The organism is Ruminococcus flavefaciens (genome assembly GCF_900119075.1).
Lineage (GTDB): Bacteria > Bacillota > Clostridia > Oscillospirales > Ruminococcaceae > Ruminococcus > Ruminococcus flavefaciens_Q.
Genome location: NZ_FPIP01000010.1, coordinates 115,344 through 173,014, shown reverse-complemented (window position 1 = coordinate 173,014; position 57,671 = coordinate 115,344). Strand labels below are relative to the sequence as shown.

General features: G+C 44.9%; 45 protein-coding genes (2 of these 45 cut by a window edge). 29 read left to right on the top strand and 16 right to left on the bottom strand.

What is annotated here, in order from left to right; all coding sequences use genetic code 11:
* The 3 genes from BT105_RS13335 to BT105_RS13325 all read left to right on the top strand — a co-directional run.
* On the top strand, positions 1 to 8,902 hold the 3' portion of the coding sequence (locus BT105_RS13335; protein WP_143186605.1) for a fibronectin type III domain-containing protein. The gene continues 2,252 nt to the left of window position 1, outside the view; only the last 8,902 of its 11,154 coding nucleotides appear in the window; its start codon lies beyond the left edge, outside the window; it ends in the stop codon at positions 8,900 to 8,902.
* On the top strand, positions 8,903 to 9,481 hold the full coding sequence (locus tag BT105_RS13330) for an Imm43 family immunity protein (protein ID WP_072301192.1): 579 nt from the start codon (positions 8,903 to 8,905) through the stop codon (positions 9,479 to 9,481). It begins immediately after the preceding gene.
* 62 nt (positions 9,482 to 9,543) lie between these two features.
* Positions 9,544 to 10,296 (top strand): hypothetical protein, encoded by a 753-nt coding sequence (locus BT105_RS13325; RefSeq protein WP_143186604.1) that lies wholly within the window; start codon positions 9,544 to 9,546, stop codon positions 10,294 to 10,296.
* Positions 10,297 to 10,414: 118 nt separating this feature from the next.
* Here BT105_RS13325 and BT105_RS15380 read toward each other — a convergent pair whose 3' ends face one another.
* Positions 10,415 to 10,549, bottom strand: a complete 135-nt coding sequence (locus BT105_RS15380) for a hypothetical protein (protein WP_278289690.1) — start codon at positions 10,547 to 10,549, stop codon at positions 10,415 to 10,417.
* 272 nt (positions 10,550 to 10,821) lie between these two features.
* Here BT105_RS15380 and BT105_RS13315 point away from each other — a divergent pair, with 272 nt between their 5' ends.
* A complete protein-coding gene (locus BT105_RS13315) occupies positions 10,822 to 11,619 on the top strand; it encodes a class I SAM-dependent methyltransferase (protein WP_072301189.1) in 798 nt (265 codons plus the stop codon).
* 24 nt (positions 11,620 to 11,643) lie between these two features.
* A complete protein-coding gene (locus BT105_RS13310) occupies positions 11,644 to 12,426 on the top strand; it encodes a ZIP family metal transporter (RefSeq protein ID WP_072301188.1) in 783 nt (260 codons plus the stop codon).
* Positions 12,427 to 12,536: 110 nt separating this feature from the next.
* On the opposite strand, the gene eno is transcribed toward BT105_RS13310, so the two are convergent.
* Positions 12,537 to 13,835: a phosphopyruvate hydratase gene (gene eno, locus BT105_RS13305; RefSeq protein ID WP_072301187.1), complete on the bottom strand. Its 1,299-nt coding sequence runs from the start codon at positions 13,833 to 13,835 to the stop codon at positions 12,537 to 12,539.
* 337 nt (positions 13,836 to 14,172) lie between these two features.
* Between eno and BT105_RS13300 the strand changes: the two genes are divergently transcribed.
* The 15 genes from BT105_RS13300 to BT105_RS13230 all read left to right on the top strand — a co-directional run bounded on the left by BT105_RS13300 (position 14,173) and on the right by BT105_RS13230 (position 30,005).
* Positions 14,173 to 14,991, top strand: a complete 819-nt coding sequence (locus BT105_RS13300) for a helix-turn-helix domain-containing protein (RefSeq protein ID WP_072301186.1) — start codon at positions 14,173 to 14,175, stop codon at positions 14,989 to 14,991.
* A gap of 106 nt (positions 14,992 to 15,097) precedes the next feature.
* Complete coding sequence (locus BT105_RS13295) at positions 15,098 to 15,394, top strand: DUF6110 family protein (protein WP_072301185.1); 297 nt, start codon at positions 15,098 to 15,100, stop codon at positions 15,392 to 15,394.
* Positions 15,395 to 15,443: 49 nt separating this feature from the next.
* A complete protein-coding gene (locus tag BT105_RS13290) occupies positions 15,444 to 17,513 on the top strand; it encodes a heavy metal translocating P-type ATPase (protein ID WP_072301184.1) in 2,070 nt (689 codons plus the stop codon).
* A 361-nt stretch (positions 17,514 to 17,874) separates the two neighbouring features.
* Positions 17,875 to 18,072, top strand: a complete 198-nt coding sequence (locus BT105_RS13285) for a FeoA family protein (RefSeq protein ID WP_347497064.1) — start codon at positions 17,875 to 17,877, stop codon at positions 18,070 to 18,072.
* A gap of 13 nt (positions 18,073 to 18,085) precedes the next feature.
* Positions 18,086 to 18,307, top strand: a complete 222-nt coding sequence (locus BT105_RS13280; RefSeq protein ID WP_072301182.1) for a FeoA family protein — start codon at positions 18,086 to 18,088, stop codon at positions 18,305 to 18,307.
* Between the two features lie 75 nt (positions 18,308 to 18,382).
* Complete coding sequence (feoB, locus tag BT105_RS13275) at positions 18,383 to 20,791, top strand: ferrous iron transporter B (RefSeq protein ID WP_072301181.1); 2,409 nt, start codon at positions 18,383 to 18,385, stop codon at positions 20,789 to 20,791.
* A gap of 12 nt (positions 20,792 to 20,803) precedes the next feature.
* Positions 20,804 to 20,977, top strand: coding sequence for a FeoB-associated Cys-rich membrane protein (locus BT105_RS13270; protein WP_072301180.1), 174 nt, complete (start codon positions 20,804 to 20,806; stop codon positions 20,975 to 20,977).
* A 344-nt stretch (positions 20,978 to 21,321) separates the two neighbouring features.
* Positions 21,322 to 21,621, top strand: coding sequence for a DUF2325 domain-containing protein (locus tag BT105_RS13265; protein WP_072301179.1), 300 nt, complete (start codon positions 21,322 to 21,324; stop codon positions 21,619 to 21,621).
* On the top strand, positions 21,608 to 22,180 hold the full coding sequence (locus BT105_RS13260) for a DUF3793 family protein (RefSeq protein ID WP_072301178.1): 573 nt from the start codon (positions 21,608 to 21,610) through the stop codon (positions 22,178 to 22,180). Before BT105_RS13265 ends, BT105_RS13260 begins: the two co-directional genes overlap by 14 nt.
* Positions 22,177 to 22,581 carry a flavodoxin gene (locus BT105_RS13255; RefSeq protein ID WP_028514684.1) on the top strand — a complete coding sequence of 135 codons (405 nt, stop codon included), beginning with the start codon at positions 22,177 to 22,179 and terminating at the stop codon, positions 22,579 to 22,581. Before BT105_RS13260 ends, BT105_RS13255 begins: the two co-directional genes overlap by 4 nt.
* Positions 22,582 to 22,593: 12 nt before the next feature.
* Entirely contained in the window at positions 22,594 to 24,093 is a 1,500-nt protein-coding gene (locus tag BT105_RS13250) for a hemoblobin-interacting domain-containing protein (RefSeq protein WP_072301177.1), read from the top strand.
* Positions 24,094 to 24,171: 78 nt separating this feature from the next.
* Positions 24,172 to 25,524, top strand: coding sequence for an FMN-binding protein (locus tag BT105_RS13245; RefSeq protein ID WP_072301176.1), 1,353 nt, complete (start codon positions 24,172 to 24,174; stop codon positions 25,522 to 25,524).
* Between the two features lie 240 nt (positions 25,525 to 25,764).
* A complete protein-coding gene (locus BT105_RS13240; protein ID WP_028514690.1) occupies positions 25,765 to 26,481 on the top strand; it encodes an ABC transporter ATP-binding protein in 717 nt (238 codons plus the stop codon).
* 12 nt (positions 26,482 to 26,493) lie between these two features.
* Positions 26,494 to 29,250, top strand: a complete 2,757-nt coding sequence (locus BT105_RS13235) for an ABC transporter permease (RefSeq protein ID WP_072301175.1) — start codon at positions 26,494 to 26,496, stop codon at positions 29,248 to 29,250.
* Positions 29,251 to 29,516: 266 nt separating this feature from the next.
* A complete protein-coding gene (locus BT105_RS13230; protein ID WP_072301174.1) occupies positions 29,517 to 30,005 on the top strand; it encodes a hypothetical protein in 489 nt (162 codons plus the stop codon).
* Between the two features lie 135 nt (positions 30,006 to 30,140).
* Here the strand turns inward: BT105_RS13230 and BT105_RS13225 are convergent, their stop codons facing one another.
* The 4 genes from BT105_RS13225 to nifS form a co-directional block, all read right to left on the bottom strand.
* On the bottom strand, positions 30,141 to 31,511 hold the full coding sequence (locus BT105_RS13225) for a hypothetical protein (RefSeq protein ID WP_072301173.1): 1,371 nt from the start codon (positions 31,509 to 31,511) through the stop codon (positions 30,141 to 30,143).
* 14 nt (positions 31,512 to 31,525) lie between these two features.
* Entirely contained in the window at positions 31,526 to 32,092 is a 567-nt protein-coding gene (locus BT105_RS13220) for a sigma-70 family RNA polymerase sigma factor (protein ID WP_072301172.1), read from the bottom strand.
* Between the two features lie 458 nt (positions 32,093 to 32,550).
* Positions 32,551 to 32,970 carry a Fe-S cluster assembly scaffold protein NifU gene (nifU, locus tag BT105_RS13215; RefSeq protein ID WP_024860569.1) on the bottom strand — a complete coding sequence of 140 codons (420 nt, stop codon included), beginning with the start codon at positions 32,968 to 32,970 and terminating at the stop codon, positions 32,551 to 32,553.
* 15 nt (positions 32,971 to 32,985) lie between these two features.
* The gene (nifS, locus tag BT105_RS13210) at positions 32,986 to 34,176 is read right to left on the bottom strand and encodes a cysteine desulfurase NifS (RefSeq protein WP_028514695.1); all 1,191 of its coding nucleotides are present in this window, start codon (positions 34,174 to 34,176) and stop codon (positions 32,986 to 32,988) included.
* Between the two features lie 396 nt (positions 34,177 to 34,572).
* On the opposite strand from nifS, the gene BT105_RS13205 reads away from it, so the two are divergent.
* From BT105_RS13205 to BT105_RS13190, 3 genes are all read left to right on the top strand, one after another.
* Positions 34,573 to 35,862: an O-acetylhomoserine aminocarboxypropyltransferase/cysteine synthase family protein gene (locus BT105_RS13205; protein ID WP_072301171.1), complete on the top strand. Its 1,290-nt coding sequence runs from the start codon at positions 34,573 to 34,575 to the stop codon at positions 35,860 to 35,862.
* Between the two features lie 341 nt (positions 35,863 to 36,203).
* The gene (locus BT105_RS13200) at positions 36,204 to 37,151 is read left to right on the top strand and encodes a flavodoxin family protein (protein ID WP_072301170.1); all 948 of its coding nucleotides are present in this window, start codon (positions 36,204 to 36,206) and stop codon (positions 37,149 to 37,151) included.
* 336 nt (positions 37,152 to 37,487) lie between these two features.
* A complete protein-coding gene (locus BT105_RS13190) occupies positions 37,488 to 38,501 on the top strand; it encodes a D-alanyl-D-alanine carboxypeptidase family protein (RefSeq protein ID WP_072301168.1) in 1,014 nt (337 codons plus the stop codon).
* A gap of 401 nt (positions 38,502 to 38,902) precedes the next feature.
* Here the strand turns inward: BT105_RS13190 and BT105_RS13185 are convergent, their stop codons facing one another.
* Both BT105_RS13185 and BT105_RS13180 read right to left on the bottom strand, forming a co-directional pair.
* The gene (locus tag BT105_RS13185; RefSeq protein WP_072301167.1) at positions 38,903 to 40,120 is read right to left on the bottom strand and encodes a BaiN/RdsA family NAD(P)/FAD-dependent oxidoreductase; all 1,218 of its coding nucleotides are present in this window, start codon (positions 40,118 to 40,120) and stop codon (positions 38,903 to 38,905) included.
* A 153-nt stretch (positions 40,121 to 40,273) separates the two neighbouring features.
* Entirely contained in the window at positions 40,274 to 40,690 is a 417-nt protein-coding gene (locus BT105_RS13180) for a Fur family transcriptional regulator (RefSeq protein ID WP_072301166.1), read from the bottom strand.
* Positions 40,691 to 41,017: 327 nt separating this feature from the next.
* Here BT105_RS13180 and BT105_RS13175 point away from each other — a divergent pair, with 327 nt between their 5' ends.
* The 3 genes from BT105_RS13175 (at position 41,018) to BT105_RS13165 (ending at position 43,929) form a co-directional block, all read left to right on the top strand.
* Positions 41,018 to 41,911, top strand: coding sequence for a dockerin type I domain-containing protein (locus tag BT105_RS13175; protein WP_072301165.1), 894 nt, complete (start codon positions 41,018 to 41,020; stop codon positions 41,909 to 41,911).
* Between the two features lie 606 nt (positions 41,912 to 42,517).
* Positions 42,518 to 42,853, top strand: coding sequence for a hypothetical protein (locus BT105_RS13170; protein WP_028514702.1), 336 nt, complete (start codon positions 42,518 to 42,520; stop codon positions 42,851 to 42,853).
* Between the two features lie 263 nt (positions 42,854 to 43,116).
* Complete coding sequence (locus BT105_RS13165; RefSeq protein WP_072301164.1) at positions 43,117 to 43,929, top strand: double zinc ribbon domain-containing protein; 813 nt, start codon at positions 43,117 to 43,119, stop codon at positions 43,927 to 43,929.
* Between the two features lie 170 nt (positions 43,930 to 44,099).
* On the opposite strand, the gene BT105_RS13160 is transcribed toward BT105_RS13165, so the two are convergent.
* Together BT105_RS13160 and BT105_RS13155 are read right to left on the bottom strand one after the other, a co-directional pair.
* Positions 44,100 to 45,098: a GGGtGRT protein gene (locus BT105_RS13160; RefSeq protein ID WP_072301163.1), complete on the bottom strand. Its 999-nt coding sequence runs from the start codon at positions 45,096 to 45,098 to the stop codon at positions 44,100 to 44,102.
* Between the two features lie 14 nt (positions 45,099 to 45,112).
* Positions 45,113 to 45,805, bottom strand: coding sequence for an iron-sulfur cluster assembly scaffold protein (locus BT105_RS13155; RefSeq protein ID WP_072301162.1), 693 nt, complete (start codon positions 45,803 to 45,805; stop codon positions 45,113 to 45,115).
* 690 nt (positions 45,806 to 46,495) lie between these two features.
* On the opposite strand from BT105_RS13155, the gene BT105_RS13150 reads away from it, so the two are divergent.
* A complete protein-coding gene (locus BT105_RS13150; protein ID WP_143186603.1) occupies positions 46,496 to 46,969 on the top strand; it encodes a C-GCAxxG-C-C family protein in 474 nt (157 codons plus the stop codon).
* 257 nt (positions 46,970 to 47,226) lie between these two features.
* On the top strand, positions 47,227 to 48,195 hold the full coding sequence (locus BT105_RS13145; protein WP_177243993.1) for a GGDEF domain-containing protein: 969 nt from the start codon (positions 47,227 to 47,229) through the stop codon (positions 48,193 to 48,195).
* 171 nt (positions 48,196 to 48,366) lie between these two features.
* On the opposite strand, the gene BT105_RS13140 is transcribed toward BT105_RS13145, so the two are convergent.
* The 6 genes from BT105_RS13140 to BT105_RS13110 all read right to left on the bottom strand — a co-directional run bounded on the left by BT105_RS13140 (position 48,367) and on the right by BT105_RS13110 (position 55,429).
* Positions 48,367 to 50,823, bottom strand: coding sequence for a glycoside hydrolase family 44 protein (locus BT105_RS13140; RefSeq protein WP_072301159.1), 2,457 nt, complete (start codon positions 50,821 to 50,823; stop codon positions 48,367 to 48,369).
* A 61-nt stretch (positions 50,824 to 50,884) separates the two neighbouring features.
* Positions 50,885 to 51,781, bottom strand: coding sequence for a helix-turn-helix transcriptional regulator (locus BT105_RS13135; RefSeq protein WP_072301158.1), 897 nt, complete (start codon positions 51,779 to 51,781; stop codon positions 50,885 to 50,887).
* A 582-nt stretch (positions 51,782 to 52,363) separates the two neighbouring features.
* On the bottom strand, positions 52,364 to 52,735 hold the full coding sequence (locus BT105_RS13125; RefSeq protein WP_072301156.1) for a C-GCAxxG-C-C family protein: 372 nt from the start codon (positions 52,733 to 52,735) through the stop codon (positions 52,364 to 52,366).
* Position 52,736: 1 nt separating this feature from the next.
* Entirely contained in the window at positions 52,737 to 52,928 is a 192-nt protein-coding gene (locus tag BT105_RS13120; RefSeq protein WP_072301155.1) for a hypothetical protein, read from the bottom strand.
* 69 nt (positions 52,929 to 52,997) lie between these two features.
* Positions 52,998 to 54,749, bottom strand: coding sequence for a sensor histidine kinase (locus BT105_RS13115; RefSeq protein WP_072301154.1), 1,752 nt, complete (start codon positions 54,747 to 54,749; stop codon positions 52,998 to 53,000).
* 5 nt (positions 54,750 to 54,754) lie between these two features.
* Positions 54,755 to 55,429, bottom strand: coding sequence for a response regulator transcription factor (locus tag BT105_RS13110; RefSeq protein WP_072301153.1), 675 nt, complete (start codon positions 55,427 to 55,429; stop codon positions 54,755 to 54,757).
* A 349-nt stretch (positions 55,430 to 55,778) separates the two neighbouring features.
* Here BT105_RS13110 and BT105_RS13105 point away from each other — a divergent pair, with 349 nt between their 5' ends.
* Positions 55,779 to 57,671 carry the 5' portion of a dockerin type I repeat-containing protein gene (locus tag BT105_RS13105; RefSeq protein WP_072301152.1) on the top strand. The gene runs 498 nt beyond the window's last position, so 1,893 of the gene's 2,391 nt are visible here — the first part of the coding sequence; it begins with the start codon at positions 55,779 to 55,781; its stop codon lies off the right edge, out of view.

Genomic DNA, 57,671 nt, shown 5'->3' with positions numbered 1-57,671 from the left:
GTGGGACCTTGAAGGAATGAACGGAAACTTTGATGTCCGCGTAACACTGATAGATTCAGAAGGAAATACCAGCGTAAAGACAGTATCATATACTGTTGATACAACAGGCCCGGCAGCCCCTGAAGAATTATCGGCTGCAGGCGAAAACGGAGCAGTAGTTCTCGAATGGAAGTCATCAAAGAGTGCTAACTGCAACGGCTACAATATTTACAGAGCACCTGCTGACAGCGACAAGTTTGAGCTTGTCAAGTTTGTACAGGATGTAAAAACTGTCCGCTATGTTGACCATGGTGTAACAGAGGGCAATAAGTATATTTACAAGATAGCTGCTGTAAGCAAGTTCAATATTGAAGGCGATCCATGCAAGGCAGTAACAGTAAGCGTCAATAAGGACGAAGAACCTCCGAGAGTCGTTTCTATCACTCCTTCAAAATCAAAGGTAAACAAGTCAGCTTTAGTTCATATCAAGGCTGAGGATAATATCGGTGTTGACAGTATTGCGCTTTCATATAAGGAAGCAGAGGGTACTGAATGGAAGGATATTGAAGAAAAGAAGATAGAAGGCGATCAGGTAACCATTAAATGGGATACGACTTCTGTTCCCGATGGTGCATACCTTGTCCGTGCGATAGCTAAGGATAAGAACGGAAATGCTTCTGAGGACTTTACAAAGGCATATGTAGTTGACAATGCAGGACCTTCTCAGGTAAAGATGCTTACAGATGAATGCACATCAGCTTCATCATTTGTAAGTCTGCGCTGGGAAGATATCTCAGATGAAGATTTCGGCTATTATGTTGTAGAGTGCAAGAACGAAAAAGGCGAATTCACTGAGGCAGGAAGAACAAGTGATACTGCAGGAATGCATATCACGGATCTCATGTCAGAAACTGAATATACATTCCGTGTAGTTGCATATGATGAACTCGGCAACCGTGGTACAGCTTCCGAGACTTTTGCAATTAAAACACAGAAGGACGAGATAGCTCCTGCGATCAAAAGATTCTTACCTACTGACAGTGTATTCAGCACTAAGATCCCGCTGAGTATCAGCGCAGAGGACAACATAAAGTTAAAGTCTCTCGCGCTTTCATATTCATATGATAAGACAGATGAAAAGAAATGGACTGAGATCGCTGTTCTCGACAGCAAATCTTCGTCTAAGACAGATACATTCGGTTATGATTTTGATGTTACTAAGCTCCCTGAGGGTGAGATATTCATCAAGGCTGAAATAACTGATGCATCAGGAAATGCAGGAAATGCCTGCATTTCAACGTACAAGATAGACAGAACTGCTCCTGCTGCTGTAACAGAGCTTAAGGCTGCTGGCAGCAATGGTAACGTTCATCTTACATGGAGAGTAAGTGACGATGATATCAAGCAGTTTGAGATCTATCGTGCAGAAGAAGGCAAGTCAAAGTATTCACTTCTTACCGTATCTACTACAAAGGATTTCTATGACGTAAATGTTGAATACGGCGGAGTTTATACATATCAGGTAGCTGCAGTTGATATTGCAGGCAATAAGAGTGAGCTTTCAAACGAAGCTATCGCACAGGTAATGCCTGATACAGAAGCACCTAAGATCTACGGATTCGGCGATAAGGACGGTTCTGTCCTTCCTGTTTCACCGAAGATGTGTGTTGCGGTATCAGATAACAGCCGACTTGCTTCTGTAGCTGTTTCTTACAGAAAGAAAACTGCAGCCGATGATACATGGCTTGATATCGAAACAATTTCACTCAAGTCAAATTATGAGGTCGCTGAATTCGACTGGGATACATCAGGACTCGAAAACGGCGAGTATCAGTTAAGAGCTATTGCTGCTGATGAAGCAGGCAATATCTGCGAACCATACACAGCAACATTCACGCTTAAAAACGATCCTCCTGAAGTACCTGTTATCAGTCTTACTCAGGGCAACTTCGAGATCAGTGTAAATTGGTCTGAGAGTAAGAGCGATGATTTAAAGGGCTACAGACTCTACAGAAGAGCAGAGGGCGAAACAGAATTTACTGTTATCGGCGAAGCTAACAAACTGTCTTACACAGACAAGAATGTTGTACCGCTGAAAAAATACACTTATAAGGTCGAAGCGTGGGATAAATACGATAATCATTCTATGAGTGAAGAAAAGACCACATTTGCATATGACGAGGATGATGAAGCACCTGTAATCAATGTTTCGCCTCTGTACTATGCACTTACAGATCACGAGCTTCAGCTTGACGCTACAGATTCCACAGATAACGTACGTATAGTAAGTTTTGAGTGGGATATGGGAAACGGCGAAAAGGTTTACGGCGGAAGAACAACCTATAAGTATAATAAAGCAGGTACATACAAGGCAACTCTTACAGCAAAGGATGATGCTGAAAATTGTACAACAGCAGACATTGAAATTATAGTAACTGATCCTCAGAATACAGGAAGCATTACTATACAGGCTGTTGATGAAAAGCGCAATCCGATTCCTTATGCATGGGTATATTTAAGCTCTGCAGACGGAAAGAGCGAAAAGACTCTTAAGGCTGATTACAACGGTATGATCACAATTACCGAAAAGATCGGCAACTATAAGGTATCAGTCTATAAGGACAGCTACCTTCCTGAAAAGAAGACCATTGAGATCACAAAGACAGGCAGCAACGGAACAGTAAATGTTCAGCTTTCAAAGGGCGAGCTTGTATCGGGTAATCTTACTGTACACAGAATGTCCCTTCAGGAAATGATCGAGGCAGGCGTTGACTTTAATGATCCAAGCAATTTCCATTCATACACATTCACAGTTGAACTTACATTTGCTCAGGAGCCTATACCGACAGTGATCGAGTATGTAGGCGGAGGCGGCGGAGGCTTCGGAAGAGGCGGAGGCTTCGGCGGCTTCGGCGGCTGGGATTGTGATCTCGGTGACGGATCACACGTACACATTGAGCCTATCATTCCGAATACTCCTACTGAAGAAGAAGAGGTACTTCCGATCCTTGCATATGTAAGAACTTCAGAGACAATTTCCTTCATGAAGGAAATGTATTCAGTAGACCTTGGCGTTATCAACAATGCTACGTCAGAGTTCGTTATCAAGGACTGCAGCGCAAGGCTTAATCTTCCTTATGGACTTTCGCTTGCTGCAACTACTACAGGCAAAAACACAATAGTTCAGTCCATGGGAGATATTGCAGGACAGGAAAGCAAGTCTGTTTCATGGGCAGTAAGAGGCGACAAGAAGGGCAAGTACACTGTATCAGCTGACTTCAGCGGTACTCTTACACCTTTCAATGTTCCTGTCAATGCAACATTCAAGACTGCAAACGAGTTTGAAGTCGGTGTCGGCAGAGGTCTCCACCTATATATATATCCTGAAGAAGTAGGATATATAGGCAAGGACTATTACATTCAGTATGAGCTGAAAAATGAAGGTTCAGAGCCTTTATACAACGTAAAAACTTCGTTCGGCAAATATAAGAATCCAGGATATGAACAGGATATAACTGTTTATAATCCTGACGGAACAGTTGAAAAGCTCGATGCATCAGAGGTCAATGTTGATTCATACTACATTGAGAATGCAAACGAATGCCAGAAGATACCGATCACTTACGGCAGTCAGAGCATAGAAGTCGGCGTACTTATGCCGGGCGATGTGCTTTACGGAACTTATGAGACGGTATTCTCAGGCGAAGGCGATCCTGAAAAGGTACGCTACAGACTTATTGAGTCACTTGTAAAGGGACTGGAAGAGACAGATGTTCAGGTTACTGTGTGTCCTATTCCAAGCCATATCAACAAGTATAACATTAAGGTAAAGGTAATTCCACAGGTGTGGGCTGATCCTGTTGACATGACTACAGGAGCATTTACCGATACGGTTAGTGCACTCTCAGTACAGGGCGCATTCTCACCGCTTGATTTCAATCTGAATTACAATTCACTGGTATGTGATAAGAGGGGCACAACCGGCTACGGCTGGAATAATGACTACGAGTCCTACCTTGAATTCAAGGGCAATGCGATCGATATGCACTGGAATGCATCAAATTATGCAACATTCATAAGAAGTGATGCTGTTGTACGTACAGTAAGCGGACAGCTCATCAATAAGAGCTCTATCAAGCCTATCGGCGATCCCGGCGGATTTGCTGAATTCCTTCCTATCAGTCACGGAATGCAGGAATATCACTTCTACCGTGAGAAGGACGGAACATACACACTTGTAAAGCCTGATAAGTCAAAGTTAAGATTTGACGCTGAAGGCAGACTTACACAGATCATCTCATCACAGGATCAGACAATAAGCATTACAAGAAACGGCAATGTTACTACAGTAACTGAAGACATGAGCGGTGCAAAGCTGCAGATAACATACAGTGAAGACGGCTTAGTAACATCTGTTTCTGACGGAAAAGGCAGAACTGCATATCTCACATATGAGGACGGCAGACTCAAGACAGTTAAGAATCCTCTCGGTGAAGTTGTCACATTTGATTATGATGACAGCAACAGAGTAATTGCAGCGACAAATTCAGGCGCAAAGACTCCTTATGTCAAGAATGAATACAATGATGATAACCGCGTTGTTAAGCAGTATGATGCACTTGGCAATGTTACATCATTCAAGTATACTGACGATGATAAGAATCAACTGACAACAGTTTGCACAGACAGAAACGGAAAAAACATCGTATTCGTGTCTGACGGAATGGGAAGAGTTTCTTCTATTACAGATGCAAACGGTCACGCAACAAAGTATACCTATGACACAAGAGGAAACCTTATTGCTGAGACAAACAGCAAGGGCAATGCAAGACGCTATGAATATGACGATAAGAATCAGCTTGTAAAGACATATGACTATGACGGCAATGTCACAACAATGACATATGACAGCAAGGGAAATGTTACAAGCGTAAAGGGCCCTGACGGCGAGCTGAATAAGTATGTATACAATCCTCACAACCTGCTTGCATCATCAGTTGAAAACTCAGGTGCAGCACGTTCGTATACATATAATGAAGCAGGTCAGATGCTTACCGAAACAGTTGAAGGTCTGGGAACCACAACATATGGTTATACAAACGGCAGGATCACATCAATAACCGATCCTCTTGGAAACAAGAAGCTCATAACATATGACGAATTCGGAAATCTCAGAACCGAAACAGACCGTGACGGAAACAAGACAGTTTATACCTATGACGCACTGGGACGTTCTACAGGCGTTTCAAATTCAGACGGAACAGTAAGCTATACATATGATGCAATGGGCAATAAGACATCTGTTACAGATGCTAAGGGCAATGTTACACATATGTATTATGACGGAAATAATCAGATAATCAAAACAGTTGACGCAAATAAAGCTGCAACACTCTTTGAGTATGATAAGGAAGGCAGACTCCTCAAGACAACATATGCTGACGGAACAACTGAAGTCAATACATATGATCCTGCAGGAAAGCTCCTTACAACAAAAAATGCAAATGATGAGCTCGTTGAGTACACTTACGATGAAACTGATCTTTTGGTTTCAGAGACAGCTGTAGGCGGCGACGAAAAGCATACAGTATCATATACATATTATCCTGACGGAAAGGTGAAAACGATCACTTATCCTGACAAGACCACAGAATCCTATATCTATGATCATGCAGGAAGAGTACTGTCTGTAACTGATTCTGAAGGCAACGCAAAGACCATGACATATGACAGTAACGGAAACATACTTACATCATCTGATGAACTGGGCAATACAGTTACATACACATATGATAAGTATGGCAGAGTTACTTCAATGACTGATGCTAACGGAAACAAGACAACATATGATAAATATGATGCAAACGGCAACTGCCTCAAGCTTACATATCCAAACGGCCTTTCTGTTTCATATGAATACAGCAAGGAAGGAAAGGTTATCAAGGCATCAAAGGGCAGCACAAGTGTTTCTTACGAATACGATGCTGCAGGACGTGTAACAAAGTATACTGATGAAACAAATCATACATATACAACGGTTTATGATGCAAACGGAAATGTTGAAAAGCTCCTTGATCCTGACGGCAATGTATTGCAGGAGAATAAGTACGATGCAGTAAATAATCTTATTCTTGAAACTGATCCGATGGGGATCCAGACTCAGTATGATTACAACAATGTCGGACAGATCAAGACAATGATCGACAACCTCAACACATCACGTGAAAAGAAGACAACATATGAATATGACAAGACAGGAAGACTTATAAGTTCAACTGATGCAGCCGGCGGAGTATCAAAGAATGAATATGATGCTTTCGGCAATGTAACAGCAATGATAGACCCTAACGGCGGACGTACGACTTATTCTTACGACAGCATGGGTAAAGTTATAAGCACTTTGAATGCAGTAGGAAGCAAACTTACAAATACATACAACGCTGCAGGACTGCTCAGTGAATCTAAGAATGCAAGAGGACAAAAGACAAGCTACACTTATTACAAGAACGGCTGGCTGGAAAGCGTTACAGACGAGCTTGGAACAGTATCATACAAGTATGACGGCAACGGAAATGTGATCTCTGTAAAGGACAGCAACGGAACTATTACAAGAAAGTATAACGAGCTTAATCTTGTAACAGAGGTTACAGATTTCCGCGGTAATACAGTCAAGTACAGCTATGATGAGCTTGGCAATCTTGTTACACTTACATATCCCGGCGGACGTATAGTACGCTATACTTACCTTAAGGATGGCAGAGTAAATACAGTCAAGGACTGGGATAACAATATCACAGCTTATGAGTATGACAGCAACGGCAGAGTAACAAAGATCACACGACCTGACGGAAGTGTTGAGACACGCGGTTACGACAAGGCAGGAAGACTTGTAAAGCAGGTCGACATAAACGGCGATAAGGTAATCAACGCAAGAGATTACGCTTATGACGATGCAGGTAATATAACGTCCTCATCAATGGTTTACGGACACGATCTTAACGGTCTTAAGAGCGCTGAGATGAAGTATGATTCCGCAAACCGACTCATCGAATTCAACGGCGAAAAGGTAAAGTATGATGCTGACGGCAATATGGTTTACGGACCTGTCAACGGCAAAATGACTGAGCTTGTATATGACTGCCGCAACAGACTTGTTTCTGCCGGCGGAGTAAGCTATGAATATGATGCAGAAAACAACCGTATCAGCAAGACATCAGGAAATGTAAAGACATCATTTGTTGTTGATACATCAGGTGAGCTCAGCAGAGTTCTTACTGCTGAGACAAGCGGAAAGAAAACAAGCTTTGTATACGGCATAGGCCTTATCTCACAGCAGACTGATACCGAAACATTATTCTATCACTTCAATAACATAGGCAACACAGAGGCGGTTACAAACCTCAGCGGTACAATTGTTGCAACATTTGCATACGGCCCGTACGGCGAACTCAAATCACCAAATAAATATGGCATTATGTTCTTGTTTAACGGTGAGTACGGTGTCTCCACAGATGAAAACAACCTTTGCTACATGCGTGCAAGATACTACAATCCTGAGATCAAGCGTTTCATCAATCAGGATGTGGTTATCGGTTCTATAGACAATTCACCGTCACTGAACAGGTATGCTTATGTTCAGGGCAACCCGATAAGCTATGTCGATCCGTTCGGACTCAGTCCGGGACTTGGCTGGGATTTCTGGGGACATATGGCACTCAGCCTGCTTGGAAATCTCATGGCTATACCGACACCTATCACAATGATCATAGGTGCTGCAGCAATTATTGCAAATACAGCATGGTATGCATCGGAAGGCGATTACTTTGGCGCTATAACAAGTGCGGTAAGCGTATTCGGCTGCGGATTCCAGGCGCTCAGCGCTGCAAAGGCAGCAGGTGCGGTATCTATCAGCTGTAAGTTTATTACAGGCTTGAAATATGCAAGCTGCGTAAGTGATATTGCTCTTGGTGCTTATGATATTTATCAGGTCGGCAAGAACGTGTATGATCTTGCATCACGCGGAGAGCTTACTCTCGGAGCTGTTCTCGGCAGCACATTCCAGGTAGTAATGGATGCAGTACAGATCGGCGGCGGTATCAACGGATTATCTGAAAAGGTTTCATACTGCTTCGTTGAGGGTACACCTGTTGAGACAGAAGACGGCCAGAAACCTATTGAGGAAATAAAGGAAGGCGACATGGTTCTTTCTGAAGATCCTACAACAGGAGAGGTTGCGTATAAGACTGTTCTCAAAACATACGAGAATGAGACAACAGAACTTGTTCATGTTCACGTAAACGGTGACGAGATCAAGGCAACACCAAGTCACTATTTCTATTCTGTACAGTTCGGCTGGACTAAGGCGGCTGACTTACGCGCAGGCGATGTTCTTGTACTGGTAAACGGCGAGTGCGTTGTTGTTGAATGGGTAGAGCATGAAATTCTTGAATCACCTGTCAAGGTCTATAACTTTGAGGTCGAGGATTTCCATACATACTTTGTCGGCGAGAGCGGTGTTCTTGTTCATAATGATTGCGAAACAAAATCGCAAAGAAAAAATGAACAACGAAGGAATTATGAAGCTTACACAGGTAAAAAGCCAACAGGTGAAGTGCATCATGGTTTACCTGAAAAGTTTAAAGATTGGTTCCAAAGCAGAAAATATACAGGTAAGCTTAATAATGGTCAAAAACTTGATATTAATTCTGGAGAATTCTATTATGATTTGCCTAAGGGAATTCATAGATTAAAATCAGGACATGGAATTCATACAAAGAATAGCTATGCTGGAATTACATGGAATAAAGCATGGAGTAATTATATTAATAAGAATCCAAATGCATCCGCAGAAGATGTTTTGAACCAATTGGAAAAAATGGCAAAACAATTTAAAATTAGTAAATTTAAAGCGGTGAAAAAATAAATGTATTATTTTATAATGAACAAATATTTTGGTAGAAAAGAAATATTCTTTCCTCCTGATGTTAATAAATGGAAATCTGATTATTGTGAACATTGCGGTGGAAATCATCTTTCGTCAAATGAACCTGTAAAATTTGAAATTAAAGGTGACCCATGTGATTTTTATATGTATTGTGGCTTCCTTTTTGTTTCGCAAAAATTTCTTGATTTATTAAAAGAGTGGAATCTAACAGGATATACTGTTAAAAAGGCCACCGTAATAGGTTGGGATAAAGCCCAAACAGAATCTGATTTTAAGGATTTTGTTTATTATGAATTAATTATTACGGGGCGTTGCGGTTTTATGATGGATTTGCAATCGAATATATTGCCTAAATGTGATTTCTGTGGAAGAAATCTTCCAATGGAAGACACTGTGATTGGACTAAGTTTTAATAATCAAAAATATGATAAAAGCGATATATTTGCTTTCGACAATTTAACTAACATACCTATAGTTGATGAAAACTTAAAAAAGAAATTATCAAAAGCCAAACTTACAAATTTAAGTTTTATAAAATTATCAGAAATGGATATGTAAAAAATTAAAACATGCTTAAATCTCTCAACGGCAATTAACAGAAATTACATTTAACAATTCTAATGCATATCAAACATTACACGAATACAGGTGCAAGTCACCTGTATTCGTTCTCTTTTAAAAAAGGAAGTGATAATACGATATCAAAAATAACAGCTCAGGAAATACGCAAGGAAATGCAGGGCAATTACGGTGCATTTCTCGCTGCAGCTGCAGTTGCAGGAGCAATAATAGTTTTCTGCACAGTGTTCTGCGGCACGCAGCTTGGCTGGACTCATATTTTTGCGATCATAGGAGCAGTTCTCAGTGCAGTATCAATTGCTCTTTGTGTAATTGCACTGGTGAAGCTTATCAGCATAAAAAATGCTCCTCTTTTCAGAAAATATGGTACCGCTGAAATGATAGCTCATAATATTAACGACGGACTTTCAAAACCGCGTTTTGTTTCTCAGATGAATGGAGCACCTTTCGGTATACTCATTTCTGACAAATGTATCGTAAACGGTGGAAACTTCAAGGACTACCTTGAGTTAAAGGAAATAAAGCGCATAGAACCAAGTACTGTTCCTGATTCAGCAACATTTCTGATAAAAGGCAATGTCATGGATACAGTGGTATCAACTGTCGCAGTAAATGCTGTAAGCAGAATGTACCGCAAGTCACAGGGCATAACAGGAGATAATCGCTATGATGTATTATTTGTAACGGATATGAGTGGAAAAACTCATGAATACTCCGTTTACAGAGCGGATATGACAGAGGTACTGAATGTTCTTGTACAGTTAGTGCCAAATGCACAATTTGCTGTGAAATAATAAGATCCGCAGGAATTTCTTAACGGAGTTCCTGCGGATTATTTTTTGCATGAAATTGCACATATAAAATAGCGCAACAAAAGTGAACTGCTCAGGATTTGACTCCTGAGCGGTAATATTATATATGTTTTTCAAGCAGTTTCAGGTGCTTATCGACCTTCTTCACGATGTTATTAGCGATGAAGATGATAACATCTTCGAGTTTCACAGCATAGCGGCGAGTCTTATTGCAGATGTTGCCCAGATCTGCCATGAGATCTCTATGCAGGCACCGCTTACAGTAAATGCTGATAGATTAACAATTAAGGAAGTGACATGAGGCGTATTGACAAAGAAATTATTATGTGATATAATGTTATTAAATACTAACTGCAAAGGGGCTACCCTTTTATTTTTGTTGACAAGTTTGTTTTGGCTAACTGAAAGTTAGTATTTAAGGCAGACATGATCGTAAGCGATCTGCGGCATACAATGTGAGTTTTACCGCGGACATAATGAAAAGAATTGAATAAAGGAGTAATTACTATGGAATTAAGATTAGGCGATGTGCAGACAACTGCGCTTATTCCTCTGGCAGTCAAGGCAAATGAAACCCTGCGAAAGAATGCCCGTATCAAAGACAACAAGGCTGTTGAGATAATCAAAGCGCTGAAAATCGACACAAAACCCTACGACAAATTCATGTCTCACGAAGGTGTTGTTGCACGAACCATAATGCTCGACCGCCAGTTAAAGGGTATTATTCAGAATGCTCCCAATACAGTTATCGTGAATGTGGGAGCAGGCTTTGATAACCGATTTGAAAGAGTTGATAACGGAAAAATACTGTGGTTTGATCTTGATCTTCCTGATTCTATCGCAGCAAGAAGAAAAGCGTACCCACAGCATGAGCGTGTTACCATGATAGCAGGAAATGCACTTGAAGATAACTGGTGCGGACAGGTGAAGGACGCACTTGCAGGCAGAAAATCAAAGCCTGTTTTCATAGCTGAGGGATTGTTTATGTACCTGACGCTTGATCAGATACGCACTTTTCTTGAAGTTCTGAAAAACAATTTCCCGAACGGAGGTATACTCATTGCGGAGCAGAACTGCAAGGCTATGCAGAAAAGTGAAAAGCACCACGATACGGTAAAAAATACCAATGCACATTTCATGTCAGGTACTGATTCGGGACAGGAAATTGCTGACCTGACAGAGGGGATAGAGTTCGTGGAGGAACACAGCTTTAATGAAGAAATGAGAAAATACAGCATACGAGGAAAGCTCTTTGCACTGCTGCTGCCTAAAATGAACGACCGCTGGGCAACGTTCAGGTGGTAAAGAAGGGGAGAAAGGCGGTGTATCATGCAAAAGGAGATCGTCAGCGGTCTGCTGCTGCCTTTTCTCGGGACGGCGGCAGGTTCGGGCTGTGTATTCTTTATGAAGCAAGCCCTGAGCAGAAGTGTACAGCGAGCACTGACAGGCTTTGCCGCAGGTGTGATGACAGCCGCTTCGATATGGAGCCTTATTATCCCTGCCATGGATATGGCGGACAGCATGGGAAAGCTTGCTTTTATGCCTGTGGCAGTCGGATTCTGGCTCGGTATCCTGTTTCTTCTGCTGCTTGACAGTGTTATCCCTCATTTGCACATGAATGCGGAAAAAGCAGAGGGACCTGAAAGCAGGCTTGCAAAAACGACAATGATGATACTTGCGGTAACTCTGCATAATATCCCCGAGGGAATGGCTGTAGGCATAGTTTATGCAGGCTTTGTTACACGCTCTGCGGATATGACCGCAGGCGGCACATTAGCTCTCGCGCTTGGTATTGCGATACAGAATTTTCCCGAGGGAGCCATAATCTCCATGCCGCTTCACGGCGAGGGAAAAAGCAAGGCGAAAGCCTTTGCGGGAGGTGTTCTTTCGGGAGCGGTTGAGCCTGCAGGAGCGCTTCTCACCATACTTTTTGCAAGTCATCTTCTGCCTGTGATGCCATATCTGCTAAGCTTTGCCGCAGGAGCAATGATATACGTTGTAGTTGAGGAGCTCATTCCCGAAATGTCTGAGGGAGAACACTCGAATATAGGAGTAATAATGTTTTCTGTTGGCTTTACGCTTATGATGACTCTGGACGTTGCTCTCGGGTAAAAGGCTTGCCTTGCGATGATCTATACAAAAATAAAAAACTCGCCTGTGTGAAAATACAGGCGAGTTTTATTATGAATAGGAAGGTTCATGGAGATTTCAGTGTTATTTGCTCACTTTTTTACGTTGAACGCTCCCATTTGCGGATAGCAGGCAGAAGCGCCAAGCTGCTCCTCGATGCGGAGAAGCTGATTGTACTTCGCAACACGCTCTGAACGTGAAGGAGCGCCTGTCTTTATCTGGCAGGTATTGAGAGCAACTGCAAGGTCTGCGATAGTTGTATCGGCAGTCTCGCCCGAACGGTGAGAAGAAATTGCTGTATATCCAGCCTTGTGAGCCATTTTGATAGCTTCGAGAGTTTCGGATACAGAGCCGATCTGATTGAGCTTGATGAGAATGGAGTTGCCTGCGCCGAGAGAGATTCCCTTTGCAAGACGCTCGGTATTTGTAACAAAGAGGTCGTCGCCGACAAGCTGTACCTTGTGACCTATCTTGGCTGTCATCTTCTGCCAGCCTTCCCAGTCCTCCTCATCGAGACCGTCCTCGATAGAAATGATAGGGTACTTGTCAACGAGAGACTCCCAGTGAGCGATAAGCTCGTCGGAAGTGAACTCCTTGCCGCTCTTTGGCTGCTTGTAGAAGCCCTTTCCCTTTTCGCTCTTCCACTCGGAGGAAGCGGCGTCCATAGCTATCATGAAGTCCTTGCCGGGCTCAAAGCCTGCTGCCTTGACAGCTTCGAGTATCTTCTCGATAGCCTCCTCGTCGCTTGTGAGCTTGTTGGGAGCAAAGCCGCCCTCGTCGCCAACTGCGGTAACGTCTCCCATGTCCTTGATGAGCTTTTTCAGTGTGTGAAATACCTCTGCGCACCAGCGGAGAGCCTCGCTGAATGATGGAGCTCCAACAGGCATTATCATGAATTCCTGAGTATCGACTGCGCTGTCAGCGTGAGCGCCGCCGTTGAGGATATTCATCATAGGCACAGGGAGCTTGGTTCCCTGAATACCGCCGAGGAAACGATAAAGCGGAATGTCGAGCGCTGTTGCTGCTGCTCTTGCGCAGGCGATAGAAACTGCAAGGATAGCGTTTGCACCGAGATTGGACTTGTCCTTAGTGCCGTCAGCCTTTATCATAGCTGCGTCAACAGCGTAAATGTCAGATGCGTCCATACCTGTGATAGTTTCAGCGATAACGGTATTGATATTGTTTACAGCCTTTGTTACGCCCTTTCCGAGGTAGCGCTTGCCGCCGTCACGGAGCTCCAGAGCTTCAAACTCACCTGTAGAAGCGCCGCTGGGAGCTGTACCTCTTGCAACTGTACCGTCTGCAAGTGTAATTTCAGCTTCAACAGTAGGATTTCCGCGTGAGTCGAGAATTTCACGTCCCACAACTTTTTCGATTTCTAAATAGTCCATAGTTTTCTCCTGTTATAATATATTTAATGTGACTTATCACATTATTGGCGTTAGCAGGCTCAAAAATACAAAATATTCGCACTTATTTTGTATAACCGAAAGGAGCCTGCTGTAATGATTTATTCGTGTTAGAGATATCTAACATACTGATTATAGCACCGTTGAGATTAGGTGTCAATTCGTAAAAAATATATTTGTATACACTAACAAATTTATTAGGCTTTAATTAGTTAGAAGTAGATAACTATACAGAAATTTTGTTTTTGTATTGACACATATTACCTTAAGTGATAATATTATTCTGTTATAAACGGCTAACTTATAAGGCGGTGATAGTGTGGCGGAATTTCAGATATTTCCCGATATAAGACTTATCGTCGGGAGAGCTGATGATATCAGCAAGGAAAACTCAATAGAAGTAAGCTTTTGCAGAAGCGGCATATGTGAATATTTCATCAACGGCGAATACAGCTATCTGACGGCGAATAACTGCATTATTGCCGTTCGTGATGAGCGCTCTGACTGCCATACTGTCTGTTCGGCGGACTATTGCGGTATCACACTGCTGATAGATTCGAGCTATAACAGCAATGCTTTTTCGGAGCTTCTTGATATGCCTGATATACTGCGGAATATGCAGAGCTGCGAACAGCACATTTTCACTGCGGACGATAATATGCAAAGGCTGTTTTCAGAGATAGATGATACTTCAGGCACATCTATGCTCAGGATAAAAGTACTGGAGCTGCTTATGCTCATGGGCGGAAAGAGCGGCTCAGCTGCTGAGAGCAGGGGGCATATCCGAAAAATAGGCAGCTTTATCTGCGAAAACCTGTGCGAGCATTACACCATCGCACAGCTTTCCGAGCTTTACGGCATCGACCAGACTACGATGAAAAATCGTTTCCGCCAGACTTTTGGCTGTCCTGTTTACACCTATGCGAAAAACAGGAAGATGTTTCGTGCGGCGGAGCTTCTCAGGAATACCGAGATGAAGATAATAGACATCGCCGAGGAAGTAGGCTACTGCAACGCAAGCAAGTTTTCAAGCGCGTTTCGTGATGTAATGGGGATAGCTCCCAAAAATTACCAAATGGAGCGAAAAAGGAAAAGGAAATTCAAAAAGCGTTCTATATTGCCGCAGCTTGATTATTAGTACGGTATACCAACTTTTATCCTTTCGGAGCGGAAGAGGCTTGTTACATATGGTATCATAAGTATAACGAAACCACATATTTCGACATTTTTACTGAGGTGATCTTATGAAACTGAATAATATCCCATGGAAGAAAATAGGTCTGTTCGCAGGAGGCGTATTTTTCGGCACAGCAGGTATCAGAGTCCTTTCGAGCAAGGACGCCAAGAAGTGCTATACCCACGCTACTGCCGCTGTTCTACGTGCAAAGGAAAACGTTATGGAGACCGTAACTACAGTCCGCGAGAACTGCGATGATATCCTTTCCGACGCAAAGGAGATAAACGAGCAGAGAGCAGCCGAGGAAGAAGCTGCTGTTATCGCAGACCAGTGCGAGGAGATCGCAGACACAAGTGAAGAATAAAACCGAAACAGACCGCTCTGACGGTCTGTTTTTGTAAGAGGTGATAAATATGAAATGTAAGATAATGCACGAATCAAAAGGACGTATGCGAGTGCGTTTCTGCATAAGCCGCATGACGCTGAAACAGGCTGATACAGCGGAATATGTGCTGTATGCGGTATCGGGTGTAACAAGAGTTCAGGTCTTTGAACGCACCTGTGATATCGTTATCGCTTATACCTGCCCGAGGGAGAAAATAATAGGAGAGCTGTCTGCGTTTTCCTTTGACGATGAGAAAAACACATCTCTTGTTCCCGAGCATACAGGCAGAAAGCTTAACAAGCAGTACGAGGAGAAGCTTGCGGCGGTAGTTATAAGAAGATTTGTGAACAAGCTCATTCTGCCTATGCCGCTCCGCAGGATAATGGCTGTTATAAAAGCGGCAAAGTACATATTTCGGGGACTGAAATGTCTTTTGAAGGGCAGGCTGGAGGTATCAGTGCTTGACGCAACAGCGATAGGAGTATCACTTCTCCGCGGCGATTTCAAGACCGCAGACTCTGTAATGTTCCTGCTGAATGTTGGTGATATCCTTGACGAGTGGACTCACAGAAAGTCCATAGACGACCTTGCAAGAACTATGTCTCTCGGAGTTGAACAGGTGTGGACCAAGACTTCCGACGGACAGGAGGTCCTCATGCCTGTTAATGAAGTCAGCAAGGGAGATATGGTAGTTGTGAGAACAGGCTCTATGATACCTCTCGACGGCAAGGTAGTATCGGGAGACGCAATGGTGAATCAGGCTTCAATGACAGGCGAATCCGTACCTGTTCACAAGTCAGAGGGAGCCTACGTATACGCAGGTACTGTTGTTGAGGACGGCGAATGTACCATAGCCGTTGAGAATACCGCAGGCGGCGGACGCTATGACCGTATCGTGAAGATGATAGAGGAGTCAGAAAAGCTGAAATCCGCTGCTGAGGACAAGGCTTCACATCTTGCGGATAAGCTTGTTCCGTGGAGCTTGGGCGGTACTCTGCTGACATGGCTGCTGACACGAAATGCTGCAAAAGCGCTGTCCATACTTATGGTGGACTTTTCCTGTGCGCTGAAGCTTGCAATGCCTATCTCTGTACTTTCTGCAATGCGTGATTGCAGCCGCGCAGGCATAACTGTAAAGGGCGGACGCTTCATGGAAGCAATTGCCGAGGCTGACACCATAGTTTTTGATAAGACGGGAACTCTCACACATTCAAGCCCGAGAGTCGCACAGGTCATAACCTTCGGAGACCGTGACGAGGACGAAATGCTTCGTATGGCGGCTTGCCTTGAGGAGCATTATCCTCACTCCATAGCCAATGCAGTAGTTGCCGAGGCTGAAAAGCGCGGTCTTATCCACGAGGAGTTCCATTCAAAGGTCGAGTACGTCGTAGCACACGGCATTTCCAGTATGGTAGAGGGAGAGCGCGTGCTTATAGGAAGTCATCATTTCATTATCGAGGACGAGCAGTGTACTCCGCCTGACGAGCGTGTTTTCAGACATCTGCCAAAAGAGTATTCTCACCTTTATCTTGCCATTGGCGGCGAGGTGGCAGCTGTTATCTGCATTGAAGATCCGCTTCGTGAAGAAGCTGCCGATGTAATTGAGAAGCTGCACGAATACGGCATATCAAGGGTAGTCATGATGACGGGAGACAACGAGCGCACAGCTAAGGCTGTTGCTGAAAAGGTAGGCGTTGATGAGTATCATGCGGAGGTACTTCCCGAGGACAAGGCTGCGTTCATACGTGCCGAGCATGAGGCAGGACGTAAGGTGGTAATGATAGGCGACGGTGTAAACGATTCACCTGCGCTCAGCGAAGCCGACGCAGGCGTCGCTATCAGTACAGGAGCTGCCATTGCCCGTGAGATAGCAGATATCACCATATCCGCCGACGACCTGTACGCACTTGTTGAGCTGAAACGTCTGAGCAATGCGCTGATGTCCCGTATCGGCTGGAACTACCGTACTATCATCGGCTTCAACGGCGGACTTATCGGTCTCGGAGTTCTTGGCGTATTGCCGCCTGCAACATCTGCTCTCCTGCATAATGCTTCAACTCTGGCAATAGGTCTCAGGAGCATGACCGAGCTCAAATGAGCCTGAAAAGCGCGGACTTTTGATATAAGTTTATGTTTATTATTTTGAGAAGCCCCTTTTGAAAAAGGGGCTTTTCTATATAAACATAAGCACTGACAAATAGTAGTTATTTGATGTTGCGTCGGGGCAAGTCTGCGACGATTATTGTTTTATTTAGCTACAAAATATTTGTTAGTTGAAACTCACAATTTGTATTTGTATACAAAGTTTTGCAAAGTGACTTTGAAATCGTTGACAAATTAAATATATGGTGATATTATAAATTCGTTATAAAGCACTAACGTCTTTCTGAAGTATAATTCACTACTATATGCCGATAAAATCAACTGGAATGGAAGGATGAGAAATGATGCCGCTAAGTTTGGCAGAGCCTGAAAAGGAACTGACTATCAAGAAGCTGGGAGGAACTCCCACGATACGTCAGCACCTTGAAAACCTCGGATTTACCGTGGGCGGAACGGTCACGCTGATAAACGTCCTCGGCGAAAATGTCATTGTTAAGGTCAAGGAGTCCCGTATCGCCATCGGTGCGGACATGGCTCGCAGAATAATGGTCTGATAGGAGAGAAGATATGAAAACACTCAGAGAAACAGCTGTGGGTTCAACAGCAAAGGTGAAGAAGCTTCACGGCGAGGGAGCAATAAAACGCCGTATCATGGACATGGGACTTACTAAGGGCACGGAAGTGTTTGTCCGCAAGGCAGCTCCTCTCGGCGATCCGATCGAGATAAAGGTACGCGGCTATGAGCTTTCACTCAGAAAGGCAGACGCGGAACTGATCGAAGTCGAATAATTAATGAAATGGGACGGAATGTCCTTGAATTTTAGTACATTAGTTAGCTATAAATAACCTGAAAGGAAGATATTAATGGAACTGCGAATAGCACTTGCAGGCAACCCGAATGCAGGTAAGACCACACTGTTCAATGCGTTAACAGGCTCTAACCAGTTTGTCGGAAACTGGCCCGGAGTTACTGTTGAAAAGAAGGAAGGAAAACTGAAGAAGCACAATGATGTTATCGTCACAGACCTTCCCGGAATCTACTCGTTATCGCCTTATACTCTCGAAGAAGTCGTTGCAAGAAATTACCTTATCGAAACAAGACCTGACGCTATACTGAACATCATCGACGGAACGAATCTGGAGCGTAATCTCTACCTCACAACTCAGCTTGTGGAGCTTGGCATACCTGTTGTCTGTGCAATAAACATGATGGACGTCGTAAATAAAAACGGCGACAAGATCAAGATAGACGAGCTTTCCAAGCAGCTTGGCTGCAAGATAGTTGAGATATCCGCGCTGAAAGGTACGGGAGTTGACGAGGCTGCTGAGGCTGCTATAGCTGCCGCAAAGAACGGAAAGACAATTCCTCAGCACACATTCAGCGGACCTGTTGAGCACGCTATCGCTCATATCGAGGAGGCTGTTCTTCACGAAATGCCCGAGGAGCAGCAGCGCTGGTACGCTATCAAGGTTTTCGAGCGCGATGAAAAGGTTCTTGAAATGCTGAGTATCCCCGAAAATGTGCAGAAGCACATAGAGGAGGATATAGTGGCTGCCGAAAAAGAGCTTGACGACGACGCAGAGAGCATAATCACCAATGAGCGTTATGTTTACATAGCTGATGTTATCAAGGCTTGCTACAAGAAGAAAAACGCAGGAAGCCTTACAGCTTCTGATAAGATAGACAAGATAGTCACTAACCGCTGGCTTGGACTTCCTATCTTTGCGATAATCATGACTCTTGTTTACCTCATCGCTATGAAAGGTCCCGGTGCTTGGGCTACCGACTGGACAAACGATAATCTCTTCGGTGACGGTTTCCACCTGTTCGGCATATCGGGAGACTATGGCGACGTTTCCGAAAGATACGCAGACGCACAGCAGATAATCGACGGCTATGACGCTTACGTTGAGGAAAACGGCAGCGCTCCTGTAGATGAGTTCACATACTCAGTCGAGGACGAGGAAACTCTTGAAACAACAGAGGAAACAGCTTCTGTTGCTGACTACGAAGAAGCGTTAAAGACAGTTGAGGAGATAGGCGAGGAGCCCGATCCTGCTGACTACGGCGTATTCGTACCAAGTATACCTGCGATAATCGAAAGCGGTCTTGACAAGGTCGGCGCAGCTGACTGGCTCAAGGGACTTATCCTTGACGGTATCGTTGCAGGTGTGGGCGCAGTTCTCGGATTTGTTCCGCAGATGTTAGTACTGTTCTTCCTGCTTGCTTTCCTTGAAGCCTGCGGCTATATGGCTCGTATCGCATTCGTACTTGACCGTGTGTTCCGCAAGTTCGGTCTCTCGGGCAAGTCATTCATTCCTATGCTTGTCGGAGTAGGCTGCGGCGTTCCCGGTATCATGGCTTCAAGAACTATCGAGAACGAGCGCGACAGACGTATGACAATAATGACAACAACATTTATTCCATGCGGAGCTAAGGTTCCGTTCATCGCAATGATAGCAGGCGCTATCTTCGACGGTTCACCTATCATTTCAGTATCAGCATACTTCATCGGTATGGCAGCTATCATCGTTTCGGGTATCATGCTGAAAAAGACAGCAATGTTCTCAGGCGAGCCTGCACCATTCGTTATGGAGCTCCCTGCATACCATATGCCAACCATGAGCAACGTTCTCCGTTCAATGTGGGAGCGCGGCTGGTCGTTCATCAAAAAGGCTGGCTCTATCATTCTCATTTCCACAATTGTTATCTGGTTCCTGTCACGTTTCGGAACAATTGACGGCAACTTCGGAATGCTTGAAGAGGATCAGCTTGACAGCTCTCTCCTTGCAGGCTTCGGCGGACTTATCGCATGGATATTCTCGCCTCTTGGCTGGGGCAACTGGCAGGCAGCAGTCGCCTCTATCACAGGTCTTGTGGCAAAGGAAAACATCGTCGGAACTATGGGCGTACTTTACGGCGGCGGCGACGGTACTGTTTGGCAGAATATCGGCGCAGTTTTCACAGGCGTAACAGGATTCTCTTTCCTCGTTTTCAACCTGCTCTGCGCACCTTGCTTCGCAGCTATCGGTGCTATCAAGCGTGAGATGAACAATGCAAAGTGGACAGCATTCGCTATCATTTATCAGTGCTGCTTTGCTTATGCTATCGCACTTATGATAACACAGTTCGGCGGACTTTTCACAGGTGACGCAAACATTATCGGTGTTATCGCAGCAGTTCTTATTCTTGCATTTATGTGCTATATGCTCTTTGTGAAGAAGTACCACGAGGCTTCAAAGTTCAAGGGCAACGTAAAGGTAAAGGCATAAAGGAGTGGTAATATGCTCGCATGGTTCGCTGACAATCTTGGAACTATCGTCGTAACTCTGATACTTATAGCTATTGTTGCGCTTATAATCGCAAAGATGATACGTGACAAAAAAAGCGGAAAGAGCAACGGCGGCTGCGGCTGTGGCTGCGAGCACTGTGCAATGCACGGAAAATGCCATAAGTAACAGAATAACGCCCTCAGACATCTGGGGGCGTTAATTATGGATATATCAGGGTAAAACGGTGTTTCCGCAGACTAACTCCCGAAAATGTTTTTATGTGTGTATGCTCATAAATAATATTCAATATTAGCATATACTAACAAAAATCCTTTTTCACTTTTGTTGGTTATGTCGAACAGTTACAAATCAGTTTTTTATACCTTGACAACTGTAAGAATGAATGGTATTATAATTGTGTTATTAAATACTAACTTTGTGTTAGTATAGTAATTCAGTTAAGTGCCATTATTCCACGGCACTTGGTTTTAAATACTTATTTAGCTTTAACTAACTAAAAGGAGGATTTTATGAGCATAGTAATCGTAGGCGGCAATGACCGCATGGCAACACGTTATCAGGATATCTGCAAATCTTTCAATCACAAGTCCAAGGTTTTCACACAAATGCCTGCGGACTTCGAGAACAAGCTTGGTACTCCTGATCTTATGGTAGTTTTCACAGGTACCTGTTCCCACAAAATGCTTGGAGCAGTCAAGAAGAGCTCCGAGAAAAACGGCGTACCCGTTGAACACGTTCACAGCTCCAGCGTAAGTGCGCTGAAACAGCTGCTTACAGACATCAAGGGGCGCAAATATGTCCGAGCTTGAACGCAGAAGCATCGATAACGATCTTGCATTTCACTGCGCTCCCACGCTTTTGGGAGTAAAATGCGCAAATCTCATTTCTTTTGACAGAAATGAGCATACAATGGCAGAATATCTTCGTGAATTTACGGAAAAAATGTCAGTGTCGGGACTTTGTGCAGTTCAGCTTTGCAAATGCAGGGAGCGTACACTTGTGTACATCTACAATGAAAAAATGCTCAGCGCATGGCTGGGTATGCCGCAGGTTCGGGACTTGCTTTCTGAGTACGGCTATACGGCTGATATGAGTATCAGGGAAAAGCTTGACTTGCTTGCCTCGCGCATGAGCTGCGGCAGCTTTCCACATGAGATAGGAGCATTTCTCGGGTATCCTGTGGGAGATATCCGCGGCTTTATCAGCAACAGCGGAAAGAACTGTCTGCTGTGCGGATACTGGAAGGTCTACGAAAACGCCGACAAAGCACGGCAGACCTTCAAAACTTATGATCGCTGCAGGGCAATCCTGTTCGATAGATTAAAATCAGGTCTGGACTTGTTTCAGGCAGTAGGAGGAAATATATGAAAACAGCAGTTATTTATTGGAGCGGCACAGGCAACACCGAGGCAATGGCTAAGGCGGCTGCCGAGGGTGCAAATGCAGAGCTTTTTGAGGTATCAGAGTTCAGCGGCAATGTTGCAGATTACGACGCATTCGCTTTCGGCTGCCCTGCAATGGGTGCAGAGGTGCTTGAAGAAGATACATTCGAGCCTTTCTTCACAGGCATCGAGGGTTCACTCAGCGGCAAGAAGGTTCTTCTCTTCGGTTCATACGGCTGGGGCGATGGCGAGTGGATGCGCAACTGGTATGACCGTACAAAGGCAGCAGGCGCAGAGCTTATCGGTGATGAGGGCTTTATCGTAAATGAAGCTGCTTCTGATGATGACCTTGCAAAGCTTAAAGAGCTTGCAGCAAAGCTTGCATAAGGAGTTATAGAAATGAAAAAGATTACATCTGTTTTATGCGCAGCAGCCTGCGTTTTAAGTGCAGTTCCATTCACAGCAAACGCAGCTGACGGCGACAAGGTTTACGGCACAATGAATATCCCATATGCTGATTTCTACGCAGCAGAGCTGAACAACAGCGTTCCTGTTGACGCAGTATCTTCCGCTACTCAGAACAAGTGGAAGGGCAACGCTACAGGTAAAATTGGCGACGACGGAAAGTGGCAGAACGGCGGACTTGCAGCAGGCACCTACAATGCTGAGGGTGAAAACGGCGGCGGTAAGATCCTCGGCGTTACCTATCCTGTTGAGATCGCTAAGGCTGACCTTGAAAAGCTCAGCGATAAGATGAACTTCACAGAGCTCTCCGAGAAGCCCGTTGCTTACAAGCCTGTTACAGTCGAGAACGGCAATGCTTCCTTCGGCAAGCTGGTTGACAGCAACGGCGAGGAAAAGCTCAGCGGTGAGATGACAGTATCGAGCCTTACAAGCTGGGGCGACTATCAGATCAATGTCAAGGGTATCCCTGCAAACTGCGACATCTACGGCGTCATCGTAAAGACCAAGGAGGGCACCGACTACGGTATGCGTGCTCTTGAGAATATCTGGAGAAACGGACAGATAGCATGGGGCGCAGGTGTCAAGGAAAAGGAGCCTCACGGCAATACACTTTCCTCCGAGCACTACAAGTCCTCACAGGGCAAGACTATTACCGAAGTTACATTCATTACTCTTAACGGCTACAGCACTCTTTCGGGACAGAACGGCTATCTTCCTTTGAAGTTTGCAGACAGCATCAAAGTCGAGAACGGCAAGTCTGGAAAGGGCTCGGTAACATTCGATAATTCTTCACTTCCTTCCGATTTCAAGGCAAAGGGCGAGGTCGCTGACGGCTTCACAGTTTCAGGCAACACCGTAAGCTACAACAACGCACAGCCGGGTAACTACACACTCACAGTTTCCGACGAGAACGGCAAGTATTCAGCTGTAAGAGGCGGCTTTACACTTACAACAGACGCTATCCCTGTTAAGTATTCCGACGGCAAGCTTGTAGCTGCTGACGGAGCTTCACTTACAGACACTGCAAACTACCTCAAGAACATCTCAGCTGTAACAGTTGGCGATAAGAGATACGCAGCAGGCAGAAGAGGAGCTGCTATCATCGACTCACAGACAGGCGAGATAAAGCTTGACGCCAAGTCGGGGGAGGAAAACGTATTCGACGGTTCGGGCAAGTACAAGCTCACTGTTGAAGCAACAGGATATGAGAAGAACTATGAGTTCGAGATAGGAGCTGACGCTGCTGTTACAACTACAATAACAGGCTCTAACACGACTACAACAACTAAGGCTGCAACTACTACAACAAAGAAAGCTGCAACAGCTGCAAAGTCTGACAGCCCTAAGACAGGCGTAAACGGCGCAGCACTTCCTGTAACATTCCTTGCACTTGCAGGTGCAACAGCGTTAGCATTAAGAAAGAAGAAAGACTGATAATTATTATTTCCATTCTAAAATATGACCTCTGCGGCTTATGCTGCGGAGGTCAAATACTGCAAAGAGGTAATTCTTATGTTATTTTTGACCGCTCTTTTTATAGCGCTCCTTATCGCTTTTTGTCTTGACAAGCCACTGAAAAAATGTCCTGCGGCGTTTTATATTTCGGCGGCTGTTCTGACTGTGGCATCTGTAGTTATCACTCAGTTTGACATAAATATTTCAAGCCGTTTTGTCCGCGATAATGTTCTCGGCATATTCTCACGGGGAGCTCTGGGTACTGCATTCTGGGCAGTTGTCATGTGGGCAGGAGCTCTGCCCAACGGCTTTGCTCCCATTAAGAAGCTAATGCCCATACGCGGCGAATTATCCATAACTGCGGCTATACTTACGTTCTCCCATATCATCACATACGGAGTACAGTACATAACCAATCTCATCAAAGGCAGAACAGGCTCGGACTTTGTTGTCACCAGCATCGTATGCCTTGCAATGGTACTGATAATGACTCCCCTTACGGTGATGTCCTTCAAGAAGATACGCAAGAAGATGAATGCAAAAACATGGAAGAAGATACAGCGCTTTGCGTATATTTTCTATGCTTTTATCTATGTGCATATCCTTGTGCTTTTCGTGCCCAAGGCTCAGAAGGGCAGGGAGGGCTATTTCCTCAGTATCCTTGTATACAGCGCAGTTTTCATCGGTTATGCCGTAATGCGTATCAGAAAGTATTATATTGCCAATAAAAAGCCCGAAAAGAAGCTCTTACCCAATACTGTATGTGCCTGTGCATTCGCTCTGCCCGTAGCTCTTTTGGGAGCTTTAGCTCATAACAGCGGAGAAACTGCATCGAAGCCCTCTGTAGTTACCGAGGAAAAGGCTGCAACATTTACATTTGCTCCCGAAACTACATCAGCTGCTGAAAAAGCTGTAACAACTGCAAAGGACGGCAAAAAGACCACAGAAACTACAGAAAAGACAGATAAAGATACAAAGACTACAACAACATCGGCTGAAACGACCAAGAAAACGGACGAAAATAAAAAAACAGAGGAAGAAAAGCAGGAGGAAAAGCATGAAGAGCAGGAGCATAACGATGAGCCTGCACAGGAGCAGCATGAAGAAGCTCCTGCTGCCGAGCCTCAGCCTGCATACAAGTACAGAAACGGCGAATACGAAGCCGAAGCTGAGGGCTACGCAGGAAAGGTACACGTAAAGCTGTCCATAGAAAACGACGTCATAACATGCATTTCCGCATGGGCAGACGAGGACGATCCCGAGTACTTCGGCGACGCCATGAACACTGTTATTCCGCAGATAGGCGCAAAGGTCAGCGCAGACGGTATCGACGCCTGCTCAGGTGCGACATACAGTTCAAACGGTATTATCGAAGCGGCGCGAAAAGCCCTTGAACAGGCAGCAAATTGACAGGAAAAACGGGGGATCCAATGGATTCCCCATTTTCAGTAAGAAAGTCGGATATTTGTTAAAAATAAAATATTTGTATATACTAACTTATATAAATGACCTGTATTGTCTGATAATATCGAAAATGCTGAAATGGAAAAAAGCACTTGACATTTCAGAAATAATGTGATAACATATGAATAGATATTCAAGTGTTCATACAAGCATGGATACAAATAATGACGTAAGGAGAGAAAGGTTATGAGCGAAAAAGAGAGAAAATTCCTTGAAGTCCGCGGACTGAAGAAGAGCTTCGGCAGCGGTGAAACTAAGCAGGAGGTACTTAAGGAGCTGGACTTCACAGTAGGAAAAGGGGAGTTCTGTGTGCTTCTCGGACCGTCAGGCTCGGGTAAATCAACATTGCTGAATATTCTCGGCGGCATTGACAGCGCCGACGCAGGGGAGATAACCATAAACGGCGATAAACTGGCGGAAATGGACGAGAAAAGTCTTACACGCTACCGCCGCAAGCACTTGGGCTACGTTTTTCAGATGTACAATCTTATCCCTAACCTCAACGTAAAGGAAAACATCGAAACAGGCGCTTATCTCTCTGATAAGCCCCTTGATATCGACGAATTGCTGAAGATACTGGGACTTTACGAGCACCGCTACAAGCTGCCTAATCAGCTCTCGGGCGGTCAGCAGCAAAGAGTATCCATAGGACGCGCTATCGTCAAGAATCCAGATATACTTCTTTGCGACGAGCCTACAGGCGCTCTTGACTACAAGACCTCAAAGGAGATATTGCAGCTTATCGAGGAGGTCAACAAAAAGTACGGCAACACTATCATCATGGTAACTCATAACGAAGCCATAAAGCAAATGGCTGACCATGTGATAAAGCTTCGTGACGGCAAGATAAGACATGATACTGTCAATAAGGAAAAGCTGACCGCTGCTGAGATAGAGTGGTAAGGGGGAGCATTTATGGATAAGAAGATATCATTCGGCAAGCGTCCGAATAATCCCCTTAACAAGCGCGTCTGGAAGGATATGCTCCGCGACTGGAAGCGCTACCTGATGATAGGTCTCATGCTCATCGTAACTATCGGCTTTGTTTCGGGAATGTATGTTGCAAACAACAGTATGCTCAATACCCTTGACAAAAACGTTGCGGAGATGAAGCGTGAGGACGGACATTTCAAGCTTTCAAAAAAGGCTGACGAAGTCACTGTAAAGGCTATCGAAACAGGAGAAATGGCAGACGTACCTGCGGTATACCGTGAACGTGCCTGCGATGAAGCCGCCGACGAGGTGGAAAAGGCTGTCAATGAAGCTGTGGAAGAAAAGGTTGCTGAGCAGGTAAAGGAAGCTATAAAAACTCAGGTAACAGCCGCAATCGACGAGAAGCTTGCCGCAGCAAAGGCTATGGGAGCTGATATTCCTGCGTCTCAGCGCGAGGAGATGATAAGCTCCGCCCTTGATACTGCGATAAAAGAGAATTACGACAAGGCTTACGATGAAGCTTTAAAGACCGCAAAGGACTCGGAGGACTACAAAAAAGCCCTGTCCGACGCAATGGACGAGGCTAAAAAGGAAATAGACAAGGAAATAGACGAGAAATACTCCGAAATAGAGGAGCGCTACGAGCTTAACGAGAAATTCGAGCCTGTTCCTGTTACGGTGTATGAGCTTTTCTATAAGGATACAGATGAAGCTATCCCCTCAAAGGCAGATTACTCGGGAACTATCCGGGTTTACGGCGAGCGCGGCGACATCGACCTTTACGATATCCTCAAGGGACGCGCTCCCGAAAATGAGAACGAGATAATAATCGACCGTATGCACGCCGACAATGCAAAGATAAAGGTGGGAGATACTCTTAAAGTCGGCGGCCTTGACTTTGAGGTAGTCGGACTTGCGGCTTTTGTGGATTACAGCGCACTTTACGAGAGCAATACCGATACAATGTTCGACGCTCTTACCTTTGATATAGGTATGACCACAAACGAGGGCTTTGCCCGTATCCGTGCAAATACCTCTGCAAACTACGGTTTCACTTACAATAAAAAGCCTGCCGACGAGTACGAGGAAAAGGAAATGTCCGAGCACTTCCTCAAATCCCTAATCACACAGACAGCAGTCTCTGATACCGAGGAGCTTGAAATAAAGGACTATGTCCCTGCCTATGCAAATCAGTCCATGAGCTTTGCAAGAAACGATATAGGCAAGGATAAGGCTATGGGCGGAGTTCTCCTGTACATACTCACTGCTGTTTTAGCGTTCATTTTTGCGGTAACTATCAGCACTACATTAGAGCAGGAAGCTTCTGTAATCGGTACTCTCAGGGCTTCGGGCTATACAAGGGGAGAGCTTCTGCGCTACTACATGAGCGCTCCGCTGCTCATCGTCATTATTGCCTCGGTCATAGGCAATGTACTGGGCTATACCGTGTTCAAGAATACAGTGGCAGATATGTACTACAGCAGCTACAGCCTGCCTGCCTTTGAGACTCTGTGGACACCGGAGGCATTTATCAAAACAACAGTAGTACCTATAATATTAATGCTTATTATTAACGTGATAGTTATCACAAAAACGCTGAAGCTCTCACCGCTGCGCTTCCTGCGCCACGACCTGAAGCGCAATAAGAGGAAAAAGGCAATAAGACTGCCGAGGTGGAGATTCCTCAAACGTTTCAGAATACGCGTGTTTTTGCAGAATATCCCGAACTACATCATGCTTTTCGTAGGCATAACCTTTGTTATGCTGCTTATCTCAATGGCTGTGGGAATGCCCGAAACATTGTCCTACTATCAGGATAAAATGGGCGATATGATGTTTGCCGAGGAGCAGGTTATCCTCAGCAGTACCGAGGACGAGGAAGGAAATCTCATCACAACTGCTACAGAGGGGGCAGAGCGCTTCTCAATAACATCACTTGAGCGCAAGTCCGACAGCTATAACGAGGAAGTATCCGTTTTCGGTATCGAAAGCGGCAGTAAATATGTAAATATCGGTAAAACCAATGATGATTCCGTATATATTTCCAAGGCTTACGCGGAAAAATACGGCGTTCAGGCAGGCGATACCATTACTCTTTCCGAGAAATACGAGCACAAGGACTACAACTGGACTGTACATGACATTTACGATTATTCCGCAGGAGTTGCCGTATTCATGGAAAACGAACAGTTCAACAGGGTATTCGACAAGGATGAAGGCGATTTCAGCGGATATATGTCCAACAAAATGATAAAGGACATCGATGAGGAATACATCGCCAAAGAGATAACAACTCAGGATATGATGAAGGTGGCAGACCAGCTTGACCACTCAATGGGTTCATATATGCTGTATTTCCAGTATGTATGCTTCATAGTGGCAGCGATAATACTCTATCTGCTGACAAAGATAATCATCGAAAAAAACGAGCGCTCTATCTCCATGACGAAGATACTGGGCTATGAAAACGGCGAGATAGCTTCACTTTATCTCATACCGACAGCGATAGTTGTGTTCTTCTCGGAGTTCCTTGCAATGTACATAGGCTATTTGCTTATGCAGTTCTTCTGGAAACTGATAATGATGAAGATGAGCGGCTGGTTTGGATTCATAATGCCTGTTTCGGGCTTTGTAAAGGAGTTCCTCCTTGTATTTGCTGCATATCTGCTCATTACTGTTCTTGATTTTATCCGTATCCGCAAAATACCGAAGGTTCTTGCACTTAAAAATATGGAGTAATGCTCTGTATGTATATGGCAAAAAGCGTCTCATTTTTAATGAGACGCTTTTTGCTTTTAATTATTTTCATCAGGCGAAAAATTTTTTTCAAAAATATGTAACAATTTATATTTTTGTTCCGTTTATTATATTAAAGGGATATTTTTTACAAAGCTTATGCAGAAACACCGCCTCTGATATCCCTTTCTTCGGGGCTGCGTTTAAAAATACCCCGAAGCTTCCTCCTTCGGGGTAATGTTGAAAAACGTATATAAGGAGACAAATTTATGGAACTTAAAAAGAAAAAAATACTAAAACGCGGCATGATAACTCTAATTGCGGCAGTAGCCTTATTAGCGGCGTCACCGCTGAGGATAGTGGCTAAAAGGTATTACTGCGGCAGATTCTTTGAAAAAATGGACAGCAAATGCACAGGAATAAGCGAGCTTGGCGATTATATCGACTATAATATGCTGAGCGGCGACCTGAAAAAGATGATAGATAAAAAAGATTTCAAGTTTGCAAGTGATGAAGAAAAGTTCGCATTCTGCAACAAATACAAGAACATGGACTATGATTACCAAATAAAGGGCAGCTATAGCGATTATTTCCCCACGGACAAAAGCAGCCTTTACGATAAACTGGCTCAGGAAGTAACAATTAACGGCGAAAAATACAATATCTACATTTCACTTGTTTTCAAGACAGGAACATTTTTAAGACCTGAAATTGTTGATATCAATACAAGTGCTTATAAACCCGAGATACAGCAATAATGCTTTTTGATAACCTTTAAGAAAATCTCCCGAAAATGGACAGAGCAGTTCATTTTCGGGAGATTTTTTCAGCCTTTATTAATACGAACAACAGTAAAACGCTCCCGATATTTTGGGAGCGTTTGTAGTGTGATGTCAATTGTCCATCAGCGGTGAGAAGTCACCTAAACGATACTGTCTGCCGACTGTTATCCAGTTCTTGGAATTGTATTCGTCGACCTTTTGGTTGAATTCCTCTTCGCTGACAGGTCTGGCGTTCAGACCATAAGGCGTTTCACCTGCTTGTTCAAGGTCATAGTAATAAGTAAATATATCGCATATCGGATAGTGGTCCTTTAACTTTGTCATTTCGTAGTATGTAACGCGGTTATCAGTATAGTTATGACCTATATAGTGTTCTTCCTTGCAGATATTTGTAACGCCGTACTCTCCGTAGGGGATCGTCTGTACAGTATTATTAAGATCTTTTGCTTCGCCGTTTTCGTAATAGTAGATGTATACACAGTCGTCTTTTTGAGTGCCTGTCGATATCAGAAGTTCAGGTATGTCGTCGCCGTCTATATCCTGAAGATCCCACATCGGATCATTATATGGTATTCCTGCTTTGTTATAATGTTTTAGAAGCTCTTTTCTGTATGCAGACTGCCAGCTCGTATCTGTGGGCTCGACGTGCTCTTCGCGTACAAGTCTTGCAATGTTGCTGTTGCCGAAATGGAGCTCATAAGGTCTGGATTCATCATAATAAGCACGTCTGGTCAGGAAATCGTTTGCTCCGCTTTCATTTACAGAGAAATCGAGACATTGTATACTTGTTCCGCCGATTTCCTCTGTAGCATTGCTGATAGTGCCGTGTGAGACATTACCGCTGTTGTCTGTCATGATGTATGTTGCGTCAGCTGTTATTTCAACTGTACCCATATAACCCGCAGATTCGGGAACATCAAGGTCGTTTATGTTTGACATTTCATATCTCCATCTGCCCACAAACGGCTTGATGAACTCAGTATCGGCTGTGTTTTGGTCACTGCCGTCACCTGCTGATGTTACAGTCGTAGTAGTTGTTGTTACGTCAGTTCCTGTGATAGTTGAACCGTTTTTGTCTGTGGATACGATATTTGTACTTGTTCCTGTTGTTGTTGAGACAGTTACTGCAGGAGTTACACCGCCGCCCCCTCCGTTTGGCTTGGTGTGTCTCTTGAGCATTGCTGTGCTGCCGATAGCGATGCCTGCGATAAGCAGTACCGAAGCTGCGGTAGTCAGCGGAGTGAGCCATGCAGGTCTTTTGTTGCGCTCAACGCCCTCAACTACATAGTTTTCGGTCATTTTTATAGTATTATCTCTCTCTGTTCTATCTTTTTCCGCCCTTTGCTTTCTGAACTTCTTTTCGCTCATCTTGAATATCTTTTCGAGCTGTTCATCGGAAATTTCGGGGCATTTGTCTATTAATCTTTTCATAGAATCATTCTCCGCATTTTCGAGAATATCGAATATGTTTTTATCTTTCATAATAGCTCCCCTCCTTATCTTCCCATACCGACTTCCACAAGCTTAGTGCGCAGCTTGTCCATAGCTCTTGCACAGCGCTGTCTGACTGCCGAAGCCGTCATAGAAACGCTCTCTGCTATTTCATTGGAATTTCGGTTGTAATAGAATTTCTGGATAAGTATAGTCGAATCGGGCTCGCCCAGCTCGTCTATCTTGTCGAGGAGCACGCGGCGGAGTTCCGAGCGGTCAACGCGTTCGTCAACGCTGAAGTCCGAGACAAGCTCCCTCATATCGTTCTCGTCAGACTCGGAAATATGGCTTTCTCTTGCAGTCAGGCTTCGGAAGTAGTCGATAGCCTTTCTTTTTGCGATAGTTCCGATAAGGTATTTAAGATCGTTCTCAGATGACAGGTCATATTCACACTGCATAAAAAGAGCTGCGAAAACGTCGCTGACGCATTCTTCTATATCTTCATTTGTGCCGCAGCCTCTGAGCTTATTGTAGGCAATAGCGTAAACGTATCTGCCGTATTCCTTGACGAGAGCCTTGTGACAGCTGACGGGTGATTTTTCCATAAGAGCTGTCAGTTCTCTGCTTGTCATTTACATTCCTCCCTGCGATTTGTTTTGTAAGGCGCCACCTTTCATATACAACAATCGGAGCAGCCTGTTCAAGTGTTACATTACGGGCAATAATTTTATGTTTTGAAAATCATCAGCTTTTATTTTAGCATATAATCAATAAAATAGCAACAAGTGCGGATAAAAAACGCTCCTGTGCTAACCATGATGCTTATACAGAAGCTTTATGCTTATTATTGGGCAAAAGCCTTTTGATGAAGGAGTTCCTTGCACTCATTCAATGACCGTTATTTCATTTTTTCTATAATAGAGCCCATATAAAAACTTGCCCCTCTGTACATACTACAAAGGGGCTCTATTATAGAAAAAATCAGCTAAAAGTCTTTGGAAAGGGGTATGGGGGAGAACCTTTCCTCAGAAAGGTTTCCCCCATAATTAACTATAAGTTTCTATATAAGTGTCATGGATATACAAGAGTGTTATTCTTCTTCGGGTACTTTTATTTCGCCAACTATCGGCACAGGATCGATGCCCTGTTTTGTATAGTAGTCGGAAAGAGCTGCGCGGACAGCCTGCTCCGCGAGCACAGAGCAGTGAATCTTTACTGCCGGAAGTCCGTCCAGAGCCTCAACAACAGCCTGATTTGTAAGCTTCAGTGCGTCGTCAATTGACTTGCCCTTGATGAGCTCGGTAGCCATTGACGATGTGGCAACTGCCGCACCGCAGCCGAATGTCTTGAACTTAACGTCGGTAATGGTATTATCGTCTATTTTGAGATACATTTTCATGATATCTCCGCATTTTGCATTGCCTATCTCGCCGACTCCGTCAGCGTCCTCGATTTCGCCCACATTTCGCGGATTTGAAAAATGATCCAGAACCTTTTCACTGTAAAGCATATATATTCTCCTTTATTATTCGTAATCTTCGCCCTTCATCATTCTCTCCCAGACAGGGGACATAGAGCGCAGGCGCTCAACTATCTTGGGAACTACTTCGAGAATGTAGTCTACGTCCTCGTCGGTTACGTCCTCCTCAATGGAAAGACGCATAGAGCCGTGAGCTACTGCGTGTTTCAGACCGAGAGACAGCAGAACGTGGGACGGATCAAGTGAGCCCGATGTACAAGCCGAGCCCGATGAAGCGCAGATACCGTTCATATCCAGCATGAGCAGCAGTGATTCGCCCTCAATACCCTCGATAGAGATGTTGAGGTTTCCTGGGAGACGCTTGTCCCTGTCGCCGTTAAGACGGGTGTAGGGGAGCTTGAGTATACCGTCGATGAGCCTGTTTCTGCGGGGAGTTATCACAGCTGCCTTTTCTGCGATATTGCGTGTTGCAGCTTCGATAGCAACTCCCAGACCTACGATAGCAGGGACGTTTTCCGTGCCTGCACGCTTGCCGCGCTCCTGACCGCCGCCGTGTATAAGATTAGGGAGGACAAGTCCCTTGCGGATATACAGAGCGCCGATACCCTTCTGAGCGTGTATCTTGTGTCCCGAAAGGGAGAGCATATCTATGCCCTGTTTGTGGACGTCTATCTCAACGTGTCCCACAGCCTGAACAGCGTCGGTGTGGAAGAGAACGCCCTTTTCATGGCATATGGCAGCTATTTCCTCTATGGGCTGGATAGTGCCTATCTCGTTGTTGGCGTACATTATAGTAACAAGAGCTGTGTCCTCGCGGATAGCTTTTCTGATATCCTCGGGATCAATAAGTCCCTTGTCGCTTACGGGGATATAAGTCACCTCAAAGCCATGCTTTTCGAGGTATTCCGTGGTGTGGAGCACAGCGTGGTGCTCGAAAACGGAAGTGATGATGTGCTTCTTGCCCTTTTTTGCCATGAGCTCCGCAGTGCCCTTGATAGCCCAGTTGTCAGCCTCAGAGCCGCAGCTTGTGAAGTATATCTCACGGGGCTCTGCGCCGAGAGCCTTTGCCACCTTTTCACGGGCAGTCTCAACGGCTTTCTGAGCGTCGCGTCCCAGCTTGTAAATGCTTGAAGCGTTGCCGTAAGCCTCGCGGAAATGGGGAAGCATAGCTGCGAGAACTTCCTCCGAGACTGCCGTAGTAGCGGCATTATCGGCGTATATAAAACGTTTTTCCATATTTATCCTCCAGTGTATATGAAGTATTCCTATTGACTTAGTATATTATAGCACAAGGTATTTTGAAATGCAAGACGTGTTACCCCTGTGAAACAAAGCAAAGCCTTATACATTATAAAAGAAAAACGGAGACGGCTCGGAACAGCTATAGACTCAACCTATAACCAGCTATGAAAATTATGCATTGGACAAATATATAAAACCGATGTATAATATAGGCATACCAAAGGAAAGGAGAGGTACAATGAAACAACTGAATATGCTTGACCGTCTCCGTTCTGTAGTCAGAGGAACAGACCGAATGTGCGGCAGACGATGTTTCTGATATAAACTTGTACGCGAATAGATCATTATTAATATAAATTTGAAATTAAAGATTTTCAGGAGGAAATTACAATGGCTAATAATAAATTACATTTTGAGACACTTCAGCTTCACGTTGGACAGGAGCAGGCTGATCCTGCAACAGACGCAAGAGCAGTACCCATTTATGCGACTACATCTTACGTTTTCCATGATTCACAGCACGCCGCAGACCGCTTCGGTCTCAAGGACGCAGGCAACATCTACGGCAGACTTACAAACTCCACACAGGACGTTTTCGAGAAGAGAATAGCTGCTCTTGAGGGCGGTATCGCAGCTCTTGCAACAGCTTCCGGCGCAGCTGCTATCACATACACGATTCAGGCACTTGCAAAGGCAGGGGAGAACATCGTCGCTTCAAAGACTATCTACGGCGGCACATACAATCTTCTTGCACACACACTTCCGCTTTACGGCATAACAACAAAGTTTGCCGATCCCGACGTTGAGGGCAGCTTTGAGTCCCTTATCGACGAGAACACAAAGGCTCTCTACATCGAGACACTGGGCAATCCCAACTCCAACGCTATCGACATCGAGAAGATAGCAAAGATAGCTCACGCACACAATATCCCTCTCGTAGTTGACAATACATTCGCAACTCCTTATCTTGTCCGTCCTATCGAGTACGGCGCAGATATCGTTGTACATTCCGCAACCAAGTTCATCGGCGGTCACGGTACAGCTATCGGCGGCGTCATCGTAGACAGCGGCAATTTTGACTGGGCAAAGTCAAAGCGCTATCCATGGGTATCAGAGCCCAATCCGAGCTATCACGGCGTAAGCTTCACAGCAGCAGTAGGCGCAGCTGCATTCGTAACATATATCCGCGCGATACTTCTCCGCGACACAGGAGCTACAGTTTCACCGTTCCACGCTTTCATCTTCTTACAGGGACTTGAAACACTTTCACTCCGCGTAGAGCGCCACACAGAGAACGCTAAGAAGATAGTCAAGTACCTTGCAAATCACCCACAGGTAGAGGCTGTTCACCACCCGTCACTTAGCTCCGAGAAGAGCCATGAGGTATACAAGAAGTACTTCCCCAACGGCGGCGGCAGCATCTTCACCTTTGATGTAAAGGGCACAGAGGACGACGCAAAGAAGTTCATCGACAATCTTGAGATATTCTCTCTCCTTGCAAACGTTGCTGACGTTAAGTCCCTCGTTATACACCCTGCATCGACAACACATTCACAGCTCACAGAAGCAGAGCTTGCAGAGCAGGGAATTAAGCCAAATACTATCCGTCTTTCGATCGGTACAGAGCATATCGACGACCTTATCGCAGCTCTTGACGGTGCATTTGCAGCAATAAAATAAAAGCCTTACAAGGTGACCTCCATAGTATAAAAAGAGCCCGAAAGAAGATAAATCTTCTTTCGGGCTTTCGCATTATTTTTACTTTCGCAACTAATATTATAACATTTTTTTTAAGGTTATTTCAAGCTGCAAGATATACAATATTTTTAGCGAATTATTGTGAGATTTACTGCGGGCTAAAACATTGAATTTTTCATTAAAATACAGTATAATTTAAATATGGGTATAAAATAATGCTGTGCAGAAGCGTTATTTTGTGTAATTTGCAAAAGTGCAAATATCGAAGTACCTGTTTTTCTCGGCAATTCGTAACAACAATTTAGAAAAGGAGTTGTACTATTATGGCTTTTAAAGTAATGGGCGTAACAGCAGGAAGAAAGGACAGCAACAGTGAGATATTACTTAAAGAGGCACTGCTTGTCTGTCAGGAGCAGGGCGCAGAGGTGTCCATGATAAACCTGAGAGATTTCAATCTCCTTGACTGTAATGGCTGTACATCTTGTACCATAGGTATGTCTATGGGCAAGAATACAGGCTGCTCACTTAAAAATGCAGACGATAAGGACAGGATAATGCAGGTGTTCCTCGATCAGGACGCAGTTATCTTTTCAGCTCCTACATATGAGCTCATGCCCTCATCGCTGTTCCTTAAATTCATGCACAGAAACTTAGCATACGAGACAGCTTTTCTCACCAAGATAGGTGCTATCCAGCACCGTGACCGCGTAGGCGCTCTCATGGCGGTAGGCGGCTCAACACGTTCATGGCAGTCAATGGCTCTTGAATGTATGCAGGTAACAACCGTTACAAGCAGCTTCAAGATAGTAGATATGTATATGGCAACAATGGTGCCTGCACCTGCACAGGTGCTCCTCCACGAGGAGAAACTTGCCCGTGCAAGAGAGATAGGCGCAAACGTTATGAAGGCTCTGAATACACCTCCTGCTGAGCGCAAGTGGCTGGGCGAGCCCGATTACGGCTGGTGTCCTAACTGCCACAGCAACTGCCTCTGCTTAGGCGAGGAACAGTGGGGCGGCTTGAAATATCCTATCGAGTGTGCAGTCTGCGGAGCAGGCGGCGACCTTGAAAAGACTCCCGACGGCAAGTGGAAGTTCGTTATCGCAGCCAACGGACTGGAGCGCGACCGCACCACAGAGGAGGGACGCGGAGTTCACTGCGACGAGATAGCTGATACACAGGGCGGCTTCTTCATGGATCCCGAGAAGCCGAAGATAGTGGCACAGAGACTTGAAAAGTACAAGAAGATAACCTTCAAGGGACTTGAATAATGATCCAAACAGCCGTAAGGAGCTTCCTTATGGCTGTTTTTTATGCGGATATGAAAATTTTTTTTGATGTTAGTGTTGCTTTATTGGCTGTTATATGGTACAATAAAAAGGCTGAGGCTAAAAACTTGTTTTGTTCGCAAAACCCAAAGCTTCTTTCGCACATTCGGCGGCATAGATATGCGCAGTTTTTTCTGAAAGTGAAATATAACTCGCGAAAAATCGATTATATATAATGAAACACGAACAAAGGGCTTCGGATATCACTCCTACGGGAGCAGAAAGAGGAACAATAATGATAATATATATATCAAATAAAGCGCAGGAGCTGTCTGCGTAATGGCTTACAAAGTAAAAAAAGGACGGCTTATTCTGGCAATAGGTATTTTTACGGCAGTATTTACGGTAATGCTTGCAGTTTTTCTTGCCATTGCCCTGAAGATAAAAAAGCCCGAAAACAGCAGCGAAGTTTCCGAAGCGACTACTGCGGCTTCAACTGCGGAAACTACCGTGACCTCTGTCACTACTACAGCAGTTACCACAACTGAGGTAACGACTACTATTGCGCATATCGAGGATATAGAGTGCAACAGTGCGGTACTTTACTCTATGGGCGGCAAAAAGCTTCTCTATGAGGACAAAATAAATGAAAAATACGCTCCTGCCAGCCTTACTAAGCTTCTTACGGCGGCTGTAGCGCTGAAATACGTAAATGCTGAGGCAGTATTTCCCGTAGGCTCGGAGCAGGCTCTTGTTCATGGCGGCTCAAGTCTCTGCGGACTTATGGTAGGCGATGAGATAACATTGCAGGACCTTGTTGCGGGACTTCTTATGTCCTCGGGCAACGACGCGGCATATACCATAGCAGTTTCCACAGCCCGTGCTCACAGTCATGATCCCGATATGACCGACAATGAAGCTGTTGAGTATTTCTGCGGCATGATGAATAATTTCGCTGATTTCATAGGCATGAAGAACAGCCATTTCACCACTCCCGACGGCTGGGACGACGCCGACCAGTATATTACGGCGGAAGATCTGATAGTACTGACAGAGTATGTTCTTTCGGTGCCTGAGATAAGCGAGGTCGTAGGAGTTCACAGCAAGGAAGTGGTAATAAGCTCGGGCAGAAGCCTTTCATGGACGAATTCCAACGAGCTGCTTGATCCTGACAGTCAGTTCTATACTGAGGGCGTTTGCGGCGTAAAGACGGGAACTACCGACTTGGCAGGAAACAACCTCATAACTGTATACAAGAAAAACAGAAGAACGTATATCGCGGTAGTATTGGGCTGCGATACCGATTATGAGCGTTATATGCTCACCAAGGAGCTTCTGTCATACTGCGAATAAAAAAGAGCTCTTTCATCACGAAAGAGCTTTTTTAGTTTAGAGTTGAGAGTGAAGAGTTGAGAGTTAATGTGCCATACTATTTAAATCTTGTCGCCTGAGGCGACACCATAACTTTCAACTCTCAATTCTCTACTTTTACAGTAGGGGCGGATATTATCCGCCCGTTAAGGGACGCCTTGCGAAGCGCCTTCGATATTTGGGCTCTGCCCAAACCCGCCAGAGGCGCTGCCTCTGACCTTACCGGTACGTCCCCTCTGTCCTACGGACATCTCCCCATCTTATGGGGAGTCACTCCGCCAAAGGAACACAGTCCCTTTGGAATCCCGTTCATAGGTTCGGCAAATTAACGCGTTAAACTATGATTTATATAATATTAATGATATCAGTATATAACAGGGAATTTACATATTAACAGCTGCCGTATACGCCGTGGAAAAGGCTATTTGCAGGTTGAATCCGCCTGTATAGGCGTCAACGTCTATGACCTCGCCTGCGAAATACAGTCCGCTGACCAGCTTGGATTCCATAGTCTTGGGATTTATTTCCTTTGTGGAGATACCGCCGCTGGTTATGATAGCCTCGTCAATAGGGCGAAATCCCGATATCCTTACGGGAAAAGCCTTTATCAGCTCCCCGAATTTTCGGCGCTGCTCCTTGGTTATGCCGTTTATTTTCTGCTCGGGAGCTATCCCCGAAAGCTTTACTGCTACAGGTATCAGCTTTGCAGGCAGGAGCTTCCGTATGCCGTTCTGGAAATCGCGGTTGAGGTTCTCCGCGAAATCGCGCTGTATACGGGCGTCAAGCTGCTCGGGTGAGAGGGCAGGCTTCAAATCTATGAGAAGCTTGTATCTGTTGGGCTGCATATCGCGGATATGGGAGCTTGCACTGAGCACCAGAGGTCCCGAAACTCCGAAGTGAGTGAAAAGCATTTCGCCCAGCTCGCTGTATATGCATTTATCTCCGTCCATGAGCTTCAATGTGACATTTCTGAGGGAAAGTCCCATCATTTCCGCACAGAATTTATCGGGAGAGGTGAGAGGTACAAGGCTCGGCTTAAGCTCTGTAACAGTATGTCCCAGTGCTTCTGCGAGGGTATAGCCGTCGCCTGTTGAGCCTGTGGCAGGATAGGATTTTCCGCCGCAGGCAATAAGTACAGAGGGTGCAGAAAACTCCTCGCCGCCTGCCTTGACTCCGCAGACAGCGCCGTTTTCCGTAAGAATTTTGGTAACGCGTTTGTTTATCACCTGTACGCCCAGCTTTTTTATCTCTTTCGCCATAGCGTCGGCAATATCGTTTGCGCAGTCGCTTACAGGGAAAACCCTGCTGCCGCGCTCTGTCTTCAAGGGCACTCCAAGCTCTTCAAAGAAGCTCATAGTGCTCTCGGCGTCGAAAACTGAGAAGGAGCTGTACATAAAACGAGGATTTACAGGAATATTTTTCATGTGTTCCTCAACAGTGCTGTTGTTGGTCACGTTGCAGCGTCCCTTACCTGTTATGCGCAGCTTCCTGCCCAGCTTTTCATTTTTCTCAAAAAGCGCTACCCTTTTGCCGAAGCGAGCCGCCTGTACCGCTGCAAAACAGCCGGCTGCTCCGCCGCCTATAATAATGATATCGGTCATCTTGATTTCCCTTTGACGCACCGCAATGCGCATCTGAATAAATATCCTTTCTTTCGGGCATTATACTCTCGGAGGTGATATCATGCCCCGTAAAACAGACGAGGACGTAAAAATATACATTCCAAAGGACTCTTCCGCCTCAGGAAACGAGCCTCAGCCTTCGTCCTTACAATCCGAGCAGCGTCCGTAAAAGACGGTCTGCAAATAGTCTATGGAGAAGCCGTGCTCATTCTCGATATGCTGTGTAAGCTCCGCAAGGTGCTCACAGTCGAGATGAATGAGCTTGCCGCAGCTGAGACACTTGAGGTGGAAATGGCTGCGGCACTTTTCCTCGTCCTCGATATACTGATAGCAGGCGCTGGTCTTGCCGTCAAAGGCGTACTTGCGCACAAGCCCCTGTTCGACGAGACGGTCCAGCTGTCTGTATATAGTGGCAACTCCAACGGGAGTTCCCTCAGATGATAAAAATGCGCTTATCTCCTGAACGTTGGTGTGTTTGTTCTTGTTATTAATCAGATATGTGAGCAGATTCTCCTTCTGCCTTGTATTATAGCCTGAATCCTTTTTCATCACTGCCTCCGTCCAGCATACAATGTTTCATTATCTCCGATTATATCACGATTTTGCTGACTTGTCAACGCCGAAAAATTGCTTTTTTTATAAAATTTTTCGCAAAAAATGGCAAGTGTATATGCATACGAATATTGACATTATGCTGAACGGGTAGTATAATATAAATATTAAATAGTGATATATGCAGAAATTTATATTGCTTTTGCCGAAAAACAATGGCAGTATGAGTGCAAGTAATTATGGGACTCAACAGGTCATTAAGGCAAATAGTTCTTTATCACTATAAAAGAGAGAAAAAACTAATAAAGCAGAGGTGTATCAATAATGTTAAACAGGAAAATCAAGGCTTTTATAGGTGCGGCTGTTGCTGATGTAATGCTTATGACATCAGGATTTACGGCGTTTGCAGGCAGTCTCGGCGACATAAACAGTGATTCTGCCATAAATGCAGTGGACGCCTCCGAGATACTCTCGGAATACGCCCGCGTATCCACAAATCAGGCTCCCAAGTTCACTGAGGCGCAGAAAAAAGCCGCAGATGTGGATAATAACGGCGTTGTTAATGCAGTCGACGCTTCACAGGTATTATCCTACTATGCTTACAAGTCCACCAGCGGCACTATGGAGTTCGAGGACTACCTGAAAAATCCTCCTGCTCCGCCGAAAAAGGAACCTACTATCGTGGGCAGCTGGCTCCCTGTTGACGAAGAAGACAACACCGAGGGAATAGCGTTCACAGATGACGGGTATATCTCCATGTTCTTTTATTCGACAGAAAACTTCTCTTTCGGTACTGACGGCATAAAGTATCAGGATACTGTATATCCCTATAGCTCCCTTGTGTCTGAGGGCGACTATATCACTCTGAATTCTGAGGATAAAGTTATATTCGAGATGAAGCGTGAAATAAAGGGAGACGGCTACAACGGTACATATAAGGTAACAGGCGGTGAGCTGCATAAGAGTATGCTGTGGTTAGCTTTGCTTTCTAATAAAAATGATATAGGCGATACGACCATGACTGTTAATATCGACGGAGCAAACAGCGAGATATGGATAAATAAGTTCCTGCAATATAAGGTAAACGGCAATACTTTTGAAGTAGTAGTTCCCGAGGGCGCAGAAGGAGATAATAAACCTATCGAGTTCACAGTCGATGAGGATACCCTTACAATAAAAAATGAAAATGGTTCAACTACTATGAAAAGAGTTAAGTAAAACACAAAAAGCAGTCCATAACCGAAATACTTATATAGAAACTTATAGTTATTTATGGGGGAAACCTTTCTGAGGAAAGGTTCTCCCCCATACCCCTTTCCAAAGACTTTTATCTGGTTTTTTCTCAGATAGGGCGCACCATAAATAAAAAAACCTGTAAAATGCAGGAGCGCCCTATATGAGAAAAAACAAAACGAAAGTTTTAGGGAGAGAGTTTGAGAGAAGCCCCTTTTTCAAAAGGGGTTCTCTCAATAATAAACATAAAACTTCTGTATAAATACTATGGCTATGGACTGCTTTTTACATAAGATGATCGTACATTTCAGCAATGATAAATCGGGCTGAACAGCTATAAAATATCCGAATAGTATAATTAAAATAAGAATAAACCCTCTGCAAACCGCCTGTGTACGGACTTTTGTCCACAAATCTTTGTTGAACACGTCGTAATACATGGAGTAATTATACAAATGGTTAAGCGGAATTTGTAGCACAATACCGAATATGATTAACAAAATGTGACATTTCAAAAAAAGGTATTTACAAATCGCCGTTTTGAGAGTATTATAAGTACATAATTTATTTTTCATTTAGGGGGTCTTATTTATGAGATTATTTGCAATGATGGGCGAGGTTTACGACGATGTAGTAACAGGAAGAAATACCTATATGTACGACGACGATTATGATTGTCTGTACCTTCCTGTAAGCAAGGAGTTTGTGAACCATGTACTGGAGAGAGAATGCAACGACTGTGGCGTTCTTATCTTTACAATGGATCATGACTTCAACTATTCGCTGGACAGCATTCTTATCGACAACGACGAGCAGCCGCGCGATCTGAGAGAGGAAATAGCTGAGTACGTTGATACTTATGAGATCAATCAGCAGTACTTCGAGCTTTCAAGTGCTCTCTCCCACGTGTTTTGCAGAATTAATTGAATCAGAAGATGATTGAAACAGAAGGACCGCTTGAATAAGCGGTTCTTTTTTTAGGCGAAATTAAATGAAGCTCTCCGCGAGGAGAGTTTTTTTTGTTGTTGTAATTAGCAATATATACAAATCATATCTAACCGTTTTGTGCTATCAGACATTTATTGTGAAGAGATTGTAACATTTAGTTTGGCATTATTGAAAGATATTATTATATGACTTATAATTAATACATATAAAAACATCTTTGATTATGAAAGGAGTTGTATTATATGGCATTAATGAATTGTCCAAATTGCGGAAAACAAATATCGGATAAATCAACAAAATGTGTTCATTGCGATTATGAACTTGTTAAACTGGAAAAAAGATGTCCTGAATGTCAAGAAATAATTAATGAAGATACTAAGATTTGTCCTAAATGTGGTTGCCCAATTGAAGAAACTAAGGAAACCTCTAGTAAGGAACTTCAAAAAGTTGAAGTAATAAAGGTAAGAGTAGATACTAAAAAAATAATTATAATATGCATAGCGGTATTGATACTGATTGGCGTAGTTGTTGGTGTAATATTTGGCGTGAAAAAATATAATAATAAGAAAGCTGAAGATTTACACGTTGAACAAGTTAATAATTATGAAACTAATTATAAAGAAGTATCACGAAAAATGCTTTCTGGTGCCGCCGATGCAGAATCCTGCGGAAATCTTATAAAAAAAGTCTGGTATAACAGTATTTATGAAGAAAGTGATTATGAAACTAATAAATATACCAAAAGTGGTTCAACATATAACGACTTTAATACATCATTGAGAAATTTGTTTGCTGATGAAGATTTTTCAATGGAAATTGAAGGAATTGAAAAAAATCAAAAAGAAGTTGCGGATATTATGAAACAATTAAAGAATCCGCCAGATGAATGGAAAGATTCATATGAAGTATTAAAGGGATATTATGACGCATATCTAACATTAACTGAATTGGCAACTAATCCAACAGGAAGTTTGCAGTCATTCTCAGAGAACTTTAATAATGCCGACAGTGAAGTTTCAAAGTATTATAGTAAGATTAAAAATGAAATAAGCTAACAAAAAAGGGTAGTAAGCATTGAACTTACTACCCTACTTTTTGTCACCCTAAACCGAATAATTTGCCGATTGCATTTGAAATGCGGTGACAAATGGGTGACAGGTGACAAAATTTTGGCCATTAAATTACTATGAGCAAATAATGAAAATTTGAGATTTGGCTATATAAATTACTTCATAGCCTCTTCAACAGCAACTGCACAAGCAACTGTTGCACCAACCATCGGGTTGTTGCCCATGCCGATGAGTCCCATCATCTCAACGTGAGCAGGAACAGAAGATGAACCTGCGAACTGAGCGTCAGAGTGCATACGGCCGAGAGTATCTGTCATACCGTATGAAGCAGGACCTGCTGCCATGTTGTCTGGGTGGAGAGTACGTCCTGTACCGCCGCCTGAAGCAACTGAGAAGTACTTCTTGCCGGCGTCAACGCGCTCCTTCTTGTATGTACCTGCAACAGGGTGCTGGAAACGTGTTGGGTTAGTTGAGTTACCTGTGATAGAAACGTCAACGTTCTCCTTCCACATGATAGCAACGCCTTCTCTTACGTCGTTAGCGCCGTAGCAGTTAACCTTAGCGCGGAGACCGTCTGAGTAAGCCTTGCGGAATACTTCCTTTACTTCGCCTGTAGCGTAGTCCATCTCTGTCTCAACATATGTGAATCCGTTGATACGAGCAATGATCTGAGCAGCGTCCTTGCCGAGACCGTTGAGGATAACGCGGAGGGGCTTCTGACGAACCTTGTTAGCCTTCTCAGCAATACCGATAGCACCCTCAGCAGCAGCGAATGACTCGTGGCCTGCGAGGAATGCGAAGCACTCTGTATCCTCTTCAAGGAGCATCTTGCCGAGGTTACCGTGACCGAGACCAACCTTACGCTGGTCAGCAACTGAACCCGGGATACAGAAAGCCTGGAGACCTTCACCGATAGCTGCAGCAGCGTCAGCAGCTCTCTTGCAGCCCTTCTTTATAGCGATAGCGCAGCCTACAGTGTAAGCCCACTTAGCGTTTTCAAAACAGATAGGCTGGATACCCTCTACCATTTTGTAGATGTCAAGTCCCTTTGCCTTGCAAACCTCAGCACACTCCTCGATAGAGCTGATGCCGTATTCTTTAAGAACAGCGAGGATCTGCTTCTCGCGTCTCTCATATGATTCAAATAAAGCCATTTTACAAGTCCTCCTTAGTCTTTTCTCGGATCAACGATCTTAACAGCGTCAGCAACTCTGCCGTACTGTCCCTGAGCCTTCTCAAAAGCAGTATTTGCGTCGTCGCCTGCCTTGATGAAGTCCATCATCTTACCAAAGTTGATAAACTTATAGCCGATGATCTCGTCGTCCTCGTTAAGAGCGAGACCTGTGATATAGCCGTCTGTGAGTTCGAGGTAACGTGGTCCCTTCTTGAGAGTACCGTATGTAGTACCGATCTGTGAACGGAGGCCCTTACCGAGGTCCTCAAGACCAGCGCCTACTACGAGACCGCCCTCAGAGAAAGCAGACTGTGAACGACCGTAAACGATCTGGAGGAAGAGCTCTCTCATAGCTGTGTTTATAGCGTCACAAACGAGGTCTGTATTAAGAGCTTCAAGAATTGTTCTGCCAGGGAGAATTTCAGCAGCCATAGCAGCAGAATGAGTCATACCCGAGCAGCCGATAGTCTCAACGAGAGCCTCCTGGATAACTCCTTCCTTAACGTTGAGTGTGAGCTTGCAGGTACCCTGCTGAGGAGCACACCAACCGATACCGTGTGTAAATCCGGAAATATCCTTGATCTCCTTAGCCTTTACCCACTTTGCCTCCTCAGGAATGGGAGCAGCGCCGTGAGCAACGCCCTGTGCGATTGGGCACATTGTTTCAACTTCGTGCGAATAAATCATTATAAATACTCCTTTCGGTTTTTAGGAAGCCCATTATTGCGCGAAAACGCAGCAATATCTGTCCTTACGGGCGCTCTGCACAGATATTGTGCGAAAATATCATAGTGAGTGCAGAACATACCTGTATATATAATACGACTTTTTCGGTATAAAATCAAGTCTTTTTTATAAAAAACTTTGTCCTGTTGGAGCTTTTAATGCAAAATACACTAATTTCCTCGGCTTTTCGTGTTAAAAAAATAACATTCCGTTTACACTTGATTTTTGAACTGATTTACGTTATAATATAAATCATAATTTGCAGCGTGACGCTGCACCCTTGCCACGTTGCCGCTCGTAAACTCGCTCACTATTCATGGCAACGATAATCGTACATCGCTCAAAGCGCTTTTTGAATGGGATTCCAAAGGGACTGTGTTCCTTTGGCGGAGTGACTCCCCATAAAATGGGGAGATGTCCGTAGGACAGAGGGGACGTACCGGTAAGGTCAGAGGCAGCGCCTCTGGTGGGGTGACTCCCCACAGTGTGGGGAGATGTCGCAACGCGACAGAGGGGACGGACCCGATTAGGGGGACCTGCAAGAGAGGGCGTCCCTAAATGGGACGTCGAGGACGCCGTCCCCTACATTTTTCAACGGGCGGATAATATCCGACTCCTACAAACATAAATTATATTTTTATATAGGAGATAATAAATATGGACCACGCTGACAAAGCCTGCGAGCTGTTTGCAGGCGGATTAAACTGCGCTCAGGCTGTTTTTGGCGCTTTTTCAGACGTAACAGGCATGGACTATGACCTCGCTCTGCGGCTTTCCTCCTCATTCGGCGGCGGAATGGGCAGAATGCGAGAGGTCTGCGGCACCTGCTCGGCTATGTTCATGGTGGCAGGCATACTCTACGGACTCGGTGAGAGCTACTCCCATGAGGAAAAGACCGAACACTACAAGCGCATACAGGAGCTTGCTGCCCGTTTCAAGGAAAAGCACAGCACTATAATCTGCGGAGAACTGCTGAAGGGGCTCTCTGTTACAAGCACTCCCGAGCCTGAAAAGCGCACCGAGCAGTACTATAAGGTTCGTCCCTGTGTGAGATTCGTCCGCACGGCAGCAGAGATACTTGACAGCTATATCGCGGAAAAAACGCCTGAATGTTTAAATAAGTAAATTCATGAAGATTTTTTCGAGGATATTTGTATATGTTGTTCACAATTTATATATTGAAATAATGCCGTATTTGGTGTATAATAATTTGTATAACAACTTGAGGGGGAGTGACAATCGATATGAATTCCCAAAATGACACGTATTTTCTCAGAGAATTCGTTGCCAGCCACAAGCAGATATTTGACAAATCAAATGAAAAGTTTATATATTCATTCAGTAATATAGCCTGTTTATGTGCACATATTGCGTACCTGATAATGTTCTATATACTTCAGGTCAAAGAACTTGTTATATTCAATATATTCAGTGTTCTTTTTTATTTTACGCTCTTTGTTGTCATACGTTTAGGAAAGGGCGGTGCAGCACTGCTGTATCTTGCGGATATCGAAGTTATCGCCCATGCCGCATTTGCCACGCATTTTCTTGGGTGGCAGCCCGACTTTGCGATGTTCTTTATACTGATAATCCCCGCAACGTTCCTGACGTATACGCAGAAGATATATATCCCGTTCATTATCTCGGCGGTATCTATGGGACTGTTCCTGTATTACAAGATCACAATGGATTACAATGCCGATGTAAAATATGTATTCGAGGATAATGACGTAATAAAGGCGATACAGATAACAAACGCAGTCATCGGAGTTTTCGTGATGATGGTAGCAGGCGTATCAAATATCTTTATCCGTGAGTATAAGGAGTTCCAGCTGGTGGATCAGCGTGAGGAATTCAAGGAGCAGGCTTCAAAGGATCCGCTTACTCATCTGTTCAACCGACGTGCAATGAATGAGAATATCCGTGCTATCCGAAGAGACTGTCCTCCGAGGAGCCAGTATGTTATCGGTATCGGAGATATCGACAACTTCAAGAGGATAAACGATACCTACGGACATGACGTAGGTGATAAGGTGCTTGTTTACGTATCGAACCAGTTCATAAACTTTATTCCCGACGGCGGATATGCTGCAAGATGGGGCGGAGAGGAGTTCCTCTTTGTAATACCAAATGCAAGCATAGAAAAGGGCGTTGCATTTACCGACCAGATACATAAGATGCTCCGCAGTCATGTTTTTGAGATAGACGACGTTGAATTCGGAGTTACTATGACATTCGGAGTAAGCAAGGGAATACCTGTGGACAAGATAGACAACGTAATCACAACAGCCGACAAACGTCTTTACAAGGGCAAGAACAACGGCAAGAACCACACAGAATATACAGATTAAGGGCGTGAATCTATCACGCCCTTTTTATTAATAAAGAATTGTCGCGTCCGCTTTTAACGGACGTATTTAAGATATATCACTGCGCAGGCGAAAGGGCTTCCACTGAGGGAAGCCCTTAAAACTTTAGAAAGAGAGGATTTCATGTTTTATGATAAAGGAGCAAATGGGAGCTTATTCCTTTATCTCGGCAGGAAGCTTGTCTATAAGCTTCAGCAGATACTTCTGTATTGCCAGTGCGTCGTTGTTTGTAACGCCGTCGCCAACGTTGCAGCAGTCTGCGTTTTTGAGTCCCTTTTCGGTGATATGGTGCTCGTCCGTACCGTTCAGACCGAATTTATTGGGATTGGCCAGCTCCTGCATTATCATTACTGCGTCCGAAAGGTCTACTGCACCGTCAGCGTTTGCGTCGCCGTATAAAACGTCTCCGCTGCCGACTGTAGTAGTTGTCGCAGAAGTAGTTGTGGTCGTGCTGCTACTGGCTGTAGTTGTTTCAGATGTAGTTGTTGTAGTTGAAGTATCAGGCTTTACAGTGGGAGTTTCGCCCTGTGCGTACTCATAAACTACCTGAATGCTTGAATACTTGACTTCTATCTTGTCCTCTGCGGAAGCCTCGCTCTTTTCGGAAGCGTCCCACCATTTCTGGAGCTCGAACTTGCCGTCTGCGATAGTAGCTTCAAGGTCTTCCGATACCTTGTCAGCGCCCTCGCCTGTGGTCTTTGTGAGCATACCGTCGAACTTGACTGTAGCGGATACCTTGTTGCCCAGAGGCATTGAGTAATCCTTGTATGTCCAGAAGTTCTCGCCGTCCTTGGAAACAGCGTTCATGCATACAGCACAGCCTGCTGTAGCCCAGCTTGAACCAGCGCTTGAAGTAACAGCGCCGTTGATGACTATCTTTGAGAGGTGCTTAGCGTCCTCGACAGGAACTACTACGAAGCCCTTGTCGTTGGTCAGCTTCTCGATATCTGTGTATTCCTTTGTAACGAGGTCGGTCTTTGTTTCCTCATAGGTCTTGAGGTCGCTGAAAGCGTCAGCCTTGTCGGAAACGACTACCATAGCTGCTGAGAAAGCAGGGAGGTCAACGCTTACGCTGTTGTCCTTGACGTCCTTGATAACGTCGATGAGCTTTATCTTCTCGTCATCGCCGTAGATAGCGTAAACAGCTGCGGACTTGTAGTCCTTTTCAGCGTTCTTGAGGTCGATAGTTGCGTTTTCCTTTTCTGTCATGTTCTTGTTTGTGACCATAACAGTTACTGTAGAGTCGTCCTTAGCGTTTACAGCAGCATAAGTGCTGGACTTGGAAACGTCCTCGGACTTTGCAGGGATAAGGGTATCGCCGAAGCAGCCGCCCTTTCCGTCGTAGTTTGTGTAGAGGTTGATACCCGAAACGATGAACGGCTCGCCGCCCCAGAGAGTAGCGAAGTAAACGCCTTGGTCAGCATAGCAGCCGAGAGCTTCTACCTGTGCGATAGTACCTGATGTATCGTCGCCGCCGCCGAAGTTATACTCGGAGATACCCAGCTTTGTGCCGGGGTAGTACTTGTCGATAGACGCCTGGATCGTAGGAAGTATCGGAACGTTTTCCATACACCACTGACCTATCCAGCTGTTTTCAACGAAGCCCTTTTCGTAAAGGGTACGAACTGACTGAACTCTGTCCTCAGCGCCCTTTCTTGCGGACTCTGAGTAGTAGTGGATATCGAGAACATCGAGGAGTCTTGTGCCGCACTCCTCCGAAGCCTTGTGCATATCGTCAAGGTAGCTGTCAAGATACCAGTGGTAGTTGTTTTCAGCCTTAACCTTTTCCCATTCGTCATGCTGATCGTCGTCATCGAGGTGATCGAAAGCTGTGTATCCGTACAGTGCAGGACCGAATACTTCAGCGTTTGGATCGAGCTTCTTGACATTCTTTGCCATTTCAATGGACTTTGTCTTGAGCTCCTCGATAGTAACAGGCTCGGGGTGCATTCTGCTGTGTGTGTCGTTCCAGAGAACAGGCTCGTTATCGAGGCTGTAGCCCTGTATACCTGTCTTTGACTTTGAGTCGCCCAGCTTCTTGATGATGTAGTTTACGTACTCGTCCATGTAAACTACGCCGTCTGTCAGGTCGGGAGTCTCTGCGAAATCGGAGCCCTTTGTAAGAACTACCTTGTTCCAGCGGTCTGAGGGAGCTTTTTCTTCTTCTGTTACAGTACCCTTCTTATCGGCTGAAACATAGCCTGCAAGCTGGAGAGTGGTAAGCTTGTAGCCAACATTGTTCTTGGCTGCGTCCTTTGAGAGCTGCTGAACGCAGTCTGCGGGATCGTCGGATTCCGAGAGGTTGGTATCCGAGCTGTGCTTCCAGTCCGAACCTGCGTTGGAAGCGTTTGTCTCCCAGTTGTAGGCTGTCATACGGTTACCGCCCTGACGAACGGAATTAGTCTTGACGTCCTTGAGAGGAGTTGTATACTGGTTCACGCCATAGATGAGAGGGGATATTTCCTTTTTTTCGCCCTTGAGGTCAACGGTTATCTTCATGTCATAGCCGTCAGCCGCATTAACGGCTGCCTGAGGGATACCGTTCATGGGCGCTGTGAGTGCGCAGCCTGTTACAACGCAGGCTGCAAGAAACGCTGCTGTTTTTTTCATATGTTTTCCTCCGTTTTTTTATAATCTCCGCCGCAGTGCAGGACAGCGGATAATTAGCCTGTTAAAGTTCGCCCTCACCCCACCACGGCACCTGAGGGACTACCTCGTCCTGTTCGCCGTTCTCGCGTCTGAAAGCTCCCTGTGACCATTCCTCCACATTGGGATCCATGTATTTCAGGTAGTTGGTAATGGTCTTTGCGAGCACCAGTATCAGCGTAAGGGGTATCTGGTGGGTATAACCATAGAGTATTACGGGCAGGTCATTGATATCGGCGGACACTCGCCATACAAGTCCGAAGCGGTCGAGCCTGTCTATGATGTGCTGTACCTTTTCGGTGGGGATACCGAGCTTTTCCGATATCATAGCCACCGAGAACATCTTGTTCCTGACGCTTGCGCCTAAGTAGCTGATAATGCTGATAGCGTCATCGTCGGCAAGGGTATTGAAAAGCCGTATCATGTTGGTAGTATCGCCGAAGTAGGAATTAACGCCATTTTCGGGTATCTCCAAGAAGCAGAAGTAACGCAGGTCCTCGCTGATGCGCGACAGTGCTAACTCGCGATCGGTTTTGAGACCTGCGTAGGTCTCATGCTCGTAGCTTTCCCGAAGCCGTCCTACTGTATCGGTGTTGGGGTTGCAGGCACAAAGGGCAGAGTACATGATGCGCATGAACTTCTCGGAGCGCTTATCAGGTGGAGTTGCTCGAAGCTCGTCGTCAACGAGCTGTTCGATGTCCCGCTGGCTGTCTGTTATCTTTACGCCGAACATTGAATCAAGAGAGGTATTGAGCTCCTTGGCAAGCTGTGGAAGGAGCTCGCCGTCAGGGTAGCTGGAATTTTCCCATTTTGAGACAGCTTGAGGGGAAACATTCATACGTGAAGCAAGCTGCTCCTGAGTAAGTCCCAGTTCTTTGCGGCGTTTTACGAGATTTATCCTGAAAATGCTTTTCTTGTCCATGGCACACCTCCCACTCTCTGTGCTTTCTACAATCTATTGTATCACCACTTGCGGTTGAGTGCAAGCGAATAAAAATAGACAAATAACAACCAATAGTTGAATTTGTAAGAAGAATCATTCAAAACGGAGTGCAAAACAGTTATATATCTTTCCAAATTCAAATATCAGTTCATTTTTGCATGGGATTATAGTTTTTGTTGAATAAAAAACCCCGAAAACGGGAAGCAATTAACGTAATACTGTACATAAAGGCTTGTGGTTATTATGGGGGCAAACCTTTCTGAGGAAAGGTTCTTCCCCCATACCCCCTTTCCAAAGACTTTTATCTGGTTTTTTCACAGATAGGGCGCTCTGTAAAATAAAAAAAGCCTGCAAAATGCAGGTGCGCCCTATCTGAGAAAAAACAAAACGAAAGTTTTAGGGAGAGAGTTTGAGAGTGACTCCCCGCAGTGCGGGGAGATGTCCGAAGGACAGAGGGGCACGCCTCCGTCAGAGGAGAACCTTTCTTCAGAAAGGTTTTTCCCGATAAAAACACAGACCTGTATAAAAATATAACGGTCAATGCTTTCCGTTTTCGGGGAGTTAGTCCTCCGAGCACATTCTTTCGAGTATCTCAGCGGCGTCGGTAACGCAGCCTCTGCAAGAGCGCAGGGGAGCGCCTGTGAGAGCTCCTTTGAGCTCGCGGCACATCAACGAACAGTTCATGTCAGTGAATTCCTTTTCAAATGCGGCACATTTGCTGTCTGCGCTGTCGGGAAAGCGCTTGGAGAGCACATATTCCGCAGCAAGAACAGCTCCGCATTTTCCCATTCTTCCGCCTGCAAAGGGCGCAGCAACGGCTTTTGCCTCCTGCTCGCTCAGACCAGCTTCATCAGCGAATGCGCTGAGCACAGCGGCGGAGCAGCTGTAAAAATTCTTGTGGTTTTCCACTGCCTTGTTTGCTTTTTCTGCCATATTAGACCTCCTCAAGCAGCAGGGTGCTGCCTTTTTTCAGCTGATTTTCCGTGAGGAAACTGTCGGCGAGCCTTATGTGCTTCTCGAAGCCGTTTTCAGCGCGGATAAGCACAGTACACATGAGCTCCTCGTCCTCGGGGATACCCTCGCAGCCGTAATCCTCCTCGAATATCTCGATTATTTCGTATTTCATCGCAGTTCCTCCGATTTCGGGAATTGATGATTACATTATATATTAATGCGGAGGATTTGTCAAATACGGTCAGAACTCGATAGTGGCAGTGAATTTCTTGTCCTTACAGTCAATTTTCAGCGTAAAGCCGTTCTGTGCTGCGGCAGCCGAGGCTATAGCCAGTCCCAGACCGCTGCTGGTCTTGTCGCTGCGAGCCTTGTCGCCCTTGACAAAGGGCATGAGCAGGTCTTTTGTGCTGATATTTTCGGAAACGTCGTTGACTACGGCAAGGCGCTTCTTGTCGGCAGTAACCTTGATACTTCCGCCGTCTCTGGTGTATTTCACGGCATTGGAGACAAGGTTCTCCACAGCCGACATAAGCGTATCCTCGTTGGCATTGACTTCGCATTTGCCCTCAATTTTCAGGTCTATATTCCTCTCCTCAAGAGCAGTGCGGTATTTCTCTGCGGACTTCTCCGCAAGAGCCTTTATATCGACTTTCGTTTTGTTCAGTTTCTTTATCTGTTCGGTCTCGCTGAGCTTCAGCGTTTTTGCGATGATATCGTCGGTGTAGGAGACATTCTGCATTATGGAATCCAGATATTTCAGCTCCTTTTCGTCGCCGCTGTTTTTGCGCATTTCCATGAGGTTCTCGGCATAGCCGCCGATGACCGCAAGGGGCGTTTTCAGATCGTGGGCGAGATTATTTGTGAGGGCTCTCTGGTAGTCCTCAAAGGCGTACTGAGCCTTGTTCTTCACGTTTTTGCGCCAGCATATGAGGAAGGCGATTAAGGTCAGCAGCAGGAAGAAAAGTGCTACGAAAATGCAGTACATCTTATTTGCAAACTCTGTCCACACATTGACCTTGTAATCCGAGAAAAGAGTATATCTTTCGCCGTTTATCAAAACGCTGCTGTGGGTCATGGATTCGTTCATGACAAGGTCGTAATCGCTTTCGTAAGTGTGACCTGACATTCCCTTGATGAAATGACTGCTTATGGCTTCGTCCACCTTTTCTTTTTCAATACCCCAGATGTTTTCAAAGGTACACCTCGGATAAGTAAACTCGTCCGAGGAGCTGGACTTGTCTGCTGAGAATTCCATGAGTTCATAGCCATCAAGATAAGCGCTGTCAACATCTATTACTACTTCCTCTGTTCCTGTTTCTTCTGCTTCATCATCATACTCATTATATTTGTCTTTATAGTAGAGATTTTTGACCTGAATAACATGGGGTATCATCTTATGCTCTTGCAGATCAACGTAAGCGCTGGTTATATCATAGGAATATGCGATGTGATCAGAGTATCTTGAATCCAGATGATTTTTGATAAGCTGCTGAAATGCGGGGATATCTGTTTCCTCGGGATCGCAGTATAGCCATTTGTTATGCTCGTGGTTCTCGTCAAATTTTATGATGCAGAACATCTTTGCGGCATTTGAGATGAGCACGTTTCCGTCCTTGTCTATGATAGCAGTAACAGCTTTTCCGTTTTTATCATATGAAGTTACTCCTGTTTCAGGCAAAGGGAATCTGTAGCCGAAAAATTCACTGATATTCAGTGTGTTATAATATGTTCCCAGACACATTTTCATTCTTAATGAATTGATAGTGCCGCCCATTTTATCATTTTTATCCTCGGTCGCAACTGCTGCTTCCATTATGGTACTGTTTAATTGATCCTGCTGGCTCTGCGCCTGCTCGCAGGCTATCCTTTCCGTTGCGTAAAAAAGCACGAATGAGAATATCAGCGTGAATACCACAGGGAATATCATTGCCTTTGCAAACATCTTCCGGAATGTGGTGCGTTTTGGTTTGCGTCTGAATTGCTCATTTTTCATTTTGCTCACTCCTTTGTCAGCTTGTACCCTCGTCCCACAAGAGTCTTTATCTGCGCACCTGCGGCACCGAGGGCTTTTCTCAGTTTCTTTATATGGTTATCCACCACGCGGTCGCTGCCGAAGTAGTCGTAGCCCCACACTTTGTCAAGGAGGGTGTCTCTTGTGACTACCCAGCTCTCATGCTCCAAAAGATACCGCAGGATAGCGAACTCCTTCGGGGGGAGCTCGATCTCCGCGCCGTCTGCAAAGCATCGGAGCGTTCTTGTGTCAAGGCTTATCTTACCGCAGGTGAGGGTATGTTTTATGTCGGAGCTCACAGCTCGCCGCACTAAGGCTTCGCACTTGCTGTAAAGCACCGAGAGCAGAAAGGGTTTTACGATATAGTCGTCGCAGCCAAGGTCATAGCCGCTGAGGATATCCTCCTCGCGGCCTCTTGCTGTGATGAATATAACGGGGATATCGCTTCTCATGCGAAGCTGTCTGCACAGGGTAAAGCCGTCGGTCTCGGGGAGCATGATATCGAGAAGCACAAGGGCATAGCCCTCAAGTCCGCTTCTGATGATATCGAAGGCTTCGCCGCCGCTGTTTACCACAGTCACCGATGTACCCTTATTTTCAAAGTAGTTTCTGATGACTTCGCATATATCGAGGTCGTCCTCAACGAGAAGAATCTTATCCATAGCACGTGCTCCCTTTTTATCTTCTGAGCATATTATAGCTCCGCGATGTATCCTTTGTGTGTCCTTGTGTGGTTTTTTGTGTGACCTTTGGTCATACCAATTTATTGGTCGGGGTATCAAATATTGTGATTTCATTATAGCCCTAATATATTAAGATGTCAATTTTTGAACAGCTTTTGAATAAATGAATAACAATATTTGAATAAAACCGCAATTTTTGACTTGTCTTAATCTTTTATTCACAATTTTTAGCTTGTATTTTTTGTGAATTTATTATATAATTTAGTCATAAATCCCCGATCGGCTCATGTTTTTTAGTTGATTATACAGAAAAGGGGGAATTTTAAAGATGATTTTTAAAAGCTCAAAGCAGTTAATGGCGGGAACTATAGCAGCAGCCCTGTGCGTTACGGCTGTATCGCTTGACTTCACGCCCAATCTCAGTTCTTATGCTACTTCAAATCAAAATGAACAATTCTATATCGACGGATATCACTATGAGTTTTATAACATGAGCAATATCGGAGAGTGCTCCTTTGAACCTGATAACGAGGGCGGCTTTACCGCCGAATGGTCGGGTATCGTGGAGTGCCAGTTTGACAAGGGCATTTACGGCAATGAACTGCCGAATGATCCTGAAAGCGTTATAATAAATTATGACCTTGAATTCAGTCCTCTGACTGATAATGAGGAGGTCAGCGACGGCAGCTCCCGTGTGGGAATTTATGGCTGGCTGGTGCCAAAAAGTGCAAGATACAACATTGAATACGCAGTAATCGACTATCAGTGCAATTTTGACACGGAAAACTATGCGAATATCCTTGAATTACAGAACATAGGCAGCTATGAACTGGACGGAATGACCTATGACCTGTACAACAAAAAAGCTGATCCCAACGGCGTGTCATTTGACGCAAGCGTTGAGAAGTATTTCAGCTTCAGACGCGACAGCAGTATCGGCAGCGGTGCTTCGGTAAGCCTTAAAAGCTCTGTAGACATTACAAAGCACATGGAGGAATGGCAGAAGCTCGGCATGGAAAAGAGCAATATCTACAGCACCATGCTGGACGTCCGTGCGTGGATGTCCAGCGGCAGCGCCAAGCTGAACAGCTGCGATATCAATATTACTGAAAGGGAAAGGGAAGCCTTCACCGAGGACGGCTGCTTTTATAAGACGGATCCTGCCAAAAACGGCGGCGATTACGAAATGAAGCCCCTCGGCGAGGGCGGTTTTGAGGCAAAATGGGACAGCGATTCCGCAGTCACATTCAGCAAGGGAAAAAGCTATGCCAACGCCCCCTTTAACTATAACGACGAGAACTGTATCATAGCGGACTATAATGTCGAGTTGTATCCCGTGAATTACGGCACAGACAGTGCCATGGATATCGGCATTCACGGCTGGCTGGACGTCAATGCGGGCAGCGACTGGAAGGACGAGTTCAATATAGTTCTCGGCAGGAAGAATTATTATTTCCCGAGTAATTATAAGGATTTCCCGAATGATGAAAACGTCATCGAGCTGGGCACCTTGGAGGATAACGGCAGGACCTTTAAGCTTTACCGTTCCATACCTCTGCATACATACAGCGTTTCAAGCGGCGTATCCGGCATTGCCGAGGCTCCGCCTCATGCAAGATATACCTACTGGAGCGTTGCAGACAACTGCGTTGTGGATAAGGTCAAGTCGCCGAAGCTCAGCGGAAAGATAAACATCAGAAAGCACCTTGAAAAGTTCATGGAGCAGGCTTCTGCTCTTGAAAGAGTCAGCAGCGTTTACGAGCTTTCACTTGACCTGTTTACTCAGGGCGGCGAGGGAAGCGCCAAGGTCAATCAGTTCGATATCCATCTCGGCAGCGACAAAGACGAGGGCGGCAAGGTCACTTTCAACAAATGTGGCAGTGCCACTGACGAAAACAGCTCTATAGAGCCGAACGGAGCAGGTGGTTTCACGTGCAAATGGAGCGAGGGCGATTATAAATCGTTCTCGAAAAAGCTTGAGACTGATGGCAATATCGACATGGATTCATTTATTGTGGACTATGATGCAAATGTAAATGCAAAGTCAGTCACTGGTACGGAATGGTCACTGTGCGCGACCTGCAAGTCTAAACAGTCCAATCTGGAATACTATGTTTTTGAGGGCTATGGTGCAAGCTCCGTAAAGATGAACAGCGACGGAACAGACGTCAAGAACGTTGATCCCTATACATTCCTTAAGGATCATGCGATCATCAAGAGA

Excerpts from the sequence above, each read along its gene's own strand:
- BT105_RS13280 (WP_072301182.1), top strand. The coding sequence starts at position 18,086 with ATGAAAACACTCAGAGAAACAGCTGTGGGTTCAACAGCAAAGGTGAAG.
- nifS (WP_028514695.1), bottom strand. The coding sequence starts at position 34,176 with ATGGAAAAACGTTTTATATACGCCGATAATGCCGCTACTACGGCAGTC.
- BT105_RS13295 (WP_072301185.1), top strand. The coding sequence starts at position 15,098 with ATGAAACTGAATAATATCCCATGGAAGAAAATAGGTCTGTTCGCAGGA.
- BT105_RS13225 (WP_072301173.1), bottom strand. The coding sequence starts at position 31,511 with ATGAAAGATAAAAACATATTCGATATTCTCGAAAATGCGGAGAATGAT.
- BT105_RS13230 (WP_072301174.1), top strand. The coding sequence starts at position 29,517 with ATGGAACTTAAAAAGAAAAAAATACTAAAACGCGGCATGATAACTCTA.
- BT105_RS13260 (WP_072301178.1), top strand. The coding sequence starts at position 21,608 with ATGTCCGAGCTTGAACGCAGAAGCATCGATAACGATCTTGCATTTCAC.
- BT105_RS13220 (WP_072301172.1), bottom strand. The coding sequence starts at position 32,092 with ATGACAAGCAGAGAACTGACAGCTCTTATGGAAAAATCACCCGTCAGC.
- BT105_RS13170 (WP_028514702.1), top strand. The coding sequence starts at position 42,518 with ATGAGATTATTTGCAATGATGGGCGAGGTTTACGACGATGTAGTAACA.
- BT105_RS13265 (WP_072301179.1), top strand. The coding sequence starts at position 21,322 with ATGAGCATAGTAATCGTAGGCGGCAATGACCGCATGGCAACACGTTAT.
- BT105_RS13235 (WP_072301175.1), top strand. The coding sequence starts at position 26,494 with ATGGATAAGAAGATATCATTCGGCAAGCGTCCGAATAATCCCCTTAAC.
- BT105_RS13185 (WP_072301167.1), bottom strand. The coding sequence starts at position 40,120 with ATGACCGATATCATTATTATAGGCGGCGGAGCAGCCGGCTGTTTTGCA.
- BT105_RS13250 (WP_072301177.1), top strand. The coding sequence starts at position 22,594 with ATGAAAAAGATTACATCTGTTTTATGCGCAGCAGCCTGCGTTTTAAGT.
- BT105_RS13155 (WP_072301162.1), bottom strand. The coding sequence starts at position 45,805 with ATGATTTATTCGCACGAAGTTGAAACAATGTGCCCAATCGCACAGGGC.
- BT105_RS13270 (WP_072301180.1), top strand. The coding sequence starts at position 20,804 with ATGCTCGCATGGTTCGCTGACAATCTTGGAACTATCGTCGTAACTCTG.
- BT105_RS13245 (WP_072301176.1), top strand. The coding sequence starts at position 24,172 with ATGTTATTTTTGACCGCTCTTTTTATAGCGCTCCTTATCGCTTTTTGT.
- BT105_RS13200 (WP_072301170.1), top strand. The coding sequence starts at position 36,204 with ATGGCTTTTAAAGTAATGGGCGTAACAGCAGGAAGAAAGGACAGCAAC.
- BT105_RS13125 (WP_072301156.1), bottom strand. The coding sequence starts at position 52,735 with ATGGCAGAAAAAGCAAACAAGGCAGTGGAAAACCACAAGAATTTTTAC.
- BT105_RS13190 (WP_072301168.1), top strand. The coding sequence starts at position 37,488 with ATGGCTTACAAAGTAAAAAAAGGACGGCTTATTCTGGCAATAGGTATT.
- BT105_RS13240 (WP_028514690.1), top strand. The coding sequence starts at position 25,765 with ATGAGCGAAAAAGAGAGAAAATTCCTTGAAGTCCGCGGACTGAAGAAG.
- BT105_RS13290 (WP_072301184.1), top strand. The coding sequence starts at position 15,444 with ATGAAATGTAAGATAATGCACGAATCAAAAGGACGTATGCGAGTGCGT.
- BT105_RS13140 (WP_072301159.1), bottom strand. The coding sequence starts at position 50,823 with ATGAAAAAAACAGCAGCGTTTCTTGCAGCCTGCGTTGTAACAGGCTGC.
- BT105_RS13165 (WP_072301164.1), top strand. The coding sequence starts at position 43,117 with ATGGCATTAATGAATTGTCCAAATTGCGGAAAACAAATATCGGATAAA.
- nifU (WP_024860569.1), bottom strand. The coding sequence starts at position 32,970 with ATGCTTTACAGTGAAAAGGTTCTGGATCATTTTTCAAATCCGCGAAAT.
- BT105_RS13255 (WP_028514684.1), top strand. The coding sequence starts at position 22,177 with ATGAAAACAGCAGTTATTTATTGGAGCGGCACAGGCAACACCGAGGCA.
- feoB (WP_072301181.1), top strand. The coding sequence starts at position 18,383 with ATGGAACTGCGAATAGCACTTGCAGGCAACCCGAATGCAGGTAAGACC.
- eno (WP_072301187.1), bottom strand. The coding sequence starts at position 13,835 with ATGGACTATTTAGAAATCGAAAAAGTTGTGGGACGTGAAATTCTCGAC.
- BT105_RS13160 (WP_072301163.1), bottom strand. The coding sequence starts at position 45,098 with ATGGCTTTATTTGAATCATATGAGAGACGCGAGAAGCAGATCCTCGCT.
- BT105_RS13205 (WP_072301171.1), top strand. The coding sequence starts at position 34,573 with ATGGCTAATAATAAATTACATTTTGAGACACTTCAGCTTCACGTTGGA.
- BT105_RS13135 (WP_072301158.1), bottom strand. The coding sequence starts at position 51,781 with ATGGACAAGAAAAGCATTTTCAGGATAAATCTCGTAAAACGCCGCAAA.
- BT105_RS13180 (WP_072301166.1), bottom strand. The coding sequence starts at position 40,690 with ATGAAAAAGGATTCAGGCTATAATACAAGGCAGAAGGAGAATCTGCTC.
- BT105_RS13310 (WP_072301188.1), top strand. The coding sequence starts at position 11,644 with ATGCAAAAGGAGATCGTCAGCGGTCTGCTGCTGCCTTTTCTCGGGACG.
- BT105_RS13315 (WP_072301189.1), top strand. The coding sequence starts at position 10,822 with ATGGAATTAAGATTAGGCGATGTGCAGACAACTGCGCTTATTCCTCTG.
- BT105_RS15380 (WP_278289690.1), bottom strand. The coding sequence starts at position 10,549 with ATGGCAGATCTGGGCAACATCTGCAATAAGACTCGCCGCTATGCTGTG.
- BT105_RS13115 (WP_072301154.1), bottom strand. The coding sequence starts at position 54,749 with ATGAAAAATGAGCAATTCAGACGCAAACCAAAACGCACCACATTCCGG.
- BT105_RS13175 (WP_072301165.1), top strand. The coding sequence starts at position 41,018 with ATGTTAAACAGGAAAATCAAGGCTTTTATAGGTGCGGCTGTTGCTGAT.
- BT105_RS13330 (WP_072301192.1), top strand. The coding sequence starts at position 8,903 with ATGTATTATTTTATAATGAACAAATATTTTGGTAGAAAAGAAATATTC.
- BT105_RS13145 (WP_177243993.1), top strand. The coding sequence starts at position 47,227 with ATGTTCTATATACTTCAGGTCAAAGAACTTGTTATATTCAATATATTC.
- BT105_RS13120 (WP_072301155.1), bottom strand. The coding sequence starts at position 52,928 with ATGAAATACGAAATAATCGAGATATTCGAGGAGGATTACGGCTGCGAG.
- BT105_RS13325 (WP_143186604.1), top strand. The coding sequence starts at position 9,544 with ATGCATATCAAACATTACACGAATACAGGTGCAAGTCACCTGTATTCG.
- BT105_RS13110 (WP_072301153.1), bottom strand. The coding sequence starts at position 55,429 with ATGGATAAGATTCTTCTCGTTGAGGACGACCTCGATATATGCGAAGTC.